This window comes from Bacillus ndiopicus (assembly GCF_000612805.1).
Classification (GTDB): Bacteria; Bacillota; Bacilli; order Bacillales_A; family Planococcaceae; genus Metasolibacillus; species Metasolibacillus ndiopicus.
Map to the genome: position 1 here is coordinate 9,963 of NZ_HG964405.1, position 57,671 is coordinate 67,633.

51 protein-coding genes, 1 pseudogene, 2 riboswitches and 1 other annotated feature (1 of these 55 only partly in view) are annotated in these 57,671 nt (G+C 37.9%); of the genes and pseudogenes, 34 read left to right on the forward strand and 18 right to left on the reverse strand.

Going from position 1 to position 57,671, the window contains the following annotated elements; all coding sequences use genetic code 11:
- Nucleotides 1–161 precede the first annotated feature (161 nt).
- Nucleotides 162–1,088 (reverse strand): nuclease-related domain-containing protein, encoded by a 927-nt coding sequence (locus TY13_RS08445; protein WP_042474347.1) that lies wholly within the window; start codon nucleotides 1,086–1,088, stop codon nucleotides 162–164.
- Between the two features lie 170 nt (nucleotides 1,089–1,258).
- On the reverse strand, nucleotides 1,259–1,750 hold the full coding sequence (locus TY13_RS08450; RefSeq protein WP_042474351.1) for a tetratricopeptide repeat protein: 492 nt from the start codon (nucleotides 1,748–1,750) through the stop codon (nucleotides 1,259–1,261).
- A gap of 135 nt (nucleotides 1,751–1,885) precedes the next feature.
- Here TY13_RS08450 and TY13_RS08455 point away from each other — a divergent pair, with 135 nt between their 5' ends.
- The 5 genes from TY13_RS08455 to glpK all read left to right on the forward strand — a co-directional run bounded on the left by TY13_RS08455 (nucleotide 1,886) and on the right by glpK (nucleotide 7,556).
- A complete protein-coding gene (locus TY13_RS08455) occupies nucleotides 1,886–2,641 on the forward strand; it encodes a MerR family transcriptional regulator (protein ID WP_042474364.1) in 756 nt (251 codons plus the stop codon).
- A gap of 152 nt (nucleotides 2,642–2,793) precedes the next feature.
- Nucleotides 2,794–4,437: a glycerol-3-phosphate dehydrogenase/oxidase gene (locus TY13_RS08460; RefSeq protein ID WP_042474367.1), complete on the forward strand. Its 1,644-nt coding sequence runs from the start codon at nucleotides 2,794–2,796 to the stop codon at nucleotides 4,435–4,437.
- Between the two features lie 66 nt (nucleotides 4,438–4,503).
- Nucleotides 4,504–5,061: a glycerol-3-phosphate responsive antiterminator gene (locus TY13_RS08465; RefSeq protein WP_042474369.1), complete on the forward strand. Its 558-nt coding sequence runs from the start codon at nucleotides 4,504–4,506 to the stop codon at nucleotides 5,059–5,061.
- A gap of 167 nt (nucleotides 5,062–5,228) precedes the next feature.
- Nucleotides 5,229–6,026 carry an MIP/aquaporin family protein gene (locus tag TY13_RS08470; protein WP_042474371.1) on the forward strand — a complete coding sequence of 266 codons (798 nt, stop codon included), beginning with the start codon at nucleotides 5,229–5,231 and terminating at the stop codon, nucleotides 6,024–6,026.
- Between the two features lie 33 nt (nucleotides 6,027–6,059).
- Nucleotides 6,060–7,556, forward strand: coding sequence for a glycerol kinase GlpK (gene glpK / locus TY13_RS08475; RefSeq protein ID WP_042474373.1), 1,497 nt, complete (start codon nucleotides 6,060–6,062; stop codon nucleotides 7,554–7,556).
- Between the two features lie 64 nt (nucleotides 7,557–7,620).
- Here glpK and TY13_RS08480 read toward each other — a convergent pair whose 3' ends face one another.
- Complete coding sequence (locus TY13_RS08480) at nucleotides 7,621–8,538, reverse strand: 1,4-dihydroxy-2-naphthoate polyprenyltransferase (protein WP_042474376.1); 918 nt, start codon at nucleotides 8,536–8,538, stop codon at nucleotides 7,621–7,623.
- A 316-nt stretch (nucleotides 8,539–8,854) separates the two neighbouring features.
- Between TY13_RS08480 and TY13_RS08485 the strand changes: the two genes are divergently transcribed.
- From TY13_RS08485 to TY13_RS08530, 11 genes and pseudogenes are all read left to right on the forward strand, one after another.
- A complete protein-coding gene (locus tag TY13_RS08485) occupies nucleotides 8,855–10,237 on the forward strand; it encodes an isochorismate synthase (protein WP_042474379.1) in 1,383 nt (460 codons plus the stop codon).
- Nucleotides 10,230–11,948 (forward strand): 2-succinyl-5-enolpyruvyl-6-hydroxy-3-cyclohexene-1-carboxylic-acid synthase, encoded by a 1,719-nt coding sequence (gene menD, locus TY13_RS08490; RefSeq protein ID WP_042474382.1) that lies wholly within the window; start codon nucleotides 10,230–10,232, stop codon nucleotides 11,946–11,948. Before TY13_RS08485 ends, menD begins: the two co-directional genes overlap by 8 nt.
- Nucleotides 11,933–12,742 (forward strand): 2-succinyl-6-hydroxy-2,4-cyclohexadiene-1-carboxylate synthase, encoded by an 810-nt coding sequence (gene menH / locus TY13_RS08495; RefSeq protein WP_042474384.1) that lies wholly within the window; start codon nucleotides 11,933–11,935, stop codon nucleotides 12,740–12,742. Before menD ends, menH begins: the two co-directional genes overlap by 16 nt.
- A gap of 12 nt (nucleotides 12,743–12,754) precedes the next feature.
- Nucleotides 12,755–13,573, forward strand: coding sequence for a 1,4-dihydroxy-2-naphthoyl-CoA synthase (menB, locus tag TY13_RS08500; RefSeq protein WP_042474386.1), 819 nt, complete (start codon nucleotides 12,755–12,757; stop codon nucleotides 13,571–13,573).
- A 927-nt stretch (nucleotides 13,574–14,500) separates the two neighbouring features.
- Nucleotides 14,501–14,713 (forward strand): annotated as a pseudogene (locus tag TY13_RS21290) (HAMP domain-containing protein); the annotation flags it as partial.
- Nucleotides 14,714–14,851: 138 nt separating this feature from the next.
- Nucleotides 14,852–15,670 (forward strand): methyl-accepting chemotaxis protein, encoded by an 819-nt coding sequence (locus TY13_RS21295; protein ID WP_407637722.1) that lies wholly within the window; start codon nucleotides 14,852–14,854, stop codon nucleotides 15,668–15,670.
- 113 nt (nucleotides 15,671–15,783) lie between these two features.
- Nucleotides 15,784–16,449, forward strand: a complete 666-nt coding sequence (locus tag TY13_RS08510) for a response regulator transcription factor (RefSeq protein ID WP_042474389.1) — start codon at nucleotides 15,784–15,786, stop codon at nucleotides 16,447–16,449.
- Entirely contained in the window at nucleotides 16,446–17,825 is a 1,380-nt protein-coding gene (locus tag TY13_RS08515; RefSeq protein WP_042474390.1) for a sensor histidine kinase, read from the forward strand. The genes TY13_RS08510 and TY13_RS08515 overlap by 4 nt, the downstream gene beginning before the upstream one ends.
- 73 nt (nucleotides 17,826–17,898) lie before the next feature.
- Complete coding sequence (locus TY13_RS08520; RefSeq protein ID WP_042474391.1) at nucleotides 17,899–18,285, forward strand: hypothetical protein; 387 nt, start codon at nucleotides 17,899–17,901, stop codon at nucleotides 18,283–18,285.
- Between the two features lie 64 nt (nucleotides 18,286–18,349).
- A complete protein-coding gene (locus tag TY13_RS08525; RefSeq protein WP_042474392.1) occupies nucleotides 18,350–19,786 on the forward strand; it encodes an o-succinylbenzoate--CoA ligase in 1,437 nt (478 codons plus the stop codon).
- 297 nt (nucleotides 19,787–20,083) lie between these two features.
- The gene (locus tag TY13_RS08530; RefSeq protein ID WP_042474395.1) at nucleotides 20,084–20,332 is read left to right on the forward strand and encodes a hypothetical protein; all 249 of its coding nucleotides are present in this window, start codon (nucleotides 20,084–20,086) and stop codon (nucleotides 20,330–20,332) included.
- 227 nt (nucleotides 20,333–20,559) lie between these two features.
- Here TY13_RS08530 and TY13_RS08535 read toward each other — a convergent pair whose 3' ends face one another.
- The 3 genes from TY13_RS08535 to TY13_RS20675 form a co-directional block, all read right to left on the reverse strand.
- Nucleotides 20,560–21,528, reverse strand: a complete 969-nt coding sequence (locus TY13_RS08535) for a metal ABC transporter solute-binding protein, Zn/Mn family (RefSeq protein WP_042474397.1) — start codon at nucleotides 21,526–21,528, stop codon at nucleotides 20,560–20,562.
- Nucleotides 21,529–21,618: 90 nt separating this feature from the next.
- Entirely contained in the window at nucleotides 21,619–21,852 is a 234-nt protein-coding gene (gene yidD / locus TY13_RS08540) for a membrane protein insertion efficiency factor YidD (protein WP_042474403.1), read from the reverse strand.
- Nucleotides 21,849–22,001 carry a hypothetical protein gene (locus TY13_RS20675; protein ID WP_154661571.1) on the reverse strand — a complete coding sequence of 51 codons (153 nt, stop codon included), beginning with the start codon at nucleotides 21,999–22,001 and terminating at the stop codon, nucleotides 21,849–21,851. The genes yidD and TY13_RS20675 overlap by 4 nt, the downstream gene beginning before the upstream one ends.
- Before the next feature lie 109 nt (nucleotides 22,002–22,110).
- On the opposite strand from TY13_RS20675, the gene TY13_RS08545 reads away from it, so the two are divergent.
- From TY13_RS08545 to TY13_RS08555, 3 genes are all read left to right on the forward strand, one after another.
- Nucleotides 22,111–22,422, forward strand: a complete 312-nt coding sequence (locus tag TY13_RS08545) for a hypothetical protein (RefSeq protein ID WP_042474405.1) — start codon at nucleotides 22,111–22,113, stop codon at nucleotides 22,420–22,422.
- Nucleotides 22,423–22,486: 64 nt separating this feature from the next.
- Nucleotides 22,487–22,960, forward strand: a complete 474-nt coding sequence (locus TY13_RS08550) for an NUDIX domain-containing protein (protein ID WP_042474407.1) — start codon at nucleotides 22,487–22,489, stop codon at nucleotides 22,958–22,960.
- Nucleotides 22,938–23,723, forward strand: coding sequence for an alpha/beta hydrolase family protein (locus TY13_RS08555; protein WP_042474409.1), 786 nt, complete (start codon nucleotides 22,938–22,940; stop codon nucleotides 23,721–23,723). Before TY13_RS08550 ends, TY13_RS08555 begins: the two co-directional genes overlap by 23 nt.
- On the opposite strand, the gene TY13_RS08560 is transcribed toward TY13_RS08555, so the two are convergent.
- From TY13_RS08560 to pckA, 5 genes are all read right to left on the reverse strand, one after another.
- Nucleotides 23,718–24,806: a GerAB/ArcD/ProY family transporter gene (locus TY13_RS08560; RefSeq protein ID WP_042474412.1), complete on the reverse strand. Its 1,089-nt coding sequence runs from the start codon at nucleotides 24,804–24,806 to the stop codon at nucleotides 23,718–23,720. The genes TY13_RS08555 and TY13_RS08560 overlap by 6 nt on opposite strands.
- A gap of 15 nt (nucleotides 24,807–24,821) precedes the next feature.
- On the reverse strand, nucleotides 24,822–25,052 hold the full coding sequence (locus TY13_RS08565; RefSeq protein WP_042474415.1) for a hypothetical protein: 231 nt from the start codon (nucleotides 25,050–25,052) through the stop codon (nucleotides 24,822–24,824).
- Between the two features lie 6 nt (nucleotides 25,053–25,058).
- Complete coding sequence (locus TY13_RS08570) at nucleotides 25,059–26,255, reverse strand: Ger(x)C family spore germination protein (RefSeq protein WP_042474418.1); 1,197 nt, start codon at nucleotides 26,253–26,255, stop codon at nucleotides 25,059–25,061.
- Between the two features lie 189 nt (nucleotides 26,256–26,444).
- Entirely contained in the window at nucleotides 26,445–28,001 is a 1,557-nt protein-coding gene (locus tag TY13_RS08575; RefSeq protein WP_042474421.1) for a spore germination protein, read from the reverse strand.
- 312 nt (nucleotides 28,002–28,313) lie between these two features.
- A complete protein-coding gene (gene pckA, locus TY13_RS08580) occupies nucleotides 28,314–29,900 on the reverse strand; it encodes a phosphoenolpyruvate carboxykinase (ATP) (protein WP_042474424.1) in 1,587 nt (528 codons plus the stop codon).
- 521 nt (nucleotides 29,901–30,421) lie between these two features.
- A riboswitch (SAM riboswitch) is annotated at nucleotides 30,422–30,539 on the forward strand.
- A gap of 373 nt (nucleotides 30,540–30,912) precedes the next feature.
- On the opposite strand from pckA, the gene metK reads away from it, so the two are divergent.
- Nucleotides 30,913–32,118: a methionine adenosyltransferase gene (metK, locus tag TY13_RS08585; protein WP_042474426.1), complete on the forward strand. Its 1,206-nt coding sequence runs from the start codon at nucleotides 30,913–30,915 to the stop codon at nucleotides 32,116–32,118.
- Nucleotides 32,119–32,328: 210 nt separating this feature from the next.
- Here the strand turns inward: metK and TY13_RS08590 are convergent, their stop codons facing one another.
- Complete coding sequence (locus TY13_RS08590; protein WP_042474429.1) at nucleotides 32,329–32,847, reverse strand: gamma carbonic anhydrase; 519 nt, start codon at nucleotides 32,845–32,847, stop codon at nucleotides 32,329–32,331.
- Between the two features lie 403 nt (nucleotides 32,848–33,250).
- On the opposite strand from TY13_RS08590, the gene TY13_RS08595 reads away from it, so the two are divergent.
- Together TY13_RS08595 and TY13_RS08600 are read left to right on the forward strand one after the other, a co-directional pair.
- The gene (locus TY13_RS08595; protein WP_042474432.1) at nucleotides 33,251–34,045 is read left to right on the forward strand and encodes an alpha/beta hydrolase; all 795 of its coding nucleotides are present in this window, start codon (nucleotides 33,251–33,253) and stop codon (nucleotides 34,043–34,045) included.
- 334 nt (nucleotides 34,046–34,379) lie between these two features.
- A complete protein-coding gene (locus TY13_RS08600) occupies nucleotides 34,380–35,897 on the forward strand; it encodes an alanine/glycine:cation symporter family protein (RefSeq protein WP_042474433.1) in 1,518 nt (505 codons plus the stop codon).
- Nucleotides 35,898–35,968: 71 nt separating this feature from the next.
- On the opposite strand, the gene TY13_RS08605 is transcribed toward TY13_RS08600, so the two are convergent.
- Nucleotides 35,969–36,469: a helix-turn-helix domain-containing protein gene (locus tag TY13_RS08605; protein ID WP_042474435.1), complete on the reverse strand. Its 501-nt coding sequence runs from the start codon at nucleotides 36,467–36,469 to the stop codon at nucleotides 35,969–35,971.
- 323 nt (nucleotides 36,470–36,792) lie between these two features.
- On the opposite strand from TY13_RS08605, the gene TY13_RS08610 reads away from it, so the two are divergent.
- Nucleotides 36,793–38,106: an MFS transporter gene (locus TY13_RS08610; protein ID WP_074432951.1), complete on the forward strand. Its 1,314-nt coding sequence runs from the start codon at nucleotides 36,793–36,795 to the stop codon at nucleotides 38,104–38,106.
- A 27-nt stretch (nucleotides 38,107–38,133) separates the two neighbouring features.
- Nucleotides 38,134–39,117, forward strand: coding sequence for an ornithine cyclodeaminase family protein (locus TY13_RS08615; RefSeq protein WP_042474437.1), 984 nt, complete (start codon nucleotides 38,134–38,136; stop codon nucleotides 39,115–39,117).
- Between the two features lie 128 nt (nucleotides 39,118–39,245).
- On the opposite strand, the gene TY13_RS08620 is transcribed toward TY13_RS08615, so the two are convergent.
- The 3 genes from TY13_RS08620 to cydD form a co-directional block, all read right to left on the reverse strand.
- Nucleotides 39,246–40,415: an MFS transporter gene (locus tag TY13_RS08620; protein ID WP_042474440.1), complete on the reverse strand. Its 1,170-nt coding sequence runs from the start codon at nucleotides 40,413–40,415 to the stop codon at nucleotides 39,246–39,248.
- A 40-nt stretch (nucleotides 40,416–40,455) separates the two neighbouring features.
- A riboswitch (purine riboswitch) is annotated at nucleotides 40,456–40,555 on the reverse strand.
- 77 nt (nucleotides 40,556–40,632) lie between these two features.
- Nucleotides 40,633–42,264 (reverse strand): thiol reductant ABC exporter subunit CydC, encoded by a 1,632-nt coding sequence (gene cydC, locus TY13_RS08625; RefSeq protein ID WP_042474441.1) that lies wholly within the window; start codon nucleotides 42,262–42,264, stop codon nucleotides 40,633–40,635.
- Nucleotides 42,242–43,888, reverse strand: a complete 1,647-nt coding sequence (cydD, locus tag TY13_RS08630) for a thiol reductant ABC exporter subunit CydD (RefSeq protein ID WP_042474445.1) — start codon at nucleotides 43,886–43,888, stop codon at nucleotides 42,242–42,244. The genes cydC and cydD overlap by 23 nt, the downstream gene beginning before the upstream one ends.
- Nucleotides 43,889–44,142: 254 nt before the next feature.
- On the opposite strand from cydD, the gene TY13_RS08635 reads away from it, so the two are divergent.
- From TY13_RS08635 to cydS, 3 genes are read left to right on the forward strand one after another with little or no spacing between them, the layout of a single operon-like run.
- Entirely contained in the window at nucleotides 44,143–45,480 is a 1,338-nt protein-coding gene (locus tag TY13_RS08635) for a cytochrome ubiquinol oxidase subunit I (RefSeq protein WP_042474448.1), read from the forward strand.
- Nucleotides 45,471–46,499 (forward strand): cytochrome d ubiquinol oxidase subunit II, encoded by a 1,029-nt coding sequence (locus TY13_RS08640; protein WP_042474450.1) that lies wholly within the window; start codon nucleotides 45,471–45,473, stop codon nucleotides 46,497–46,499. Before TY13_RS08635 ends, TY13_RS08640 begins: the two co-directional genes overlap by 10 nt.
- Nucleotides 46,500–46,511: 12 nt before the next feature.
- Nucleotides 46,512–46,616 carry a cytochrome bd oxidase small subunit CydS gene (gene cydS, locus TY13_RS21300; RefSeq protein WP_407637720.1) on the forward strand — a complete coding sequence of 35 codons (105 nt, stop codon included), beginning with the start codon at nucleotides 46,512–46,514 and terminating at the stop codon, nucleotides 46,614–46,616.
- Between the two features lie 192 nt (nucleotides 46,617–46,808).
- On the opposite strand, the gene TY13_RS08645 is transcribed toward cydS, so the two are convergent.
- Both TY13_RS08645 and TY13_RS08650 read right to left on the reverse strand, forming a co-directional pair.
- Nucleotides 46,809–47,378, reverse strand: a complete 570-nt coding sequence (locus TY13_RS08645) for a tRNA (mnm(5)s(2)U34)-methyltransferase (RefSeq protein ID WP_042474453.1) — start codon at nucleotides 47,376–47,378, stop codon at nucleotides 46,809–46,811.
- Nucleotides 47,375–48,325: a TIGR01212 family radical SAM protein gene (locus TY13_RS08650; RefSeq protein WP_042474455.1), complete on the reverse strand. Its 951-nt coding sequence runs from the start codon at nucleotides 48,323–48,325 to the stop codon at nucleotides 47,375–47,377. Before TY13_RS08650 ends, TY13_RS08645 begins: the two co-directional genes overlap by 4 nt.
- Before the next feature lie 203 nt (nucleotides 48,326–48,528).
- Here TY13_RS08650 and TY13_RS08655 point away from each other — a divergent pair, with 203 nt between their 5' ends.
- The 7 genes from TY13_RS08655 to speE all read left to right on the forward strand — a co-directional run.
- Nucleotides 48,529–49,698 (forward strand): MDR family MFS transporter, encoded by a 1,170-nt coding sequence (locus TY13_RS08655; RefSeq protein WP_042474458.1) that lies wholly within the window; start codon nucleotides 48,529–48,531, stop codon nucleotides 49,696–49,698.
- A gap of 47 nt (nucleotides 49,699–49,745) precedes the next feature.
- Nucleotides 49,746–49,953 (forward strand) — a binding site (T-box leader).
- A 98-nt stretch (nucleotides 49,954–50,051) separates the two neighbouring features.
- On the forward strand, nucleotides 50,052–52,466 hold the full coding sequence (leuS, locus tag TY13_RS08660) for a leucine--tRNA ligase (protein WP_042474460.1): 2,415 nt from the start codon (nucleotides 50,052–50,054) through the stop codon (nucleotides 52,464–52,466).
- A 132-nt stretch (nucleotides 52,467–52,598) separates the two neighbouring features.
- On the forward strand, nucleotides 52,599–53,783 hold the full coding sequence (locus TY13_RS08665; protein WP_042475720.1) for a class I SAM-dependent rRNA methyltransferase: 1,185 nt from the start codon (nucleotides 52,599–52,601) through the stop codon (nucleotides 53,781–53,783).
- 12 nt (nucleotides 53,784–53,795) lie between these two features.
- Entirely contained in the window at nucleotides 53,796–53,984 is a 189-nt protein-coding gene (locus tag TY13_RS08670; RefSeq protein WP_042474464.1) for a hypothetical protein, read from the forward strand.
- Nucleotides 53,985–54,068: 84 nt separating this feature from the next.
- Nucleotides 54,069–55,136, forward strand: a complete 1,068-nt coding sequence (locus TY13_RS08675) for a PQQ-dependent sugar dehydrogenase (protein WP_042474466.1) — start codon at nucleotides 54,069–54,071, stop codon at nucleotides 55,134–55,136.
- 721 nt (nucleotides 55,137–55,857) lie between these two features.
- Nucleotides 55,858–57,318: an aminotransferase class I/II-fold pyridoxal phosphate-dependent enzyme gene (locus TY13_RS08680; RefSeq protein ID WP_042474469.1), complete on the forward strand. Its 1,461-nt coding sequence runs from the start codon at nucleotides 55,858–55,860 to the stop codon at nucleotides 57,316–57,318.
- A 1-nt stretch (nucleotide 57,319) separates the two neighbouring features.
- A protein-coding gene (speE, locus tag TY13_RS08685; protein ID WP_042474472.1) for a polyamine aminopropyltransferase crosses the window boundary here: on the forward strand, nucleotides 57,320–57,671 show its beginning. Its footprint extends 515 nt past the window's final position; only the first 352 of its 867 coding nucleotides appear in the window; its start codon is at nucleotides 57,320–57,322; its stop codon lies beyond the right edge, outside the window.

The following is a 57,671-nucleotide window of genomic DNA, read 5'->3' on the forward strand; positions in this document are numbered from 1 at the left end:
GTCATCCAAAAAGCAGTGCATGTCATAAGACGTGTCCTGCTTTTTTCTGTTGTCTCCACAAAGATTGAACTAGTAAAATTTACGGGCGAATACAGGTCGTTTACGATCGAATTCCACTCTAAATCGGGCGTTATTTGGTGTTTTACGGGCGAATTGGCCTGTTAATGGGGCGAATCATGACTTTTGTCGGGGTACATAGTAAGAATTTGTTCAGGAATTTCATAATAAGTGGCCCTTCCCTGCTTTACTACAGGCAAAAAAGCTAGCAAACGCTTTGCTACATACCTTGACGCTATATCACATAGCTTGCAAAACTGTTGATTTGTTATTTTTGTATCCACTAATAGACGGTAATCATGCAGTGCCTGGAAATATGCAAATTTATCTTGAAAGTGGCAGTATGAGCAAATAAATCTCCCATGTACAAAAGCCATTTTAGAAGCACATTTTGAACAAAACACACCATTTTTTAATTGAGCTAATGTGAAAAAAAACCTCTTTACTGGCGGAGACCGCAACTCTATATGTTGTTCATAAAAAACATCTAAATCAAGTAGAGGCCTGCTATACTGTTTTAAACTATTTTCAATAAAGCTATAAATATAATCTGCATGGAAAATTGGGATATGGGGACTTCGACTACCAATAATTGCGCGGCGATTTGCGATGACAACCGCACCGACTATAGGAACATGTGGGAAAAGAGAGGAAAGAAAACGCGTATGACGTCCTAGCTGCTCAACAGGGTTTGGAAAACGTTCCACCACACCATCAGACCGCGTGCGTAGAAGCTGTGACGTCTCAACATCAAAATTCAATTGCCCCGTCATATTTTTCACTTCTAAACAAATAATTAAAGACGAAAAAATAACGATAAAATCAATCTCTTGCATGTGCAATGCAGAATCGATTATACAAAAGTTGCGCAATATTCGATGTGGCATAGTAAGCTCCTGCAAAAAATAAAAAACCTCGTCCTCACCTGCGATACCAGCAGTAGTTAATGAATATTGCTCAACAAAATAATGATAATCAGGATACTGTTCATCCACTCTTCTTACAATTGCTTCAAGCTGTCTATATTTCAATTATTTTCACCCCCTATCTATTTAATAATATTTGAGAAAATGATTAGATGGAAATGTTTTTCTGAGAAAAATTGAAATAGCTATTTTGTCGCAAAAATGTAGAACGAAGCAATCCTTCAATCAAACAAGCACAATAATGGAACTTTAAATTTTATAGGTCCGATGGCATTCTACAACCACGTCTCATCCAGCTTATCTGCATAAAATTGAATAGCTCTTTTATATTGTTGCACATTTATATCTGAAGAGCTGTTTACGATACAATTTAACAGTAGCTCCATAGCTTTTTGATGATCGTTTAAATTATATAAAGTCATGGCATAGAATACTTGCAGGGCTTGATTATTAGGGAATAGTATGACCGCTTTGTTTAGAACTTCCTTTGATTTTTCATACTTGCCAAGTGTTCTAAATGTGCTGCCAAGTCCTAGAAGGGCGTTTGCCATGTCCTCGTCATTTAGGTCACCTTGAATAGCTTTTTCGTAGTAAGGAACTGCTTTTGTTTCTTCCCCTAGACTATCGAAGCTCCATGCACATTGGTAGTTTACATAAGCATTGTTTGGATTTTGTTCGGCTAGTTGTAGTAAAATTTTATTGCATTCTATCAATTTATTTTCTTTTCTAAGTTGAAGTGCGTAATTTAATTGCTCTGTTATGTTCATATGTTGTATAACCCCCTGTTATAAACTATTTTAAAGAATTTGTGGTGAAATAAACAGATAAGAAAAATTTTTTATATAAAGTGTTGACCTTGACGTTACGTCAACATTTATAGTAAGCGTAGAGGTGATGGACAGATGAAAATTAATGAACTTGCTAAAATATCGGGTGTGAGTACACGTACGTTGCGCTATTATGACGAAATAGGGTTGCTGTCTCCTGCGATGAAAAATGATGCCGGCTATCGAATTTATTCGCAAAGGGAAATTGATTTATTACAGCAAATTCTATTTTACCGAGCACTTGATTTGAAATTAGAGCAAATTAAGGACATCATTCATGCACCGAATTTTAATGTGATGAACGCATTGAAGAGCCATCGTCAGCACTTGTTAGAAAAAAGTGCAATGATTCAGCAGCTGCTTCAAACGGTCGATCACACGATTCACACATTACAGGAGGGAACAATTATGTCAAACGAAGAAAAATTTAAAGGCTTTAAAGAGCAATTGATTCAAGAAAATGAAGAAAAGTATGGTGAGGAAATTCGTACACGCTATGGTGATGAAACGGTTGACGCATCAAATGCCAAGCTAAGAGGTATGACAGAACAGCAATTTGAAGAGATGGGGCAGCTAGAGCAAAATTTATTTGCGCGTTTACGTGAGGCGATGGCTGATGGTAGTCCAGCCTCAGAAATAGGCAATGAAGTAGCTGAGCTGCATAAACGTTGGCTGATGTTTTCTTGGAAGGATTACTCGAAGGAAGCACATGCTGGATTAGCGGCAATGTATGTCGCTGATGAGCGTTTTACAGCTTATTATGATGAGCGTGTTGCAACAGGGGCTGCACAATTTTTACATGATTGTATTGTGGCTTATGCAACGAAATAATATTTTAACTTGCCTTTTCTAAATATACGTATTAGAATAATGGTAAGTTAATAATTGGTATGAGCGATTGAGAGACCATTAAGGACATATATGCGATAAGTGTATATGCTTTTAATAGTCTCTTTTTTCGTTGCATAGGGGAGGAAAACACTATGAGTTCAGCTTCATCATTACAACGTCAGCAAACAATTGAGGAGTTACAAAGTAAGGAATACGATTTATTAGTGATTGGTGGCGGCATTACAGGCTGTGGTATCGCATTAGATGCAAGCGCTCGTGGATTATCTGTTGCCTTAGTAGAAATGCAGGATTTTGCAGCAGGAACTTCAAGTCGTTCAACAAAATTGGTGCATGGTGGACTACGTTATTTAAAGCAGTTTGAAATAAAGGAAGTAGCGGAGTTAGGAAAAGAGCGAGCGATTGTTTATGAAAATGGTCCACATGTAACAACGCCAATTTGGATGCTATTACCGTTTCATAAAGGCGGTACATTCGGTAAATTTTCAACGAATGTAGGTCTACGTGTCTATGATTTCTTAGCTGGTGTAAAGCGTTCTGAACGTCGTTCTATGTTAAATGCAATACAAACACGAGGTAAAGAGCCTTTAGTAAAAACATCGGGTTTACTTGGTGGTGGTGTCTATGTAGAATATCGCACGGATGATGCGCGATTAACAATCGAGGTAGCAAAGGCTGCAATCACGAAAGGGGCAACTTTGCTGAATTATGCAAAAGCAGAGCAATTTGTGTACGATGAAAATAAAAAAATTAATGGCATTATTGCCTATGATTTAGTTGGTGACACTAACTTTACAATCCAAGCAAAATCAGTTATTAATGCGGCTGGCCCGTGGGTTGATGAGGTACGTAAAATCGAAGGAGAGCAGCAAGGAAAGCATTTAATTTTATCAAAGGGTGTTCATATCGTCTTTGATGAATCCAAATTTCCACTTCGTCAGGCTGTTTATTTCGATACGCCAGATGGACGTATGGTCTTTGCAATCCCACGTGATGGTAAAACTTATATAGGCACTACGGATACATTTTATAAAGGTGATGCGCGTGATATGGATATTGAGCAGGCAGACCGTGATTATTTGATGGATGCCATTCACTATATGTTCCCGAAAGTGCAAGTAACAGATGCGGATATTGAATCGAGCTGGGCTGGTGTGCGTCCATTAATTCATGAGGATGGCAAAAATCCGTCAGAGATTTCTCGTAAGGATGAGGTATGGACTTCCGCTTCAGGGCTTGTTACTATTGCAGGTGGGAAATTAACAGGCTATCGTAAAATGGCGGAAACGGTGCTTGATATGGTAATGAAGGATTTGGCACCAAAATTAAATAAGCATATTGCGCCATGTAGTACAAAAAATATTGTGATTTCCGGTGGCGATATCGGTGGTTCACGTAATTTAAAGGCATTTATTTATAAACAAACGAAAAAAGGTATCGAGTTTGGATTAACGGAGCAGCAGGCTGCATATATTGCACAGCAGTATGGTAGTAATGCAGACACGGTGTTAGCTTATATGAAAAATAATAATACAGCTCTTCCGGCGTGGCTTTATGCGCAGCTTTGTTATAGTATCGAGCATGAAATGGTAACACACCCAAATGACTTTATGATTCGTCGTACAGGGTATATGTTCTTTAATATTGCACTTGTTAAACAGTATAAAGTAGAAATCTTAAACGAAATGGCAAAGCAGCTCGGCTGGACAGCAGAGCTGCGCGCACAATATGAAGAACAGCTACAGAAAGAAATTACAAGAGCAACGACAGCTAAATAATCGATAGGAAAGCCGCCTTTAATAAGGAAAATCAAGTGCGGCTTCCTTTCTAGATGGGGGAATGGCATGCATTTTAACAGGCAAAAAATTATTCCTGCGGCACGAACTGTGAAGCAGTTTGATGAAATTTTGAATAGCTCTTTTGAGTATATTGTGCTATTAGAGGTACATATTAGCTTGTTGCTTTCCTTGAAGCGAGAGGCTGATCGCTATGGTAAAAAATTAATTATACATGCAGATTTGATTCACGGTTTGAAAACAGATAATTTTGCTGCTGATTTTTTATGTAATGATATTCGACCAGCAGGCATTATTTCAACGCGCTCCAATGTGTTAATTAAGGCAAAATCACGCGGTATTATTGCAATTCAACGTGTCTTTTTAATTGATACGATTGCCCTAGAAAAAAGCTATACGATGATTGAAACAGCGCAGCCTGATTATATCGAGTTACTACCAGGTATTATTCCATCAATGATTGCTGAAATTTATGAGCGTACGCAAACACCTGTTATTACAGGGGGATTAATTCGTTCTACAGAGCATATAGAACAAGCGATTTCAGCTGGTGCGATTGCCATTACAACATCCGATAAAAAATTATGGGAAAATTTCAAAAAATAGGTTGACTATTGTTCATTTTTTATCTAGAATGAATACAAGTTCATAAAAGCGTGGTTAGGAAAAGGAACCCACATTTATTCAACTGCAAAAAAGTTTTGCAGGCTGTTTAAATGTGGGTCTTTTTTGTGTCTTCGCTTAATACACATTATTTAAAAGGGGGATGTAAGATGTCTACATTTACAGCCGAGCTTATCGGTACAATGATTCTTATTTTGTTTGGTGGTGGTGTTGTTGCAGGCGTATCATTGTACAAATCAAAAGGTCACGGTGGCGGATGGGTTGTTATTACATTCGCATGGGGCTTAGCAGTAGCAATGGCTGCTTATTCAGTAGGAGGAATTAGTGGTGCGCATTTAAATCCAGCATTGACGATTGCGCTAGCAACAATTGGCAACTTCCCGTGGGGGGATGTACCCATCTATATCGTTGCCCAAATTATTGGTGCATTTGTAGGTGCAATATTAGTATATTTCATGTATTTACCACATTGGAAAGGGACGGAGGATCCAAATGCTAAGCTTGCTGTATTCTCGACGATGCCAGCAATTAAGCATCCTTTATCAAATTTGATTTCTGAAATGATTGGTACTTTTATTCTCGTCTTAGGAATTTTAGCATTAGGAACGAATACAATTACGGATGGCTTAAATCCATTTTTGGTAGGGATGTTAATCGTTGTGATTGGTATGGCACTTGGGGGACCGACTGGTTATGCAATTAATCCAGCACGTGATTTAGGTCCGCGTATTGCCCACTTTTTCTTACCGATTCCAGGCAAGCGTGATTCGGGCTGGTCATATGCATGGGTTCCAGTAATCGGGCCAATTATTGGAGGCTCTTTCGGCGCATTATTTTTCCAGCAAATTTTTGAAGGCAAAAATAGTGCCGCATTTTGGATTTTAGCAGTTGTTGTGGCAGCCATCTTTGTTGGAGCGCAAGTCACAGTAAAAAATGCTCATGATTAATGTATAATTAATTTTAAATCGGAGGTAATTTTAATGACAGAGAAAAAATATATTTTAGCTTTAGACCAAGGGACAACAAGCTCACGTGCGATTTTATTTGATGAAAATGGCAGCATCGTGCATACAGCACAACAAGAGTTTCAGCAATATTTCCCACAGGCAGGTTGGGTAGAGCATCATGCAGAGGAAATTTGGTCTTCCATCTTATCTTGTATTGCAGCAGTATTATCTGAAAAAAGTATTGATTCACAGCAAATCGCAGGAATTGGTATCACAAACCAGCGTGAAACGACGGTTGTTTGGAACAAAAATACAGGAAAACCAGTTTATAATGCGATTGTATGGCAATCACGCCAAACGAATGCTATTTGTGAGGAACTAAGAGAAAACGGTTACAATGATTTATTCCGCGATAAAACAGGTTTATTAATTGATGCGTACTTCTCAGGTACAAAAGTGAAATGGATTTTAGACAATGTAGAAGGCGCACGTAAGCAGGCAGAGGCAGGCGATTTACTATTCGGTACAATCGATACGTGGTTAATTTGGAAATTATCTGGTGGTAAAGTGCATGTGACAGACTATTCAAATGCTTCACGTACATTAATGTACAATATTTACGATTTAAAATGGGATGAGGAATTACTAGAAATTTTAAATGTGCCAGCAGTGATGCTACCAGAAGTTCGACCTTCTTCAGAAGTATACGGTTATACAGAGGAATCATTATTCTTTGGAGCTTCCGTACCAATAGCAGGTGCTGCTGGGGATCAGCAAGCGGCATTGTTTGGGCAGGCATGCTTTGAGGAAGGTATGGTAAAAAATACGTATGGCACAGGCTGCTTCATGTTAATGAATACTGGTGAAAAAGCAGTAAAATCGAATAATGGATTATTAACGACACTCGCTTGGGGCTTAGACGGTAAAGTAACATATGCTTTAGAAGGTAGTATTTTCGTAGCAGGTTCTGCAATTCAATGGCTGCGTGATGGTTTACGTATGTTCCGTTCGGCAACTGAGTCAGAGCAATACGCTGAGCGTGTAGAATCAACAGAGGGTGTTTATGTTGTACCTGCATTCGTAGGTCTAGGAACGCCTTATTGGGACTCAGATGTGCGCGGAGCAGTATTTGGCTTAACACGTGGTACATCGAAGGAGCATTTTGTGCGTGCAACACTTGAATCATTAGCATATCAAACAAAAGATGTACTAAGCGCAATGGAGGTGGATGCCAATATTCCATTAGCGAAACTTCGTGTTGACGGTGGTGCAGTAGCGAACAATTTCTTAATGCAGTTCCAAGCGGATTTATTAAATGTACCAGTAGATCGTCCTGTTATTAATGAAACAACGGCTTTAGGAGCAGCTTATTTAGCGGGGCTTGCGGTAGGCTACTGGCAATCAACTGAGGATATAAGTAAGTATTGGAATTTAGACCGTCAATTCACGCCTGATATGGATGAGGGGCATCGTGAAAATATTTATAGCGGCTGGAAAAAAGCTGTAGCAGCAGCGCAAGCATTTAAATAAGAAAAGTGTTGGGAAAACCAGGTATAAGCCTGTTTTCCCAACACTTTTTTAAAATGTCAATCTATCATAGAAAAAGCGCAATTAATAAACCGAGGCCTAATAAAAAGCCAAAAATAGTGTTTGTTTGTGCTGTATATTTCATTGCAGGCATAACATCTTTCGGGGCTTTGAAGGCTCTAAAAGTCGCAATGGCCTTTAATGGCTTAGGTAAACTTAAGACAACAAGCAATGCCCATGCCGAAATATCATCAATCACAACAAGTCCAATAATCCATAAATAAGAAACCATGAAAAATAGCGATAAAATTGTAATAGCACGTTCACGTCCGACTAAAATTGCTAACGTTTTACGTCCGCCCTCCGTATCGCCAACGATGTCACGAATATTGTTAGCAAGCATAATTCCACCTACTAAAATCATGCTTGGAACGGATAATAGCACCGCTTCAAATGTCACAGTTCCAGTTTGAATAAAGAAAGCAATTAATACGATGCCCATACCCATTACTGCGCCTGAGACAAGCTCACCAAAAGGCGAATATGCGATAGGGAAAGGTCCACCTGTATATAAAAAGCCGATTAGCATACAAATAAGCCCTATAGCAGCAAGCCACCAAGACGATACTGCACAAATATAAATGCCTAGTAATAACGCAATGCCATAAAAACCTAGCGCAATCAGCATAATTGTTTTTGGCGCAACACCGTGACGAACAATTGTGCCACCGATGCCGACGGAGTGTTCGTTATCAAGCCCTCTTTTATAATCATAATATTCATTAAACATATTTGTTGCCGCCTGAATTAACATGCTGGCAATAAGCATGGCGAAAAATAATAAAAAATTAATGTCATGCTTTGAAATAGCGGCAGCAATTGCAGTCCCTAAAAACACAGGAACGAACGAAGCTGTTAATGTATGTGGACGCGTTAAATGCCACCATACTTGAAAGCCCCGATCCGCCTCAATTACCTTTGTCAATTTACTTCTCTCCCTCAAAATCAATTTCGCTTTGGCCATCTCTCTCTTAATTTTTGCCAAAAGCTTATCTTCATTCAATATGAATAAAGAAAAAAGTATCGAATCTATTTTAAACGAATATTAGAAAAATGGGTAGTGTATAAGCTTATCCTATAATTTAATAGATGTAATTGACTTGCTGAAAGTTGGTTGAAGTTTATTCATATTACAACGGACAAAAAAGTGATATGATAGTATAGATAGTCAGATTACGCACGAATAGGCGGCTGACAAATAATAAAGCTACGTTTACATTGCAACAACGGAGGGAATTTTCATGCAACAAAAGTGGTACAATGCCACTGAGGTAGAAGTGGGCACTTTGAACGCTGGGACAATCTTCTATATGGAAACAATTGAGGTAAGCCGTTTATCGGCGCTTGCCTTTTTTGCTGCGGGAGAAGAGTCTTATAAAGGGCAGCGCTATTTTTGGCAGAATCGAGAAAAAACATTAACACTAGTTGGTTTAGGACATGCGCATGTTATTGCAAATAATTTATCGAATATGCGCTTTGATAAGGTTGAAGAACAGTGGAAGCAATTAACGAAAAATATTGTAACGGAAGAGGAATTACAGCCAATTTTATTTGGAGGCTTTACATTTGACCCAGAAAACAAAATAGCGGGTGAATGGATTGACTTTCCAGAGAGTTATTTTACAGTTGCAACATTCCAACTAATGATTCGTAATGATAAAGCGTATGTTAGCGTTCATTTAATAACGGATGGAGAAAATGCGGCACTGCAATTTGAGGAGCTGCGTAAGCAACGCGATCATTTAATTCATGCGGCGCAAGTGAAAGAAGTCAAAACATACGGGAAGCCACAAATTACTTCGTATAGCGAGCCTTATAAAGATGCTTATTTACAATCAATAGACATAGTGACAGCAAAAATCAAAGCACAAGAGGCTGATAAAGTAGTTATTGCGCGCTCGTTAGCGTTGCAATTTGAGGAGGCTGTGTCATCGCCGCAAATTTTGTCACATGTTGTCAATGAACAGCCTGAAAGTTATTTATTCGGTGTAGAACATGCAAACATGCTATTTTTCGGTGCATCACCAGAGCGTTTAGTAAAGGTTGAAAATGGACGAGCCTATTCATCCTGTGTCGCAGGTTCGATCAAGCGCGGTGCAACAGCCGAGGAAGATCAAGCATTAGGAAATAGCTTGTTACAAGATAATAAAAATCGTGGTGAGCATCATTATGTCGTTGAAATGATTACAGAAACCTTTGAGAAAAACTGTACAGCTGTAAAAGTACCAAAGCAACCGAAGCTCTTAAAAATTCGTGATATTCAACATTTATATACGCCTGTTGAAGGGCAGCTTGTAGAAGGCGCAACAATTTTACAGTTAGTGAAGGACTTACACCCAACACCGGCTCTTGGTGGCGTACCACGCAATGATTCAATGAAAATTATTCGTGAGTCGGAGCCGATGAATAGAGGGCTTTACGCCGCTCCCATTGGCTGGCTAGATGCGGATGGCAACGGTGAGTTTGCTGTGGCAATTCGTTCAGCCGCATTGCTTGGAAATGCAGCTTATTTATATGCAGGTGGCGGTATTGTAGCAGATTCTGAAGCGCAGTCAGAGTATGAGGAAACATTAGTAAAATTCAGACCGATGTTGCGCGCACTAGGAGGAGCAGTTCATGAGTGAACGTGAAATATTAACAAATTATGTGTATCGCATTGTCGCTTCTTTATTGCAGCATGGGGTAGAGGAAGTAGTTGTTAGCCCAGGCTCACGCTCAACGCCTCTTGCCTATGCTTTTGCATCAACAAAAAGCATAAAGATGCACCGTCAAATTGATGAGCGCGCCGCAGCTTTTTATGCATTAGGTATCGCTAAAGCGGAAGGAAAGCCAGTTGTTTTATTATGTACATCTGGTACTGCCGCAGCTAATTACTTTCCAGCAATAATTGAAGCTAAATATGCCCGTGTACCATTAATTGTGTTGACAGCGGATCGGCCACACGAATTGCGAGAGGTTGGGGCTCCCCAAACAATTGACCAAATTCGTTTATATGGCGAGCATGTGAAGTATTCGATGGAGTTTCCAATCCCAGATGCCGCACCTCAAACTTTGCCTTTTATTGAACATCATGTGGGGCGTGCAGTAGCAATAGCTTCATCAGCACCGTTTGGACCTGTGCATATTAACATACCATTCCGAGAGCCTTTATTGATTGATTTTAAGAGCTTACCTGAGTTAACTTTTAAAGCGAGCTTTATGCAGGAAGGTACGCCATCATTAGAAGCGTGTAATTTTTTAGCGCAAACGATTAACACGACAAAAAAAGGCGTTATCATCATTGGTGAATTGCCATTAGGAGTAGATTTAATTCCACTTTGGTCTTTTGTTAGGAAATGCAAATGGCCTGTATTAATTGAAGGTTTAGCAAATATGCGCGGTGGAGTACCAGAAGATTGTCTGCCATATGTTATTTCAACATATGATGCAATATTGAAAAACGAGCATTTTAAAGGGGCGGTAGCAGCTCAAACTGTTATACGAATTGGTGCACAGCCTGTTTCGAAGTTTTTAATGCTGTTTTTAACGCAAACGATGCCTACAAATTATATCGTTATTGATGAGGATGCACTGTTCCGTGATTCTACAAATATATCGACGCATTTCATTCAAGGCAAGCCAGGTGAGTGGTTGGAGCACCTGACATTACAATCAGAGGCTGATGATTATTTAGCACAGTGGCAACAGGCTGAGCTTATTGCAAGAAAGCATATTGCAGCATATATAGAGCATACACAGGATGAGGGAGCATTTGTCCAAAAGATGCTTGAGCTTATCCCTGATGGTAGTGATGTTTTCGTTAGTAGCAGCATGCCAATACGTGATATTGACACATTTTTCTTAGCGACAACGAAGGATATTCGTATTTTTGCGAATCGTGGAACGAACGGTATTGATGGTGTTACGTCAACAGCGCTTGGCTTTAGTACAGTGCACAAACGTCCAACGTATTTAATTATTGGAGATTTAGCCTTTTTACATGATGCCAATGCCTTTGTTGCTTCACGCTATCAAGCAAATGATTTAACTATTGTGGTCATGAATAATGATGGCGGAGGCATTTTCTCATATTTACCGCAGGCGAATATTGAGGAGCACTATGAAGATTTATTTGGTACACCAACAGCTTTAACATTTGGGCAGCTTGCAGCAATGTATGATGTTCAGTATGATTGTTTGGAAAATCTAGCGGCATTTGAAGCGGCTTTACAAGCAAATAAGGCGCAGCCAATTCGTTTGTTAGAAGTAATGACAGATCGCGCTGTAAATGTTGAGTCACACCGGGCATTATGGCAGCGTATTGGTGAGGAGCTGAACGCATGGCTACAGAAATAGACGGTATAAAGGTGCATGTGCGTAGCTGGAATGATGCTGCATCACCAACGATTGTTTGCTTACATGGTTTTACAGGTAGTTCAAATACTTGGCTACAGCTTGCAAATAATATTGCAGCACGTGTAATTGCTATTGATTTAATTGGACATGGCAAAACTTCGGCACCAGAGGATGTGGGGCAGTATACGATGGATGCACAGGTGGAGCTTTTAGAAAACCTATTTGAACACCTTAGCTTACATTCAATCATTTTGCTTGGCTATTCGCTTGGGGGGCGTGTTGCCCTTTCGTATGCTGTACGCTACCCAAATAGAATTCAACAGCTCATTTTAGAAAGTGCATCGCCAGGGTTAGAAAATGTAGAAGATCGACTAGCTCGACAGGAGGCAGACAATTCACTTGCTACTGAAATCGAGCAAAATGGCCTTATTGCTTTTATTGATAAATGGCAGGACATACCGCTATTCGCATCACAAAGGCAATTACCGCAAGAAGTGCAGAAGGCAGTACGTGAAGAGCGTTTACAGCAGCGGGAGATAGGTCTTGCTAATAGTTTGCGTGGCATGGGTACAGGTGTGATGCCACAGCTATGGGACAGATTAAATGAGCTAAAAATGCCCGTTACATTAATAACAGGGCAGCTTGATACAAAGTTTGTTGCAATCGCCGAGCAAATGGAGAAGCATATTACAAAAGTAAAGCATCAAACAATTCTAGGTGCTGGGCATGCAATACATGTGGAAAATCTCGTAGAGTTTGCTACAATAGTAAAGGAAACATTCCAAGAAATTTAGGGGGTAACTTTCATGACACGTCAATGGACTTCATTACATACGTATGAAGATATTAAGTACGAGTTTTATAACGGGATTGCGAAAATTACAATCAACCGTCCAGAAGTACGAAATGCATTCCGACCAAAAACGGTAATGGAATTAATCGATGCATTTACGCGTGCGCGCGATGATAAACATATCGGCGTTATTATTTTAACTGGTGAAGGTGAGCATGCATTCTGCTCAGGTGGGGACCAAAAAGTACGTGGACATGGCGGCTATGTAGGCGATGATGAAATTCCACGTTTAAACGTTCTTGATTTACAACGTTTAATTCGTGTAATTCCAAAGCCAGTTGTAGCGATGGTAGCGGGCTATGCAATTGGTGGAGGCCACGTTTTACATGTTGTTTGTGACTTAACAATTGCAGCAGATAACGCTCGCTTCGGTCAAACAGGACCAAAAGTAGGGTCATTTGACGCTGGCTATGGTTCAGGCTACTTAGCACGTATTATCGGTCATAAAAAAGCGCGTGAAATTTGGTATTTATGCCGTCAATATGACGCACAGCAAGCATTAGATATGGGCTTAGTTAATACAGTTGTACCATATGCAGAGCTTGAAGATGAAACAGTACAATGGTGTGAGGAAATGCTTGAAATGTCGCCGACAGCATTGCGTTTCTTAAAAGCGGCAATGAACGCTGATACAGATGGTTTAGCAGGTCTTCAACAAATGGCTGGTGACGCTACATTACTGTATTATACAACGGATGAAGCGAAAGAAGGACGCGATGCATTTAAAGAAAAACGCAAACCTGATTTCGGTCAATTCCCAAGATTCCCTTGATATGAATCTAAAATTAAAATGAAACATGTGCAGTCCAATTTCAATATTGGATTGCTTTTTTTATGCAAAAAAATATCGAAATAAGCATTTAATGAAACTTTAGACCTAGTTTATTTTTAAATTTATACTTTTAATGACAGAGAATACTACTAAGCGCCATTGAAAAGTTATATTATAAATTATATAATATGTTTACTAAATTTAGTCATTAGATTATATAAATAGCAATTTATGTATATTATTACCTTATATGTATTTTGTTTAGATTTTGTATATATACATTTAATAATATGTATCATGCAATTTAATCGCGAGATATCTAAAATTTAAGGAAGGTGATTTTTTCAAAAAAATTTAAAATATTAATGCACAAAAAGAGTCTTAATGCAGAATAGAAGGGGGAAAATAACTATGAAATTTAAAACATTACGCGCAAAAATCTTGTTCGGATTTATTGTGGTTTTAGTCATTATTTTAGCGCAAAGCGTATACACAACTTACTCGAATATAAAAATAGATAAGAAAATCGAGTATATTGTAAAAACAGAGTTAGAATTATCAATCTATGACCAACATTTAGCTAACTCCATGTCCTCCCGTATTGCTGCTGCCCGTGGCTATATATTATCAGGCGATAAGATGTATAAGGATCGTTTTGATACATATACAAACACATCTTTGGAAACTGAAGCAAAAGTACGTGAAATTACGCAGTCGGATAGATTAGAAGAGCTATCTGCTCGAGCAAAGAACTGGCGAGAAGATATAGAAGAAAATGTTTTTGCTGTTTATGAAAGAGGTAATAAGGAATTAGCAATTAGTAACTTAATGGGCCAATCTGCTTCAGAGGCGCGCGACATTCAAGTAGGATTTGAAGAATTGGCATCAGGTCGTGAGGATTCTATTCGCAATGAAGGGGACATCCTTATGAATAATATTCGTGCATTAACGATAACGAATATTGTGATTGTTGTCGTTGTTATTATTTTGTCACTAATAGTTGGAACTTATATTGCTGTATCTGTTTCTAGACCAGTAAAACAGATTTCAGAGCGCATAAGCAGCATTGCTGATGGAGATTTAACAGCAGAAGCACTAGAGGTAACGTCAAAGGATGAAATAGGTACATTGACGCTAGCAGCTAATACTTTAACTGAAAAATTAAGCGGTATGATGCAACAAATCCAAAACGTTTCAAATGAAGTAGTATCGCATAGTGAGGAGCTACTGCAATCAGCCGTTGAAGTAAAAGAAGGTACGGAGCAAGTTGCGCTGACGATGAATGAAATTGCAGAAGGAACAGAGGCACAAGCAAGTAATGCAAGTGACTTAGCTAGCCATATGGATGATTTTGTTGCGAACGCAAGAGAAGCCAATAAAAGTGGTGAGGATGCCCAGCAGCATTCAAGCAATGTTTTAAATTTAACATCTACTGGGCGAACTTTAATGGAAGCCTCTACAAAGCAAATGACGAAAATTGATGATATCGTGCATGAAGCAGTTGTAAATGTAGAAGGTTTAAATAATAAAACACAAGCAATTTCACAATTAGTGCTTGTTATTAATGATATTGCTAACCAAACGAATCTTTTAGCACTAAACGCAGCAATTGAAGCAGCGCGCGCTGGGGAACAAGGAAAAGGATTTGCAGTAGTAGCAGATGAAGTACGAAAATTAGCAGAACAAGTATCTATTTCCGTTATAGATATTTCAAAAATCGTAGAGGAAATTGTGCAGGAAACAGATACGGTGACCAATTCATTAAAATCTAGCTATGGTGAAGTGCAAAACGGCACAGAGCAAATTGCAGAAACTAGTCGAACATTTAATGAAATCGAGGAGGCGATTTCCTCTATGGCTGGAAATATTTCAACGGTGTCGCAAAACTTAGCACAAATTGTTGAAAATTCAGCTAATATTAATAAGTCAGTAGACGAAATTGCAGCAGTGGCGGAGGAATCCGCGGCTGGTGTAGAACAAACATCTGCAACGATGCAACAAACAACTGCAACAATGGAAGAAGTGGCAAAGAGTTCAAATGAGCTGTCAAAAATGGCAGAAGAACTGAATAAGCATATCCAGCAATTTAAACTTTAATGTTAAAGAGGCTATCAAGCAAAGCGCTTGATAGCCTCTTTATATATTTATGCAAATCATCGCTCGCAATTTTATATAGTGCATGGCATAATGCACAATAGGGTGATAAAACAATGCGAAAAATTTTAGTTGTAGATGATGATCAGCATATTTTGCAATTAGTAAAGCTCCATTTACAATCTTGGCATTACGATATTATATGCGCTTCAAATGGCATCGAAGCATTGCAGCAAATGACAGAAGATGTTGATTTAGCAGTTGTCGATGTGATGATGCCGAGGATGGATGGCTTACAATTAACTGAAAAATTAAAAGAGGAATGGGAAATACCCGTCTTGTTATTGACTGCTAAAGGGCAATTGGAGGATAAGAGAGAGGGCTTTGCTATTGGGGCAGATGATTATGTAGTAAAGCCTTTTGAGCCAGATGAATTACTATTTCGTATCCAAGCAATTTTAAGACGTTATGATAAACCAACAGAAGCAGCGATTGAAGTGGGTGATTTACTTATTGATCGTCGCACATTGCAAGTTATCAAAGGTCAAACGAAGCTCTTATTACCACTGAAGGAATTTGAGTTGTTAGCAATTCTTGCGAGTAGAGCACAAATTTTTCAGCGAGAATATTTAATGGAGCAAGTATGGGGACTTGATTATGTAAGTGATGATACGCTAAACACGCATATTAAACGTTTAAGAGAAAAGCTTGTGCGCCTCAATAGCACTGTACAAATTACAACAATTCGTGGTGTTGGCTACCAGCTTGAGGTAGTACAATGAAGTTTTATTCTACTTTATATTTTAAGTATATTGTGGTTACATTGGCGATTATGTTTTTCAGCGGTATATTAGCGTTGCTTGCAACAAATGCCTATTATCATCGCGTCATTAAAGAGCAAAACGATGCGAAAAACATAGCAATAGTTCAAGATATGACACAATATATTATGGAAAATGAACCGCTAAATTTAGAAGCTTATTTGCAAACATTGGCGAATGTTGGTTATCAATTATATGTTGTAAATGCACAAGGACAAGATGCATTTTATGGCAGTGATTTTCGTTTAAAAGAGCTTGATGATAGCGTGAAGAAAGCTGTTATTGAAGGGCAAATCTATCATGGAATGCGCGATTATCCACGCCAGCTTTTTATTACTGGCTTTTTCGCCAATGATTTAACGAATTCAGTAGGCGTACCTTTTACGTATAAAGGGGAAAAATATGCGTTATTTGCACGACCAGATATACGTTTATTATTTAATGAAATGCATGTTGTACTTGGCAATATGATGCTCATCTCATTAATTATTAGTTTAATTGCCATTTTGCTTGCTGCTTGGTATTTAGTGAAGCCAATTCGTGCTTTAACAGTAGCGACGAAGCAAGTAGCGAGGGAAAATTATGATGTAGAAATAGAAATTGCACGCACAGATGAGCTTGGATTATTAGCAAAAAGCTTTAATAAAATGACACAGGATTTAAAGCAACAGGATGAAACACGCAAAAGCTTTATTCGCAATGTGTCTCATGATTTTCAAACACCATTACAAAATATTAATGGCTATGCCAATTTATTAAAAGGTAAAGAGCTGACCAATGAAAATCGATTACATTATGCAGGTATTATTGAAGCTGAAACAAGCCGTCTGTCAAACTTAACAAAGCAGCTACTATTATTAAATTCATTGGATCAGCTTGCCTATAAAAAGAGTGAAAAAGCCATCAATATTACGGAACAAATCGAACGAGCTATTACGAAAAGCCAATGGATGATTGAGCAAAAGGAGCTTGCGGTATGGCTTCAATTAGATGAAGTAATATTTGAGGGTGATGAAACATTGCTCGAAAATGTTTGGGAAAACCTCATTTCAAACGCTATAAAATATAATCGTAAGGGCGGAGAAATCACAATTAAGGCACTAAATGAACAGTCAGCAATTACAATAGAAATTTCTGATACAGGTATTGGTATTGGACAAGAGCACTTACCGCATATTTTCCAACGTTTTTATCGAGTGGATGAGGCACGGCAAACGAAAGGAACAGGCTTAGGGTTAGCGATTGTTCAAGAGGTTGTTCATTTTTACAATGGTCAAATTGAAATAAATAGTAAAGAAAATAAAGGAACAACCATACTAATTAAATTACCAAAATAGCATAACAGTTCAGCTTGAGTTCAGAAAGCATCGATATAATACTTCCATATGAAACGATATGGAGGTATTTTTTATGGAAAAAACATGGAGTAAACGATTAATTCGTCTAGCAGCAATTTTTGGTTTAATAGGTGCAGTATTAGGTTCTGATATGGCCGGGTCAGGCAACTATCAGTTTAGAGCAATTCATGCGCATATGCTTGTCGTTGGCTGGTTATCAGTTTTTGCTTGGGGATTATTTTATAAAGTTTATCGTGTTCGTGTAAAAAAGCTAGTATCCTTACATGGCTGGATGACGATAATTGGCTCAGTGGGATTAACAATTGGTATGTTATTTTACAATATCAATCCATTTCATTTTAATGAAGTGTTTACGTTAATTACATTTATTGCTGGTGGAACAGCATTGTTAATAAGCTTTGCCTTATTTATTGCGATAACGTTTTTGTTAGAGGACTAAGTAACGTGTGTACCGGGTACCTACACAATATGCTACAATAATTCAATGAAGGAGGCGTATCAAAATGCAGCCAAATTGGATAAAACAGCGTGCCTATTTAACACCAAATCGTATTGGACTTCGCTTCGGAGAGCAGAGTTGGACTTTTCAGCAATTGCATGAGGAAGCATTATATAAAGCTAGCCAGTTGTCAGCGTTTGTTAAGCGAGGGGAGCGAGTGGCGATTTTAGCTCCTTCTACGCCAGAGCTTATTAAAGTGATTTATGGGTGTATGCATTTGCAGTTAGAAATGGTGCTTTTAAACGGACGCTTATCAGCGGAGGAGCTTACCTATCAAATTGAGGATGCGCAAGTCGCTGTTGTATTAGTAGCGGTAAGTGAAGTGCATAAATTACCGCAAAATATAGAGGCAATTACATTTGAGCAACTAATTGAGGCTGAAGCGATTGAAGTAGATATTGCGTCAGAGTGGCATGATGAGCAAACAATTTCGATTATGTATACATCTGGCACGACAGGCTTTCCGAAAGGAGTACGCCAAACCGTGCAAAATCACAGCATGAGTGCGATTAGCTCGGCATTAAATTTAGGCATTACAGAGCAGGATGTTTGGCTTTGTACAGTACCTATTTTTCATATTAGTGGCTTTTCTATTTTAATGCGCTCGTTACTTTATGGGGCAACGGTTTGCTTGTATGAAAAGTTTGATGAACAGGCTTGTGTGCAGGAGATTGCAGCGGGAAATGTAACGAATATATCGCTTGTATCGGTCATGCTTGAACGTGTTTTAAGCGAGATGGAACGCTTGCAATTGCAGGCACACCCTCATTTTAAAACGGTGCTTGCAGGTGGTGGCTCAATTCCGGTTGATTATTTACAGCGAGCAGCTAAAGTGCAGCTACCTGTTGTGCAAACATATGGAATGACTGAAACATCGTCACAAACGGCAACACTGACAAGTGCAGATGCACTGCATAAGCTTGGCTCAGCAGGTAAGCCGCTATTTTTTAATGAAATTCGCATTGCTGGCACAGATGAACCATTTGTTGAAGGGGAAATTTGCATTCGCGGTCCACATGTTACTCCAGGCTATATCGGTCGCTTTACAGAGCGGTCAAGCACAGAAAATGGCTGGCTATTAACAGGAGATATCGGCTATTTAGATGATGAAGGCTATTTATATGTTGTCGATCGTCGTGCGGATTTAATTATTTCTGGTGGTGAAAATGTTTACCCAGCAGAAATTGAGAACGCTCTGCTAGCACATCCGAATGTATTAGAAGCAGGTGTTTGTGGTATCGCAGATGAAAAATGGGGACAAGTACCAATTGCCTTTGTCGTATTAAAGCAAGCTGTCACGGAGAAGGAGCTAATTGCCTTTTGCCAGCAAAAGCTCGCAAGCTATAAGCTACCAAAGCGATTTTATTTCGTTAATAGCTTACCACGTAATGGCTCTAATAAGCTGTTGAGAAGGAAACTTATCGAATTAATATCAGAATAATGATAGAAAGCTGCTCGAAAATCTCACTTTCCGAGCAGTTATTCATATTTACCATTCTTAACTTTTGCGAAAAGCTTTAAAATGGATAAGCAATTTAAATTACCTAATGTATAATTAGTATTACAAGCTTTTTATATTTATATTGCATTTAGCTATCACTTAGGTTAGCGATATGTAAAGAAAGTATAAAAGAAGCAATTAGTATATGATGCATAGAGTAGAGGTCTGTGGGAATTGTCTACCATTATAATATGCTTTTAATGTGAGTTCACAGCAATTAAAAGGAGCTACAACAAAATGTCAGAGAAAAGATACACTGCATTTTTTAAAGGTGATAGTAGATATGAAAATGCACCAATATTTAAATACAAGAAGCAAAGTCAAGCATTCGAGTATGAAGATATATCTTATCCAGCATTACAAGTCTTAAATGATTCGCACCGGTTATTATTCAAGATTAAAGGTGACGATTATAATACTATGGACAAAGCAAAGTTTGTAAGTTTAATGGGAATCGATATGGAAGGCTTCGAAATAGACGAGTAAGCAATACAAATATTAATGGCTACTAGAAGAGCAGCGCATTTGCTGTTTTTTCTAATAGCCATTTTCATGTGTGAACGCTTCTCTTTATCCCGTATTAACAGGCTGTAATACCCGCTACTTCAAAATATATAGTGAAATGAAGATGTTTAAGAGGGGATCAACAGCCTGTCAAAACCCGATTGGTGAAGTGGGGGATGAGAAAAACCCCCACTGATTGAAGATTCACTTTATTGCAATGCCTTCGCAAGCTGCTCGAGATTGCGTTGCATTAATGTGAAATAGTTTTCGTTATTTTTAATGTCTTCCTTTGTTAAAACGCTTAAATTATGCAATGTTAATGCCTCTGCGCCAACTTCTTTCTGAATAACTGACGTTAAATTTGAGGAAACATTTTGTTCAAAGAATAGGTATTGGATGTTTTCCTGCTTAGCTAAATCTACAATTGCTGCTAATTGCTTTTGTGAAGGCTCGCTTTGAGAATTTAGGCCTGCAATAGGAATTTGCTTAAAGCCATAATGCCCTGCGATATAACCGAATGCCGCATGCGATAAGAAAAATGTTTTCTTTGTTGTTTTTGCTGCCATTGCTTCAAAATCAGCATGAAGTGCATCAAGCTCTGCGGCTAGCTGTTCGTAATTTTTTGTGAAAAGTTCCTGCTGCTCTGGCAACATAGCAACGAGTTCATTTTTAATTGATAACGCCAACTCCTTTGACAGGATAGGTGATAACCAAACATGCGTATCATGGTCTTGATGTCCATGCTCCTCATGATCTTCATGTTCTTCATGCTCCTCATCATGTTCACCCTCAGCATGCACGTGACCTGTAGAAATATGGAACTGATCCTCTGTTATTTTATCTGCTGTAGCGACCAACTTCACATGCTCATTCGCTAAAGTTTTTTTACTATTCTCAACAAAACCCTCTAAGCCTTGTCCAACATAAAAGAATAAGTCAGCGTCTGCCAGTGCCATCATATCTTTTTGTGTAGGCTCAAACGAATGTTCATTTGCCCCAGCTGGATAAATAGATTCTACTTTTACATAATCACCACCGATGCGTTCAGTGAAATATTGAAGTGGATAAACGGTTGTATAAACAGATAAAGTATCATCGGATGCTTGCTGATTTTCGCTGCTGCATGCTGTTAGTAATGCGATGATTGCAAATAAAAAGAAATAAGTGTATTTTTTCATATTAACTCTCCTAAATAGTAATTGTTACGATTTACGTTTTTTATCATAACTTAATTAAGAGAAAAAAACAATAAAAAAAGCCTTCGAAATTTAATTTTTTTTCGAAGGCCATTTTTCGGGTACTGGATCAAAGCCACCAGGATGGAGAGGGTGGCATTTTAATATGCGCATTGTTGTTAAAATAATACCTTTAATTGCCCCGTGCTTTTGAAACGCTTCAAGACCGTAACTTGAACAGGTTGGATGAAAGCGACAAGTAGGCGGCGTCATAGGTGAAATATACTGACGGTAAAATTTAATTAACCAAATAAAGGGATATTTCATTTTTTAGGCGGCTCATTTTCATGTTTTGTTGGCATTGGGTCAATGGTTTGCTTTGCCGAAAAATTATTTTGGCGCGCAACCCAAACAATCGCAATTGCAAACATTGTCATAATGGAAATTACTACTATAAAAACTAGTGCAAGATTCATATTATTCACCTCGTATTCATTATAAGCAAATTCCATTCACTTAGCTATACCTGTGAATATGAATTACTGCTTCGGGTAATGATAAGAAAAAATTGAAGGGAGAATTTGTGTGAATAAAAGTAAAATGTATGTGTCGGTAACAGATTTAACATGCAGCCATATACCAAATTTATCGTCTAATGAATTTAAAGTGGAACTAGAGCCTGCTGTTGCACGTATTTTTACAAAGCTTTTTCAACAATTAAATGGGCTTGAAGGGCACAATTTATTTCGGGCGCATTTACCTTATATACCTTATCATTATGATGAGTTGAATCACGATATTGATGCACGATTGAAAAAGATTTATGCACTATTGCATGAATTTGGTGACAATCATACGAAGGAGTTTATTGAGCAACTGCCTTATTTTAAATCATAGAAGCTTTCATATTGAAGGTTGCCAACTCCTTCGTTACACTAATAAAGATAAGGAGTTGGCATATATGTTTACGTTTATAGATGAAAATGGTTATAAAGTTGTTTTACGATTTGATGAAGGTCCTTTTGAGGTGGAGCCCCGTCATGTTTTGGCACTCGTTTCGCATAAAGGAAAATGGCTTTGCGCGGTGCATAAGGAGCGAGGAGTAGAGTTTCCAGGAGGGAAGCAAGAAGAGGGAGAAACATTGCTACAAGCCGCTACTCGCGAAGTATACGAGGAAACGCAGGTACATGTAAAAGATGTCGAGTGGTTTGCCTATTATGTAGTACATACAGAAACACCATTTTGCAAGGCCGTATTTACGGCAAAGGTAGAGGAAATTGAAACGTTTGTAGGTGAATATGAAACGACAGGACGACTATGGTTAACGACGGATGAATTACTTCAGCATCCGAATTTAAGCTTTTATATGCGCGATGCTGGCATGAAAAAGATGTTACAGGAAGTGAAGCAGGATGAAGAAAAATGGAACGATTGAGGAAATAAGACGCTACCCTTCACCGAATGAAGGAGTGCGTTTAGATGAAATTATTTATTGGTCAAATGGTTTGCGCGTAAAAGGCTTGTTGGCAAGACCAAAGCAAGAGGGCAAATATGAGGCGTTACTCTATTTACGTGGAGGCCTGCAATTTATCGGGATGGTACGCCCAGCACGTGTAGCACAATTTGCTGCACAAGGCTTTGTTGTTTTTGCTCCCTATTACCGTGGAAATCGAGGGGGCGAGGGAAGGGATGAATTTGCAGGTGATGATCGCTATGATGCAGTATACGCTATCGATGTGCTGAAACTTTTTAACGATACAGAAAAGGTGCATATATTCGGCTTCTCGCGCGGTGGCTTAATGGCATTGTGGACAGCCATATTGCGCGATGATATTGCATCGCTTGTAACATGGGCAGGGGTGTCCGATGCGACGGATACTTATTGGCAAAGGGTCGATATGCGTCGAGGCTTAAAGCGCATTATTGGGGGTACGCCTAATAAAGTGCCAGAACGTTATAATAAGCGCACACCTTTATATGAAATTACAAAATTACAAGCACCTGTTTTAATTATTCACGGTACAGAAGATAAGCATGTGCTGCCGACGCATGCATATAAGCTAGAACAACATTTACGAGATAACAACCAAACGGTAGAAACTTGGTATTCAGAAGGGCTAAAGCATCATTATCCACCACAGCTCAATCGCCAAACAGTACAACAGCTTTGTGAGTGGATGAGGCAGCAGTTGTTATAAGCGTCTTATTTTAGCGATGAGCAACAAAAAAATAGGTAATATCACTGAGAACGTAGCTGAATAAGGTATCCATACGCCTGTATTGTAAATACTTGAATGTGTTATATTTGGATGAATAATTTGAGAAACCCCAATTAATAGGAAGCTAAGCGGAAGTATAAGGGGTTTTTCATTTTTAATATGAAAAATTTGCTGTAATCCAACGAGTGCTGTATAAAAATAAACAAATGTACGAATATAGATTGTAATAATCCACATAAATGTTATGATGACTTCAATTCTTTGAAAAAAATTACCTATAGAAATTCGCTGTGCTAATACGTAAGTTGGATAATTTTGTGACGCAGTATTAATTACCCCAAGTGCTAGTATGCATAAGGCAATTAGTAAAATTAATACAAAGCCTCCTAGCAATATGCCAAGATAAAAGCCCTTTTGTGCAGATTTGTTTTTATTAATTGTATGAGGAAAAATCATCAATAGCATAATGGATGGGAATGAGAAAATACTCATAAAATAGAGCACACTAGCGATGAATTTTCTTGGTGCGGTATCTAGTATAGGTAATATATTTTCAAATTTGATGTCTGGTGTAATAAAAATAATAAAAAATATAAACAAAAACATAAACATAGGAAAAAATAATTCCGCTGAACGAGCAAAAGTTTCTAACCCTAAATAACTGCCCATAATAATAATAAGTGCAAATAACAGCACAAAGGCGGTATTGGGAGTTTCGGGCATAATTTCTATTTGCATAAAACTACCGATAAAATACAGCAATTCACTTGAATTCATAAAAGCAAAAATTATAAATAAAATTGCAATGAACTTGCCAAGCCACTTACCGAATACTTTTTCAATTATTTCAATAAAGGTACGTTTGGGAAAAGTATTGGCAAGCGTGATATATAGCATCAAAAGTAAAATACTTAATAGTACACCAACCGTTGCAGCAATCCAAGAATCCTGTTTTGAGAGCTCTGCTAAATAGGATGGGATAATTAAAATTGATGTCCCTATTGAATATAAAAATGTAACAATTGTAAATTGGCGTGTGCTAATGATTTGTTTATTGCTCATTATGCATAATGCTCCTTACGTCTGAAGCAATGCTTTGAGTGCATCGCTAATTGGTTGAAAAATAAATGTCACTAAATCTAATGGGCTAGGTATTTGAATATCAAAGCTAAGAGCAGCGGCAATGACTGTACCTAATATTAGTATAATAAAAAATAGCCATTTAGTTGCTGGCTCCTTATTATCACGTAATGCAGTCCATTGGGAGCCAATAATAACAATAACAATAACAGCAACGAACATAACCATTTTTAATCACTCCTTAGAAAGGAAAAACGTTGAATTTTTAATAGTACCAGAATTTTTTGTCTGAACTCTAACATCCACTATCACTTCAACATCTGGGAAAAGGGTAGCCCATTGATGTTCTATTTTTCTCCATTTTTTAGGCTCTTGCTGATGTAGTATATTACTGAAATGAACAGCATCTGCTTCATAATTTTTTTGTAACGCATGTAATGTTTTCTCGATTTTTTGTTTGATGACGTTAGATGTTTCTTCATTAATTTTCTTAATTGCTTGCTCAGTAACTAAATCAATAACACAATTTACCTCACCTACATTTTGCTCAACATTAACTTCTATATAGATTTTAGGTGTATCATCGACAATTTTCCCCTTCAAAGAAGTCTTTGTATTAGTAATTTCTGTTGCTAAATCGCCACCGTTAGGGCATGTTATTTTCTCAATCGTACTTTTAATATTATCAGTTAAAAAATTATAGCCCATACTTTCTTCCTCTGTAAGTATACCGACTAATTTTCCCTGCTTGATTATAGCTAGTCCCCTATATTTTAAAACAGCTGATACAACAATTTGATTGACATTCTCTTGACTTTTTCCTATTTTTTTATTTCCAATAAGCTCAATGGTAGATAGTGCAAGGCTGCTATCTTTACCATATTGTAAGGTAATTACATCATCCATCGTTACTGATACTGTAGAGCCCCATGCCTTTTCAGAGATTTCAAGGGAATTTGTTATTTTATGTGCAGGTATTTTTTCAATAGGTGTTAGTACACTGATAATATCTTTGGCAGTTGTTTCATATGCCACAACAATGTTAAAGTCATTGCGAAACTCATGGTCGCGTGAAAGAAAATCGAATGCAGGATTAATATCAGTCGCTGCAAATTCACTTCCAAGTACTACAACTTGTAAGTGGGAGAAATACGATTTTCGAGGTGATAACAATGTTACTTTCCGAATTGCCTCATACAATGTGGCACCTGTTGCCGAATAAGTGGCTACAGGAGAGCGTCCGCTTGTAGGCTGCTTAGAAGAAATCTCCCCTGGATTGACTATTTGGACAGTCACTTCATACTCATCATCTAGTTGGTCAATTCCTAAGGCTACTACAATCGCAATTTCATTCAGTTCTCTTTTACTCCAACAGCCACTTAATAGCAAACATAGTACAGTAAGTAGTAATAGAGTAGCTTCCTTGCGCATTTGGGACACCTCTTTTACAAATAAGATAAAGCGGAGCGGGGGAGTTGCTCTCCTAATGATTAAAGGACAATACCATTGTTAGCGACAAATGAGATTTTTATAGTTGGTTCATTATTTACTTAATATTGAATTTACCTATATTTACAAGTAGATGTACTTGCGCTTTTGATATAAATAAATTGCAGCTTCTCATTTTCGTTTATAATGTTTTTTATATTTTGATGCTCTCGTTATATTCGTTTGATTAACTAAACGAGGTCGTTTAGTTAAATATTTGCGTGGGAATAATAAAATTGCATCCTTTTGATTTTCTAATATCAGTGGCGCAAATGGGCTCATATATGGAACGCCAAAGGAACGTAAGCTACATAAATGTAAAATAAGTGCTAATATTGCAATCATTACACCAAAAAGACCAAAACCTCCTGCAAGCAAAATAAAAGGAAAACGCAAAACACGAATAGAATTAGAAAGTCCATAAGAAGGAAAAATAAAGCTACATATAGCAGTTAAGGCAACGATAATAACTGTTACTGCTGAAACAACACCTGCCGAAACAGCGGCTTCTCCGATAACTAATGTACCAACAATTGATACAGCAGGACCGATTGTTCTAGGCATACGTAGCCCTGCCTCTCGCAAGATTTCGAAGGCAAGTTCCATTAATATTGCTTCAACAACAGCTGGAAAAGGAACGCCTTCACGCTGTGAGGCAATACTAATGAGTAAAGGGGTAGGGAGCATTTCTTGATGAAATGTCGTAACCGCTACATAAAAGGATGGAGCAATTAATGAAAGAACGATAGCAACAAGCCTTAACAAGCGAATAAGAGAGCTAACTATGGGATTAGAATAATAATCTTCAGATGATTGTATAAATGATGTGATAAGAGATGGGACAATTAGTACGAATGGTGAGCCATCAACCATAATAGCTACTTTTCCTTCAAGTAGCTCTCCAGCAATCACATCTGGACGCTCTGAAGTATACATTGTTGGAAACAGTGTGAATTGTACATCTTGTATTATTGATTCAATATAGCCACTTTCTAAAATACCATCAATATCAATTTGATTAAGCCTTTCTATTACCTCTTTTACAATTTTGTCATTGGCAATGCCATTCACATAAATGATAGCGACATCCGTTTGCGTTACTGAGCCTATTACTTTTGTTTGAATCCAAAGGTTCGGGTTTTTAATTTTGCGTCGAAGAAGTGCTGTATTCGTGCGCAATGTTTCTGTAAAAGATTCACGAGGTCCACGAATAACTGCCTCTGTTGAAGGCTCCATAATAGCACGGTCTTTCGCATCTTTTATATTTGTTGAGAGGGCTGTTGCTATACCATCTATAATAATAATTGCACTACCATTGTAAAGAGAGCGATAAAGTGTGGCAAAATCGCTAATTTCTTGTACATTACCAATCGTTAAGCAATATTGCTTTAAATAGTCTGTTGTGTTTTCGATATTTTTTTCAATCTGATTTGTAAATAACCCCATAATGGGCTCTAATAATGTATTCGTAATTTCTATTTTATTAACTAAACCGTCTACATAAACAATAGCTAATGATTGCTTGGCAGCTTCTCCGATGTATAACTGTCGTACCATAACGTCATCGCTATTACCAGCTACGCGTTTAATTGTATCAATTGTTTGTTGTAGTGAAGTAAATAACGGTTGCTGATGCGCATCAGGTGAAAGTTGAGAGGGGGTATGTTGCTGTGTGTCTGAGCGTTTCATATTACATCTCCTCCGATACTTATAAGTAGAGGATAGGCAATTTTATAAGAAATTAAACAAGTACATGTAGCAAAAAAATAAGGTTGCTTAGAAAGTTTAAATCACTTCTAAACAACCTTAAATATAGGTTCACTTATTCATTTAAATTTTAGAGAAAAGACTTTAAAGTTAGTGTTTTCATCATTTTAAAGAACGTGTGAGTATTTTAATAATAGAGAGTAGCTGTCGGGAAAGTGAAGCGTTAGCCGCATTTTTTGCACTGAAAGCAATAGCGTCAAGTACATACTTTCCAGACAGCGTAGAGTCATTATATTAAACTAATGGACCGCCTTGCTTCGCAATAGCATCCGAAACGTTAGCGAATTTTTTGAAGTTTTCGTTGAAAAGGTTCGCTAAATCTTTTGCTTTTGCATCATAAGAATCTTTATCAGCCCAAGCATCGCGAGGATTTAGTACTTCTGATGGTACACCTTCGATTGCCGTTGGAATGTGTAGGCCAAATACAGCATCTTGTGTTGTTTCAACATTGTTTAGCTTACCATCAATTGCAGCACGCACCATTGCACGCGTGTAAGAAAGCTTCATACGGCTACCTACACCATATTCGCCACCAGTCCAACCAGTGTTTACTAAAAATACTTGTGAGCCATGCTCATCAATTTTCTTCCCTAACATTTCTGCATAAACTGTTGCAGGAAGAGGTAGGAATGGAGAACCGAAGCATGTTGAGAATACTGGTTCTGGCTCTGTTACACCACGCTCTGTACCAGCTAATTTCGATGTGAAACCACTTAAGAAATGATACATCGCTTGTTCTTTTGTTAATTTTGAGATAGGAGGTAATACTCCAAATGCGTCTGCAGTTAAGAACACGATTGTTTGTGGGTGTCCAGCTACAGATGGTTTAACAATATTTTCGATATAATCAATAGGATACGCCACACGCGTATTTTCTGTTAAAGAGCCGTCATCATAGTTACAAATACGAGTATTCTCATCCACTACAACGTTTTCTAATACAGAACCGAAACGAATAGCATTGTAAATTTCAGGTTCTTTTTCTTTTGACAGATTGATTGTTTTTGCATAGCAGCCACCTTCAATATTGAAAACGCCATTGTCTGACCAGCCATGCTCGTCATCGCCAATTAATTTGCGATCGCTATCTGCTGATAAAGTAGTTTTACCTGTACCAGATAAACCGAAGAATAGTGCAACATCGCCTGCTTCGCCAACGTTTGCTGAACAGTGCATTGATAAAATACCTTGCTCTGGTAATAAGTAGTTCATAATACCGAAAATTGATTTTTTCATTTCACCAGCGTACTCTGTACCACCGATTAAAATGATTTTCTTTTCTAGTGACACAATAATGAAAGTTTCTGAATTTGTACCATCAATAGCTGGATCAGCTTTGAAGTTTGGTGCAGAAACAATTGTGAAAGCTGTTTTATGTGTAGCTAGCTCTTCAGCAGTTGGGCGGATAAATAGTTGGTGACAGAATAAATTGTGCCATGCATATTCATTAATTACTTTAATGCCAATTTGTGAATCTTTATCTGCACCAGCAAAGCCGTTAAATACAAAAAGCTCGTCGCGTTCTTTTAAATAATTAACTACTTTTGCATATAGTTTTTCAAACACTTCAGAAGAAATTGGGCGATTTACTTTTCCCCAATCAATTTTATCTTTCGTACTTTCTTCTTCTACTGTATATTTATCTTTAGGAGAACGACCAGTATATTTGCCTGTTTCAGCACGTAATGCACCGTCAACAGTTAGAATTGCTTCTCCACGAGATGTTGCTTTTTCTACTAACTGCGGAACAGAAAGTTGAACATGAACATTTGTACCATTTAATAAATCTTTCAGTTCGTTTGCAATTTCTACTGAATTCATCGTTTAAAACCATCCTTTTATTTATAATATTCCCCAAGTTTGGTGGGACTTTATTTTTTTTTACTACAAAAAGTATAACACATTAAATGAAATAGTCTATACTAATTCGTTAAAATTTGTGAAATTTATTCCTTCTGAAGTTTTAATGAAGAAAAATAAGGCCCTTTATCAAAATGTGTGCTTGACTATACATTCCGTTACAGGTGGGGCGTGGCTTCAACTAATTTCTTTTGGCATATGCCGAAAGAAATGGATCTTTAGCTCAAGGCAAACACGATGTTGGTCATGGAGGCGTTGTCACAGGATGTGACGTACTTAGCCTCCCTTCCTTTGTTTAGGGAGTCGCCACCTTTCACTCCATATATAGTCGATTAAATTCCAAGCGCATATTTTGGTGTTGACACAAAAATAAAGAAGTTTTTTTGTTATACGCATTAAAATGAAAGATTCACATATCAATATACATATATAGTATTTGACAGCGTATAAAGATTTATGTATTATATGAAATTGAACGGATACTCTTATCCCGAGCTGGTGGAGGGTCAGGCCCTATGAAACCCGGCAACCTGCATGACTTTTCACATCATGCGCTGGTGCCAATCTGATGCAAGGAGAATTTTCCTTGAACGATAAGAGTGAAAGGGAACGAAAACACAATCCTTTCTCTCATAATTTATGAGTGAAAGGTTTTTTTATTGCGAAAAAAAGGAAGGGAATTTCCTTTAACATCATTATACCTTTCAAAATCCTCGTGTTAAGAAGCGGTAATGGCTTGAGTTGATCCCGCATTAACAGGCAGTCATTGATTTGTATTAAAAGCAATGGTTATCCACTTTAAAATATAGATGAGGTCGAAATGTTTTAGTGGTTAACAAACTGTTTGTAAAAAGCCTGATTGGTGAAGACTACTAATTAAAGAAAAGATTCTATAATGGAAGTATCACTTTAAAAGCTTGACATGGGTAATGAGTACCGTATCATATTCGCAGGAAATATAGGAGGAAACAAAATGACAAATCGTAGACTATTTACATCTGAAAGTGTTACTGAAGGACATCCTGATAAAATTTGTGACCAAATTTCAGACGCGATTTTAGATGCAATTTTAGCTGAAGATCCAAATGCACGTGTTGCATGTGAAACAACAGTAACGACAGGTTTAGTATTAGTTGCAGGAGAAATTACAACTTCTACTTATGTAGATATTAAAGGAATTGTACGTGATACTGTAGCAGAGATTGGCTATACGCGTGGTAAATATGGCTTCGATGCAGAAAACTTAGCTGTGCTTGTTGCAATTGGCGAACAATCTCCTGATATTGCACAAGGGGTAGACCAAGCTCTTGAGGCACGTGAAGGCTCAATGTCAGATGAAGCGATTGAAGCAATTGGTGCAGGTGACCAAGGCTTAATGTTCGGGTATGCATGTAACGAAACACCTGAGCTTATGCCACTACCGATTAGCTTAGCACATAAGCTAGCGCGTCGTTTAACAGAAGTACGTAAATCGGGTGAATTAGCATATTTACGCCCAGATGGAAAAACACAAGTGACTGTAGAGTACGATGAAAATAATGTACCAGTGCGCGTAGATACAATTGTTATTTCAACTCAGCATGATGAGGAAGTAACATTAGAGCAAATTCAAGCGGATTTAAAACGCCTTGTAATCGCACCGGTTGTACCAGCGGAATTATTAGATGATGCAACAAAATACTTCATTAACCCAACAGGTCGCTTTGTAATTGGTGGGCCAAAAGGTGACGCCGGTTTAACAGGTCGTAAAATTATTGTTGATACGTATGGTGGCTATGCACGTCACGGCGGTGGAGCATTCTCTGGTAAGGATGCGACGAAAGTTGACCGTTCGGCGGCATATGCAGCACGTTATGTAGCAAAAAATATCGTAGCAGCAGGTTTAGCAGATCGTGCTGAAGTCCAACTTGCTTACGCAATCGGTGTAGCACAGCCTGTATCTATTGCAGTAGATACATTTGGTACAGGAACAGTACCATCATCTCAAATTGTAGAATGGGTTCGCGAGCTATTTGATTTACGTCCAGCAGGTATCATTAAAATGTTAGACTTACGCCGCCCAATTTACAAACAAACGGCAGCGTACGGACATTTTGGCCGCACAGATTTAAATGTTCCTTGGGAGCAAATAGATAAAGCGGAAGTCTTAAAAGAAAAGGCTGCTTTATTAGTGAAATAATGTAATGAGGTTGTCCGAAAAGTAGGCTGACGTGCCACTTTTCGGACAATTTTTTGCTATTTTATTTTGATTCAGTGGGTGTTTGCCATACTCGCTGAATTATAGAAAACAAAATAGATATTCTTCTCACTATCCATGGGGGAAGAATTTTCTACTGAATTAAGATTAATAGTCACCATTCTCGTCGTAAGTAGATATCTAAAAGAATTTTTAGATATCTACTTGCAATGATTTATAATACTGGCCTTTTTCTACATATTCGCGAATAATGCGGTCCATATCTTCACGATCCTCTGCATTTACTTCGCGTACTACTTTTGCGGGACGGCCCATAGCGAGCATATTTGGGGGGATTTTTTTGCCTGGTGGTACAAGGCTACCTGCGCCGATAAATGCGCCTTCTCCAATTTCAGCTCCATCAAGAATGATTGAGCCCATACCAACTAATGCACGCTTGCGAATTATGCAGCCGTGTAATGTTACTTGATGACCAATTGTTACTTCGTCTTCAATGATAACAGGATTATTAGGGCTTTGATGTATACAGCTTAAGTCTTGTATGCTGACACGTTTGCCTATAATCGTTGGTGCTACGTCACCACGAATAACTGTATTAAACCATATTGTTGATTCTTCACCAATTGTGACATCACCCGTTACTGTAGCGAAATCTGCAATGAATGCTGTTGAATCAATTTTTGGGAGTATTCCTTTATATGGGTAAATCATGTTAAAAACGCTTCCTTTCTTTATGCACACTATGCAACCATCGTATCAAATGTAGAGAAAAATAGAAAATAAAATTTAAACAATAGAAGAAATACCGATTATAATAAAGTGAACCTTCAAACAGTGGAGGATGATACCCCCACTGTTTGGTAGCTTCACCAATCGGGTTTTTACAGGCTGTTTGATTCCCCACTTAAATATCTCGATTTTATCTGATGATTTGAAGTGGGGGTATGGTGCTCCTGCGATTACTCGTCGCAAAAGTACAGCCTGTTAATAGGGGATAAGGAAATCAGTTGTAGCAATATTATTTAGTATAATGAAAACGTTAGTACAAGATAAACGTATAATAGAAGCAACAAGATGAGAATTAATTGAAGTGTTGAATATAGGAGGGATTGCAATGTGGAAATGGGAGGCTGAAGGACAGCCAAAAGCAGTTGTTGCAATTGTCCATAGTGCGTATGAGCATCATCGTTGGTATGCTTGGCTAATTGAAAAGCTGCGAAGCGCGGGATTTCACGTTGTAATGGGGGATTTACCAGGACACGGAGAGCAAACATTAAGCTATCATGATGAAGATTTTTTTAAATATGAGAATTATGTGAAACAGATAATCGAAATTGGTTTATCTGAAAATTTACCTGTGTTTGTTATAGGAAATGGTCTAGGTGCAACAGTATTGATGAATGTTTTGCAAAAAAAGAAATTGGAATGTGCAGGTGCTATATTTGTTTCCCCATGGATGCAGTTAAAGCTTCAGCCTGGGAAATTGTCAAATGCGTTAACGAGTATTAGTGCACTAACTTCTAGTGTAAAGCTACATCATGATATTACTGTTCAGCTAATGTCTCGGAATTATGAGGTATATGAGGAGCTAAAGGGTGATATCCTTCATAATACAACTGTTACAGTGAAATGGTATAAAGATTTACAACAGCTATTAAAGCGTTTAAAAAACCCAGAGATTAAATTTCCTAATTTACCCGTATTAATGATGACGGGTGAAAGGGATCAAATTACGGATATACAAGTATCAAAAAATTGGTTAATACAGCAACCGTTATCGCATTTTCAATATAAAGAATGGTCAGATTGTCAACACAGTTTATACTTTGAAATGGAAAGAGAAGAGGTATATTTATACACAAAAGATTTTATGAATAATGTGCTTCGTTCTTTAGGCTATATTATTTAAAATTGTAAAACTGTTAAAATAATATATTTTTTTGATAATGATTTTAAAAGACGATGTCATGTGAAAGCACTTTACACAAAGTGCTTTTTTTCTTTGTAAAATAAATAATATAAGTAATGAAAACGCTTTAATTAACCGGTAAGTAAACAAAATACAGCGTATGCTAGAAGTGTTTCTAGCATACTTTTTGGAGGGGTAAAGCTGATAAAATCTATCTTTTTAAAATTTCACAATACGAAATATTTAGAATCTTTTAAAAAATGTATTGCATAAAAAATGCATATGTAATATAGTAAATTTCAAAATAATACATTGTTTTTAAAGGGGGATTTTAATGGAGTCAGTTGTAGGTTTTTTAAATGATATTTTATGGGGACCATGGTTTATTTATGCTATTTTGCTAGTTGGACTATTTTTCTCAATCATTACTCGATTTTTACAAGTACGCCATATCAAAGACATGTTTGTATTGATGTTCAAAGGGGAGAAATCTGAGAAAGGTATTTCGTCATTCCAAGCGATGTCGATAGCTTTATCAGGACGTGTAGGAACAGGTAATATCGCAGGGACAGCAACTGCGATTGCTATGGGGGGACCTGGTGCTATATTTTGGATGTGGGCAATTGCCTTCATTGGAGCTGCAACGGCATATGTTGAATCAACATTAGCTCAAATTTATAAAGAAGAAAAAGAAACAGAATATCGCGGTGGTCCAGCCTACTATATTGAAAAAGGTACGGGTCAAAAATGGTTTGGGGTGTTGTTTGCAGTTATCGCGGTAATTGCTATGTTAATTTTAATGCCAGGTGTACAATCAAATGCGATAGCAGGTGCGGTAGACAATGCATTTGGCTTAACACCTGCTATTACAGGCGGAATTATTGTGGTATTATTAGGGGCAATCATTATTGGTGGAGTAAAATCCATTGCAAATGCAGCACAAATTATTGTGCCTTTTATGGCTGCTGCTTATATGATTATGGCATTAATTATTATTGCAATGAACGTTTCAGAAATTCCGACAGTTATTAGCTTAATTTTCTCAAGTGCATTTGGTGCCCAAGAAGTATTTGGTGGAATTGTGGGTTCAGCTATTGCTTGGGGCGTTAAACGTGGTATTTACTCAAATGAGGCTGGTCAAGGTACAGGTGCTCACCCAGCAGCTGCTGCGGAAGTATCTCACCCTGCTAAACAAGGAATTGTACAAGCGGCGTCTGTTTATATTGATACATTATTAGTTTGTTCAGCTACAGCATTTATGATTTTATTTACTGGTATGTATAATGTACATGATGAAAAAGCAGATAAAATTGTTGTTCAAGATCAAGAGATTTACCCAACTATTTTTACGGGTGAATTTGGTAGTAAAGATTATTCAGGTGATGCTCAAATCACATTCGCACAATCAATCAAAGAGGGGGCAGCATATACACAGTATGCTGTAGAAAGTGCTATTCCAGGATTTGGTGCACCGTTCGTAGCAATTGCGTTGTTCTTCTTCGCATTTACGACAATTATGGCGTATTACTACATCGCTGAAACAAACATTGCCTATTTATTCTCAGGATCTGCTGAGAAAATCGGTATCTGGATCGCAAAATTTGCTATTTTAATTGCAGCATTTTTAGGTACAATCCGTACTTCAGATTTAGCTTGGGCAATGGGTGATGTTGGATTGGGCTTAATGGTATGGGTAAACGTGATTGCCATTTTAATCATTATGAAACCAGCAATTGTCGCATTAAAAGATTACGATAGACAGAAAAAAGAAGGAAAGGATCCGCAATTTGATCCTACTGCATTAGGCATTAAAAATGCAGATTTCTGGGTTGAACGTAATAAAAAGAAATAATTAAATAATATGAAACAGAAAGCTACCAAAGATGAAAGAATCATTTTTGGTAGCTTTGTAATGTTTAAGAATTATAAAGAGGTAATTAGTAAAAACTTTGTTGGCATAAGGCTATCATTCCACCAAATATGGCTTTGTGAAGAGGAAAACATAATCGATTCTCCCACTTTTAAAATGCTCTTTTGTTCTTCTAATGAAAAAGATAATTCTCCTTCTAACACATAGATAAATTCATAGCCTAAATGAGTAAATTCCTTACTATCTTTTTGATTTGGTTGCAGTGTAACGAGCATCGGTTGAAATGTTGCTGCACTATTATTAGAAGCTAGATTTTCGTAGTAAAAGGGTAATGCTTCTTTTACATCGTCTGTTGTTGCTTGTTCAAAAAAAACGCTTGGTGAAACTTGTAAAGCATCGCAAATTTTGCGTAATGATTCAAGTGTTGCATTACATTTACCAAGCTCTACTTGCGATAGGAAGCTTATTGAAACACCTGTTTGCTCTGCCAATTGCTTTAAAGTAATCTTTTTTTCCTTACGTATTTTGCGTACCATCTCACCAATAACATTCATTAAATCCCCTCAATTCAAAAAAATTTTAATATATAAATATATGGAACTATAACATATGAAACTTTGCAAATAAAATGAAATTTCTAGCGATAGTTAGTTTCTCCTAAGTTAATATACAAGCAATTGAATTATCAGTAAATTCGAAAAAGAGATTGACAACATAAATCAATAATGAAATAATCAACCTATAATAATTGAAGTGTCACTTCAATTTTAATTTGAAGCAAAATGGTATACAAGTTATTTGGAAAGCGTTTACATATGCTGATTTTGTGTGCATTTAAGATTGAAGGCAAGCTTTTTTAATTAAAGGGGGAATTTGGATGACGAATCCGCAATTAAGCAAGTCACAAATGAGGAAAGTTTGGATAGCAAGTTTAGTTGGTAGCTCAATTGAATGGTTTGATTACTTTCTTTATGGAACAGTAGCCGCACTTGTGTTTAATCAAGTATTCTTTGTTGTCGATGATCCAACTGTCGGTTTAATGTTAGCGTATGCCTCGTTAGCATTAGCATTCTTTATACGACCATTTGGCGGTATTATTTTTAGTCATATTGGGGATAGAGTAGGGCGTAAAAAGACATTAGTAATGACATTATCACTTATGGGTATTGCTACTTTTTTAATGGGAGTACTGCCAACCTACCAAGCGATAGGTGTAGCAGCACCTATACTCTTAATATTATTGCGCTTAGTGCAAGGTCTAGGTATTGGAGGAGAATGGGGCGGTGCATTGCTATTATCGGTTGAATATGCACCAAAAGATAAACGTGGATTGTTTGGAGCAATTCCTCAAATGGGTGTAACGATCGGTATGTTTTTAGGAACAGGCGCATTAACATTTATTACTTCTACAGTTTCAAAGGAGGCTTTCGTTGCATGGGGATGGCGTATACCTTTCTTATTAAGTGCATTGTTAGTTGTTTTTGGACTTTGGATTCGTAAAGGTATCGATGAAACACCATCATTTAAAAAAGTACAGGAATCTGGAGAAATTCCAAAGCTGCCGATTATTGATACACTAAAGTATCACTGGAAGGAAGTATTAATCGCAATTGGTGGCAAAGTTGTTGAAACAGCACCATTCTATATTTTCGGTACATTCATTGTATCGTATGGAACAAATCAATTAGGATTTTCAAGTACAGAAGTTTTAGTGTCTGTTATGATAGCGACAATCGTTACAACGATTTTAATTCCATTTATGGGGAATTTGTCGGACCGAGTTGGACGTAAGAAAATGTATATATTCGGCACAATCGGCATTATTATTTACGCGTTTCCATACTTCTGGTTACTACATCAAAAATCATTTATTACATTAGTTATTGCAACAATCATTGGGTTAGGTATTATTTGGGCGCCAATTACAGCGGTACTAGGTACGATGTTCTCAGAAATTTTTGATGCAAAAGTACGCTATACAGGCGTTTCACTTGGCTATCAAATTGGCGCAGCCATTGCGGGTGGTACTGCACCACTTGTCGCTACAGCATTATTAGCAAACTACAATAATTCTTATGTCCCTGTGGCGATTTATATGATTTTTACAGCAGTTATTTCATTATTAGCAGTTTGGGCAGTACGTGAGCGTAGTAATGAAGAATTAGATTTCGCTCCGACAAATAAAAAATAATTATTAACATGTATTGGAGTGAGTGTTTTGAAAATTTTGAACGAACAAGATATTGCATCGTTCTATCAAATAGATGATGCAATACAAGATGTAAAAGCGATCTTGCAAGCAAAGGCTCAAGGGAATATACTAGCTCCACATCGTACAGTATTAAATTATCCAGCACAATCTGCGTCGGCACTATATATGCCAAGTGCAGATTTAGTAAACCATATGTCAGCAATTAAAGTTGTAACAATTTTCCCGAATAATCCTACTATCGGAAAGAAAACAACACAAGGGATAATTGTTTTGACAAGTACGGAAGATGGCTCGCATTTAGCGACTCTAAATGCTTCTTTCTTAACTCGTTTACGTACTGGGGCAATGTCTGGAATTGCGACAGATTATCTTGCGAAGAAGGAGGCAACGACTCTAGCTGTTATTGGTACAGGTGCAATGGCTTTTGAACAATGCTTAGGTGTATTAGCTGTTCGAGAAATTCAAGCGATTATTTTATATAATCGTACGGCAGAAAAAGCTAAAGATTTCGCAATGGAACTAAAAAAAGCTGGTTACAAAGGTGAATTCATTTTTGAGCAAGATGCTAACGAAGCAGTGGCGCAGGCGGATATTATTTGCTGCGCAACAAAGACGACAACACCATTATTTAAGGGAGAATATTTAAAAAAGGGAGCACATATTAACGGTGTGGGCTCATATCTTCCACATATGCATGAATTAGATAATTACACTATTACAAATGCAAGTAAAATTGTTGTTGATGATTTACCTGGTGCAAAAGATGAAGCTGGTGAGCTAATGAATGCTGCGGAACAAGGTGTTTGGAGTTTCTCAGATGTGCATGCTGAGTTAGAGCAACTTGTTGCGGGTACAAAAGTTGGACGAGAGCAGGAAGAGGAAATAACTTTCTTTAAATCAGTAGGGGCATCTTACTATGATTTAGCAGTAGCACAGGGCGTCTATAAAAAAGCATTGGCACTAAAAATCGGAAAATCAGTAGAAGTATAAAAAACAAAGAAATTAAGCGAATGATATCAAATTGAAAAACTTGATAACATTCGCTTTTTTATCATAGCTGTCTTAGCTTGTGTACTAATCACTACTTTAGATCTACTAAAAAACAGAAAATGCAATCTTTAAGTATGCTGCTCTGTAGATTGAGACGCAGACGAGTTTCTTAAAGAAATAGCTGCACAGCCCAAAGCTGCTAAGACGAAAATTACACCAAATGTAGATAAGTAAATCGCTGACGAAGTGAAAGCAAATACAATGCCACCAACTGCTGAACCAATTGAAATACCGATTTGTAATGCGGCGGTATTAAGGCTTTGCTGAATATCTGATGTTTTTGGTGCAATTTGAATTAAGTAGCTTTGTAATGGCGGTGTTAGTGCCCAGCTCAGTGCGCCCCAAAATACTGTAATGATTAAAAACAATGGTAGCGCAATTATTGTAAATGGAATAATAAGGAGCACAATAGCAAATGATGCAACGACAAATAAAATTGTTTTTTTCGTGCCGAGCTTATCGTTCAACCAACTACCGAGTGCATTACCACTTACAGAAGAAACCCCAAATAATAAGTAACAAGCGCTAATCCATGATGCACTTAAATCGAAAGCTTCTACTAAAAAAGCTGTTAAATAGGCATATAGCATATAATGTCCTGCTAGCATAAATAATGTTGTAAATTGTGCACTTAAAATTTTTACATCTGCTAATGATTTTAGCTGCGTTTTTAATGGAATAATTTCAGTGACAGGCATTCTTTCTAGGAAAATGATATTTAGTACTAGTGATAAAACGGATAATACAGCAATACCTAAAAATACAGAGCGCCAACCAAACGATTCTGTTACGAAAATCCCTAACGGAACACCAATAACCAGTGCCGAGCTAACACCAATAAAAACATAGCTTAATGCTTTTGCACGGTAACGTGGCTCTACAAGTTTGGCTGCAATCGTTAGCGACAATACAATAACTAAAGATGTGCTCATCGCAGAAATAATGCGCGCAATCATTACAATAGGAAATGTTGGGCTTACATACATCATTAAGTTACTCAAAGTAAAAATAATTAATGAAATAATAAATAGCCTCTTTCTTTCAATTTTTGCTGTTAATGATAAGAGTAGTGGTGCAGATAATGCATAGATAAAAGCGAATACAGTAATAAGTTGACCTGCTGTAGAAATTGAAACGTTTAAGTCTTTTGCAATATTAGGTAAAATCCCCCCTACAATTAATTCGACTAAACCAACTGCAAACGCAGTAATTGCAAGAATATATACTTTCCAGTTCATAAAATCATCCTTCCTTTTAAAACAAAAAAACTTCTGACTACAAAAATTAAGAAATTTTTGTAGTCAGAAGTTTACGGTTTCTGGTAGAGACCCTCAATCCATATTACTGAGGCTATACGTTTGCCATCTTATCATAGATTGGGGTAGATGACAAATTTTTTTTATATTTAAAGGAAGGGGTGATGCTTTGTCATCCCATGAAGAAGGCGTATTATATTTATAAAAACTTCTGCATGCCATAGAAAATTCCTCGTTTTTCCATTAAATCATCGTAAGAGCCGACTTCTGCTAAATGATGCTCATGGATAACAAAGATACGATCAAAGTGCTCAAGCTCATCTAGCTTATGTGTAATACAAATAACAGTTTGCGGTAACGTTAATAATAAATTTGTACAAAGGGTTGTCAGCTTTGTGTCTAAATGAGCAAATGGTTCATCTAAGAAATAGATTGGTGCTTCACGCAGCAATACGCGAGCAAGGGTTAAACGTTGCTGTTCTCCACCGGATAAATTGCGGGCCTGCTCCAAAACCTCTTGATCTAATGAAAAGGGGAGCTGTAATTGTTTTAATATCTCCTCCATTAGCATATCGTTTTGCTCGCTTAATAAATTTTCCTTTACAGTGCCGCTAAAGAAATGATTATGCTGTAGCATAATGCCCATTTGATTCCATAGTTGCTCATGTTGGATTTGTGACATTGTTTGACCGTTCCATAAAATCTCCCCAGCATTAGGCTGTAGATTTTGAATAAGCAATTGGAAAAGTGTTGATTTTCCAGCACCACTTGGGCCTACTATAGCGATTTTTTCGCCCGCTTGTATTGTAAATGACACGTTATGCAATGCTTGAAAATCACTTTTTGGGTAGCTGTAGCTAATGCTAGAGGCCTCCAATGTTTGAAAGTTGCCTTGCTGCAAAGCTTGTTTCGGCAATGGAGCTATATCAAATGCTGTCAAACGTTCAAAAGCTTGTGTTGATTTCGCTTTATGCATAGGCACTGTGCCTAATGGAACAGCTACTTCAAAAACAGTTAAAGCAATTAGCAATAACATGGCTAAATATAGTCCATTGAGAGAGCCATTTGCAACAAAATAAGCACCAAGCACAACAACGGTAAAGGCTGTCAATAAGGCGATTGCTTGGTTAACGAGCTGTGCCTTTAGTGCTTGCTTGTCCTCATTTTGTAAATCTCGTTCAAAAGTAATGCTAAGCTCCTGTAATGCCTTTTCCGTAGCGGAGCGTTTTCCAGCGACAGTTAAATCCGTTAAGCCGAAAAAATATTCTGTTAAGCCTTCTGTGTATTGCTGCTGGCTCATTGATTCTTTCGGTTTTTGCCAAAGCATTGGCAAAATAACTGTACAAAGAATCACGCTAACAAGTAGTAGCAATGTAAGCCAAACAGAAAACCAAATTGTAAATAGCATTGTGCCAAAAAAAACTAATAATGCAACGAGTGGAGGGTAAGCGACACGTAAAAAATATTGTTGCAATGTATCAACATCCTTTGTCATACGTGTCAGTAAATCGCCACCACGGTAACTAGAAAGCAGAGAATGAGCATGTGGCTGCAAGCTTTGAAAAAAACGCAGACGCACTTTTTCAAGCAGGGCAAACGTAACGCGATGTGAAATATAGCGTTCTGCATATTTACTAACGGACTTGGCCACACCAAACAGCTTTAAAAAGGCTGTTAAAATTAAAATAATATAAAACGGCGGTAGAAGCGCTGCTTTCGAAATTAAAAAGCCACTTTGAGCGAACAGTGCTACAGCTGTTAAACCACTAACTGTACCAGCCAAAAGTGCTAACAAGAAATCTCTTTTTTCACTTAAAACCATTTGCCACATGTTTTTCACCTCTTTTCAGTTGTCCATTTATCACTTCGTAAATTGCATCGGCATGCGCAATACTTTCGTAGCGATGTGCAACGATAACGACAGTACTGCGATGGTGAAATTGCTGAATAAGCTGATGCACGGCATGGGCTGTTTGTACATCAAGCGCAGCAGTAGGCTCATCTAATAACAAAATAGATGGCTTTTTTAGCCAAACTCTTGCTAAAGCCACACGCTGCTGCTCCCCGCCCGATAAACCAAGTCCGCCTTCGCCAATTTTCGTCTCAAGCCCGTTCGCAAGCTGCTTAAACCAGGCCGTAAGCTGTACCTGCTGCAATGCCTCGAGCAATTGCTGATCTGAATAGTTTGCTCCCATTTGTAAATTTTCTCGTAATGTTGCTGCAAATAAATATGGCTTTTGTGACACGAGCATCATTTCTTGACGCCATTCTTTCTCTTCTATAGTAGATTGTTCCTTTTCGTCAATGAACAGTTGGCCTTCATCAGGCTTTATTAAACCTGCTAGCATATGCAAAATCGTTGTTTTTCCATGTCCAGATGGGCCAACAAGAGCAATTGTTTGTTTTGCAGGAATACTTAATGTAATTGGTCCAATTTTTTGTTGTTCATATTGAATAGAAGCATCTTTTAATAGAAGGAAAGGGGCTTGTGCAAAATGCTCCTTGCCCCAAATAGGCTCGCGCTTTGGAGTTTTAAGTGTGTCCTGTAAAATTTCTGCCGCCGCTAAGCTGCCTCTCCCTGTATGGAAGGCTGCCCCAAGCTCCTTTAATGATTGATAATATTCAGGAGCTAATGTCAAAACGAAAAAGGCTTGTGCAAAAGCTAGCGTTTGGAAAACAATCATACGAAAGCCTATTTCTAATGCAACTAAACCGATGCCAAGCGTCGTAATAAGCTCGATGAAAAGGGTAGAGGCAAAGGCAATCTTCAAAACAGCAAGTGTCGCCGCTGTAAATTGTCTGTTATGCTCATTTAGCTTCTGCTCCTGCTCATGAGCTTTGCCGAATAATTTTAAAGTTTGTAAACCGTATAGCATTTCTAAAAACGTGCTTGAAAAGCGATTCATTTTCGTTAGCTGTTGTTCAGATTTTGCCTTTGTTTGAATACCTACTAAAATATATGTTAAAGGGATAAAGGGTGCAGTAATTAACATAATAATGGCACTTGTTGGATGCACAAAAAACAGTGTGATAACAATGCTTGCTGGTATAGTCATTGTTTTAATAAATTGCGGGATATAATGTGCATAATAACCGTGCAATTCTTGAACAGTATGCTGCAAAATGGCAATTTTTTCACCCGCAGGCTTAGTAGACGGTGTAGACCAATGAGCGATTAATTGCTGCCGCACCTTTGTTTTCACAATGCCTGCATAACGATTTGCAGAAAGCTGCAAAAAAGCTTGTGTAGCAAGTCTTATACAGATGGCAAGTGCTAAAAGTGCCGCATATGGAGTGATTGCATTAAATGATGATTGTTGGATAAAGACGCTATCAACGATTTTGACAATGCTATATGCCTGTCCAATAATCGCCCCAGCAAGCAATAAGCTATATAGAGCAAACAGTAACAAATATTTTTTTTCTGCAAAGGCAAGCTGCTTTAACCAAGCCATCAATCCACACCTCGTTTCTTTTGACGTCTGTATTGTAAAGGTATAATAAGTTTGTCATTTTTGAAAAGGAATACACTTGCGAGATTAGTCGTTTTATGCACTTTGTGACAAAATTCTGTATGTCTATTATGTGAATACATGTTGGAGTGAAGAGACTAAAATAGATTACAGCAATATTTAGTGCTACTATGAAAGCAAGTTTTGTCTGTATAAATACTTTAAAGGATATATTCAAAAATAAAGGAGTGAGGAAAGTGGACTCATCTGTTTTTTGGAGTAGGGCTTTAACGGAGCTTACCCTATCGTTCCATATTATTTTTGCGACGATTGGTGTAGGTGTGCCATTGATGATTTTAATCGCACAATATGTAGGTTATAAGAAAAATGATATTCATTATACGATGATGGCAAGACGTTGGGCACGTGGCTTTACAATTACTGTTGCAGTTGGTGTTGTTACAGGTACGATTATTGGTTTACAGCTTTCTTTATTATGGCCTCAGTTTATGGAATTAGCTGGGCAAGTCATTGCGTTACCATTGTTTATGGAAACATTTGCTTTCTTCTTTGAGGCAATTTTCCTCGGTATTTACTTATATACTTGGGATCGCTTTAAAAATCCGAAATATCATATGTTGTTACTTATTCCTGTAGGGATTGGTGCTTCAATGTCAGCAATCTTTATTACGATTGTCAATGCTTTCATGAATGCTCCTCAAGGCTTCACGGTAAAAGGTGATGCATTAATCGATATTCAACCTTTTATGGCAATGTTTACGCCAGCGATGCCAACAAAAATTGGTCACGTATTGACGACAAGCTATATGACGGTCGCTTTTATCCTTGCAGCAATTGCAGCTTATAAATTATTACGTGGAGAAAACCATATTTACCATAAAAAAGCGCTTGTTTTTACGATGAAGCTAGGTTTAATTTTTGCGCTTGCTTCAGCAGTAGTTGGGGATTTCTCAGCAAAATATTTAGCGGAATATCAACCAGAAAAGCTTGCCGCAGCAGAATGGCATTTTGAAACGGAAGAGGGAGCCGATTTAATATTATTCGGTGTGCTTGATAATGGCGAAGTGAAGTATGAAATTCGCCTACCGAAAATACTAAGCTTTTTATCACATACTGATTTTAACGCAGAAGTAATTGGACTTGACCAATTCCCGAAAGACGAGCACCCACCACTTATCATTCATTATTTCTTTGATATTATGGTCTCAATTGGCGTCTTTATGATTGTATTAGCCGCTGCCTTTGTCCTTGGAAAATGGAGAAGCTGGTCATGGGTTGAAGCAAGGTGGTTTAGATGGCTCATTGTCCTAGGTGGACCGCTATCGATTATCGCAATTGAGGCAGGTTGGTGGCTTGCCGAAATGGGACGTCAGCCGTGGATTTTATACGGTATTATGCGCACATCAGAAGGGGCAACGACAGCTACGGGTGTAGAATATTTATTTATTGCTTTTGCAGTTGTCTACTTTATTTTAGGTGTTGGTAGTATCGTTATTTTACATCGTATGTTTAAAAATAATCCGATTGAAAAGGAATTAAATTCAAGACAGGATGGTGAAAGCTCATGGCATTAGAAATATTAGGTATATCTGTGTTATGGCTCTTCTTGTTTGGCTATGTTATTGTTGCTTCCATTGATTTTGGTGCAGGCTTTTTCAATGCTTATAGCTTAGTAAGAGGAAATCATCAAACTTTGACAAAAATCATTAAACGTTATTTATCACCTGTTTGGGAAATTACAAATGTCTTTTTAGTATTTTTCTTTGTCGGCGTTGTCGGATTTTTCCCGCAAACAGCCTATTATTTCGGAACAGTATTAATTGTGCCTGCATCTATCGCCTTAATTTTATTAGCGATTCGCGGAAGCTATTATGCCTTTGAAGCATACAGTGGTGTGAGTGGGCATAAAGGCTATGCGCTAGCTTACGGTATTTCAGGGCTCTTTATCCCTGCCGCATTTTCTGTTGTTTTAACAATTTCTGAAGGTGGCTTTGTTACAATGGATAGCGGTCATCCAAAGCTCGATTATGGCGCATTATTTACTAGCCCGTTATCTTGGTCAATCGTAGTTCTTTCTATTGTAGCTGTGTTGTATATTTCCGCAGTCTTTTTAACTTGGTATGCCAATAAGGCAGGAGAAAAAGATGCAACAGAAATTATGCGAAAGTACGCTCTTATTTGGGCAGGACCACTTATTATTAGCGCGTTTGGAATTATTATTGAAATGCGCCAATTAAATGGCTGGCATTATGAAAATATGTTCAATGTCTGGTGGCTCTTTGCCTTATCTGGCTTGCTCTTTATTGGAACCGTTTATTTCATTTATAAACGTAGGCATTATAACTGGGCGCTCACTTTATTAATCGTCCAATTTGCACTAGCGTTTTTTGCCTATGGTGTTTCGCACTATCCTTATTTGCTCTACCCGTATTTAACAATTTACGATAGCTTTACGAATCAGGCGATGGCCATCGCATTAGTCATAGCATTTATCGCAGGGCTTGCGTTGTTAATACCATCACTTTACTTAGTGTTCCGCTTATTTGTATTTAATAAAGAGTATGTATCAGGAAAGTCTGATCATCATGTATAGGAGGGTAAAACAGTGAGTGAATTTTTAATATTTGTCGCACCTTTTATCGTCGTTGTTTTATCAGTCGCAGCAGCTTTCTTTGTTGCAACGCGTGCTAGTTGGGTGGAGGAAGAATAATTACTTATAAAAAACGCATGAAATCAAGGTTTTTCACATTTGATTTCATGCGTTTTTAGTTATATCTTATCTTTTTTATAAGTCTAAAGACCTGATTCGCCCATTAAATATACAAATTTGCCCAATAAAAAGCTATTTTCGCCCGCAAACAGGGGAGATTCGCTCATTAAAGTGTCATTTCCGCCCGCAAAATTACATTTCCTTCATTTTCTCCAATGCAATAACAAACGGAGGGGTGTTCTGCTGGTTTAAAAATTCATAACGCAGGACGTGCACATATTTTTGGGGCAAGCTGCTAACATAACGAAGCACCTCATCACGTTCCTCAGCTCCACCTTCATGCCCATGGTAAATAACAAGAACAATAATACCGCCTACTTTTAATAGTTGTAAAAGTGATTCTAATGCTGTGATTGTTGTGTTCGGCTTTGTAATAATGGAATGGTCGCTACCGGGTAAATAGCCTAGATTAAAAATCGCTCCTGCTACAGGCTTTGAGACATATTTTGCAATGTTTTCATGCCCATCTTTCAGAACGAGGGCGCGGTGCTCCAACGCATTGTCCAATAGACGATGCAGTGTTGCATCAACAGCCTCTTTTTGCACATCAAATGCGTAGACGTAACCGTCGTCTCCAACTAGTTCAGCTAAAAATAATGTGTCATGCCCATTGCCAGCAGTTGCATCGACGGCGATATCACCTTCTTGAATAGCGTCTGCTAAAAGACTTTGTGCATATTGTAAAACGCGTTGTAGTTTCATAAAATTTTATCCACCTTATAAAGTTTGCCTTGCCATGTATCGCGACGCTCTAATTCTGCATCAATGCCGTTTAAGACACTCCATTTATTGACGCTCCACATTGGACCAATCATTAAATCAATAGGGCCGTCCCCAGTAATGCGTTGTACAACCATGTCGGGTGGAAGTACCTCAAGTTGATCCACAACGAGCTTTATATAATCATCTTGTTCCATAAATTGCAGTAACCCTTTTTCGTATTGCTTTACTAAAGGTGTGCCTTTTAATAAATGGAGCAAATGAATTTTAATTCCTTGCACATCAAGTTTCGCAACTTCACGCGCTGTTTCCAGCATCATATCGTAAGTTTCTAGGGGTAGGCCATTAATTATGTGCGTGACAATGCGGATATTATGGCGGCGTAGCTTTTCCACGCCTTCTACATAGGTCGCATAGTCGTGTGCACGATTAATTAAATTAGCCGTTTTTTCATGCACGGTTTGTAAGCCAAGCTCCACCCATAAATAAGTGCGCTTATTTAATTCCGCTAAATATTCCACTACGTCATCTGGAAGACAATCTGGGCGAGTCGCAATACTTATGCCCATTACGCCTTCACAGGCAAGAGCAGCTTCGAACTTTTCCTTTAGCACTTCCAGTGGTGCATGTGTATTTGTATACGCTTGGAAATAGGCCATCGTTAAGCCGTCTTTCCATTTATGCTGCATTTTTGCTTTGATTTTTTCAAATTGAACAGGGATGGGGTCAATTTTATTACCCGCAAAATCGCCACTGCCAGCTACTGAACAAAATGTACAACCACCAAAAGCAACCGTACCATCACGGTTTGGGCAATCAAAGCCCGCATCTAAGGCTACTTTGTAAACTTTTTGTCCGAATTCGTTACGCAAATAACGATTCCATGTATAGTAACGTTTCCCATCAGAAGGGAAGGGGAAATTTATCATCGTTGTCACTCCTCTAAACAATGATTGTAACACGCATTGACAGGCTGAAAAACTTTTTCTTGTAAGTTTTGCAAAATAGGCATAGACTAATATTTCGGATATGGAATTATATAATTAGAGAACGATTTGTATCTAATTATTATTTTGAGATTGAAATTTCTCCATCACATAAAAGGATGGATAGTAAATAAGGAGGAGAAAATGTGCCGAAACAAGTATGGTATTTAGTAATAGGGATGTTTCTCAACACGGTCGGAAGCTCCTTTCTATGGCCACTAAATAGTATATATATTCATAATCACCTTGGCAAAACGTTAACGATTGCAGGACTTGTTTTAATGTTTAACTCATTAGCTGCGGTTGTCGGTAATTTATTAGGTGGTTATTTATTTGATAGAATCGGTGGCTTTAAAACAATTGTCATCGGAGTAACTTTAAATACCATTACGTTAGGGCTGCTCATGTTTTGGCATGATTGGTGGCCGTATGTTATTTTTTTAACGATTATTGGATTTAGTGGTGGAGTTGTTTTTCCGGCGATGTATGCATTAATCGGTGCTGCATGGCCAGAGGGCGGACGCAAAGCCTTTAATACATTGTTTTTATCAAATAATGTAGGGGTGGCGATTGGTCCAGCGTTAGCAGGCTTTATAGCAGATTACAAATTTGAATTTGTGTTTGGTGGAAACTTCTTTACATATTTAATCTTTTTCCTTCTTGTTGTGACGACATATAAGCGCTTTGATACAAAGGGTATGGCGCCGAAAAATGTTATCGCAGAAAGGGGAGGTAGAGAGTCAAAAGCAGGGCTGTATGCTCTATTAACTTTATGTATTGCTTTAGTATTATGCTGGATGTCTTATTCTCAGTGGAGTGCGACAATTTCCTCGTATACGCAAGGTTTAGGTATGACATTATCGCAATATAGTTTAATTTGGACGATTAATGGCTTATTGGTTGTCGGTTTCCAACCAATTATTCGACCGCTCGTACGCCGTTGGGAAAAGAAGCTAAAACACCAGCTTGTATTAGGGCTTGTGTTAATGTCGTTTTCTTTCTGCATCGTTGCCGTTGCAGAAGAATTTAAAATATTTGCTACTGCAATGGTCATTTTAACGCTAGGGGAAGTATTTTTCACGCCTGTTATTCCGACGATTGCCAATCACCTTGCCCCAAAAGGTCGACAAGGCTTTTATCAAGGGATTGTTAATAGTGCAACGACAATAGGGCGTATGATTGGCCCGTTATTTGGTGGTTTGATGGTCGATTTATTTGATATGCAAACATTAATGTGGAGTTTAGTTGTATTATTGCTTGTTGCGATTATTCCTGCATGCGCATGGCGTGCAAAGAATGTTGAAAATACTAAATAAAAGACTTGTGCTTTCTAGCTAATTCCATTAGAATGAAGGCATTATATACAACGACTATGACAAGGAGTAGTAAATTTCGACACTTTTTAGAGAGCTAGCGGCTGGTGTGAGCTAGCAAGTGAACAAATTGAACTCGCCTTTGAGTTTGCTTTTAGATACCTAAAAGCCGTGTTTTCGCGTTAAGAAGCTGGAGCTGAGTGCAGTGTCACTAATTTGGGTGGTACCGCGGGAGTCAAATTTACTCTCGTCCCTTTCTACGGAAGGGGGCGAGTTTTTTATTTTTCTAAAAATTCTGTCACTTCTGTTTGGACGCTAGAAAACAAGTCGATACTATTATTTTGAGGAGGAATAATATGAGTTTCAATCATCAGGAAATTGATAAGAAATGGCAAAAATATTGGGCAGATAACAAGACATTTAAAACGGTGAATGATAATAATAAGCCGAAATTCTTTGCGCTAGATATGTTCCCGTATCCATCAGGTGCAGGTTTACACGTAGGGCATCCACTTGGTTATATTGCAACAGATATTTTAAGCTCATTTAAGCGTATGCAAGGCTATAATGTGCTACATCCAATGGGCTGGGATGCTTTCGGTTTACCAGCAGAGCAATATGCACTTGATACAGGAAATGACCCTGCAGAGTTTACAGCAAAAAATATTGCGACATTTAAGCGCCAAATGAATGATTTAGGCTTTTCTTACGATTGGGATCGCGAAGTAAATACAACAGATCCTAAATATTATAAATGGACACAATGGATTTTTATCCAATTATTTAATCGTGGCTTAGCGTATGTAGATGAGGTGCCTGTAAACTGGTGTCCTGCATTAGGTACGGTACTAGCAAATGAGGAAGTAATCGACGGTAAATCAGAGCGTGGTGGACACCCTGTAGAGCGTCGTCCAATGCGTCAATGGATTTTACGTATTACTGAATATGCGGACCGTCTGTTAGAGGATTTAGATGAGCTTGATTGGCCTGAAAGTTTAAAAGAAATGCAACGCAACTGGATTGGTCGCTCAGAAGGTGCTGAAGTAACGTTTAAAATCGATGGCACAGAGCATACATTTGATGTTTTCACAACGCGTCCTGATACGCTATTTGGTGCAACATATGCAGTTTTAGCACCAGAGCATAAATTAGTTGCTGAAATTACAACAGCTGAGCAACAAGAGCAAGTAGATGCTTATATTGAGAAAGTAAAAACAAAATCTGACCTTGAGCGTACAGATTTAGCGAAGGAAAAAACAGGTGTATTCACAGGTGCATATGCAGTTAACCCAATTAACGGCGAAAAAATGCCTGTATGGATTGCTGACTATGTATTAGCTTCATATGGTACAGGTGCAATTATGGCAGTACCAGCTCATGATGAGCGCGATTATGAATTCGCTAAAGAATTTGGTTTAGAAATCAAAGAAGTGCTTGCAGGCGGAGATATTTCGAAGGAAGCATTTACAGGTGACGGCGAGCATATTAATTCTGATTTCTTAAATGGCTTAAATAAAGAAGATGGCATTGCAAAAGCAATTGCTTGGTTAGAGGAAAATGGTGTTGGTGAGAAGAAAATTTCTTACCGCCTACGTGACTGGTTATTCTCACGCCAACGTTATTGGGGAGAGCCAATCCCTGTTATTCATTGGGAAGATGGCACAATGACAACTGTTCCTGAGGCAGAGTTACCATTAATGTTACCAAAAACAAATGATATTCGTCCAAGTGGTACAGGTGAATCGCCATTAGCGAATATTGAAGAATGGGTAAATGTAGTAGATGCTGCAACAGGCAAAAAAGGTCGTCGTGAAACAAATACGATGCCACAATGGGCAGGTAGCTGCTGGTACTACTTACGTTATATTGACCCAGATAATGATGAAATGATTATTGACCCAGAGCTAGCAAAACGCTGGTTACCAGTTGATATTTATGTAGGCGGAGCAGAACATGCGGTACTTCACTTACTATACGCTCGCTTCTGGCATAAAGTGCTATATGATATTGGTGTTGTGCATACGAAAGAGCCGTTCCAAAAGCTATTCAACCAAGGCATGATTTTAGGCGAAAATAATGAAAAAATGTCTAAATCAAAAGGCAATGTAATTAATCCAGATGATATTGTTACATCACATGGTGCAGATACACTACGCCTTTATGAAATGTTTATGGGACCACTTGATGCATCAAAAGCATGGTCAACAAATGGCTTAGACGGTGCACGTCGATTCTTAGATCGCATTTGGCGTTTATTCATCGATGATAACGGTGCAGTTAGCAGCAAAATCGTTGATACGAACGATGGCAAACTAGAGCTTGTCTACCACCAAACAGTGAAAAAGGTGACAGAGGACTTTGAAGCAATGCATTACAATACAGCTATTTCACAAATGATGGTATTTATTAATGAATGCTACAAAGTAGATGCTGTGCCAAAACAGTATGTTGAAGGCTTCGTACAATTACTTTCGCCAATTGCTCGTCATATCGCAGAGGAGCTATGGGAAAAATTTGGTCACACAGAAACAATTACGTACTCTACATGGCCAACGTTTGACCCAGCAAAACTTGTGGAAGATGAAGTAGAAGTTGTTGTACAGGTGCTAGGAAAAGTCCGTGCGAAAGTAAAAGTCGCAAAGGATATTTCAAAAGAAGACCTAGAAGCTGCGGCACTAGCAGATGAAAAAGTACAAGAATTTATCGCAGGCAAAGATGTTGTAAAAGTAATCGTAATCCCAGGTAAATTAGTTAATATCGTTGTGAAGTAATGAAAAAATCAGCCGCCTCCCTTGTGGAGGTTGGCTGATTTTTTATGGAGAAGCGCTCAAATAGCAATGAGAATCGCACAAAATCATAAAGCATGTCATAATAAAGAAATGACAAAGATAAAGGATGACGACATGACAACATTATTAATTAAAGAAAACTATGTGAAAGAATTAAAAAATGGCTACCCATTGATTTTAAAGGATGCAGTGGAAAATGCCGAAACTTCAATTGAAGAAGGAACGCTTGTGCAGTTAATGGACAAGCAAGGGCAATACATTGCAACAGGCTATTACGGTATACAAAATAAAGGGATTGGCTGGGTATTATCGCGTAAAGAAAATGAACAAATTGATACAGCTTTTTTTGTTAAGAAAATTCGTGAGGCAGTGACGCGTCGGGTAAGCTTTTTTGAGGCAGATGATACAACTGCTTTTCGGGTTTTTAATGGGGAAGGAGATGGTATCGGTGGCTTAACAATTGATTTCTTTAATGGCTTTTATATGATCAGTTGGTATAGTGAGGGTATCTATGCTTTCAACCAGAATGTCTATGCAGCACTCGCTGAGGTTGTTAATGCGCGAGGCGTTTACGAGAAAAAGCGCTTTAATGTGAACGGGCAGTATGTGGAGCAGGATGATTATGTGTCGGGCGAAAAGGGTGAGTTTCCGCTTATTATTAAGGAGAACGGGATGAGCTATGCGGTAGATTTGAATGATGGGGCAATGACTGGTATTTTCCTTGACCAACGTAATGTACGTAAGGCGCTACGTGATACATATGCTGCAGGGAAAACGGTGCTCAATACTTTTTCTTACACAGGGGCGTTTTCTGTTGCTGCGGCACTTGGTGGTGCAATAAAAACAACGAGTGTTGATTTAGCAAAACGTAGCTTGCCGAAAACAATTGAACAATTTAGTGTCAACGCGATTGATTATGAGGCACAGGATATTAAGGTGATGAATGTTTTTGATTACTTTAACTATGCAGCACGACATCAATTAACATTCGATGTTGTGGTACTCGACCCACCAAGCTTTGCTCGCACGAAAAAAATGACGTTTAGCACAGCGAAGGATTATCCAAAATTGCTGAAAGATGCACTTGCGATTACAGCGGAAAATGGTGTTATCATTGCCTCAACGAATAATGCGAGCTTTAATATGAAAAAATTCAAAACCTTTATTGATAAAGCATTTAAAGATGCCAATAAGCGTTATAAAATTTTAGAACAGCATCAATTGCCAGAGGATTTTCAAGTGCCACACAATTATCCGGAATTTAATTATTTGAAAGTCGTTTTTATTCAAGTACTATAGGAGGAAATTTCGATGAAATATAATAAAAATACAATGCTAAAATTAATTAATGAGCATCGTGAACTGCATGATGAGCTAAAGGCCATCAAAAAAGAGATGGGCTTAGATAAAACCGCTGCTGTTAAGGCACTTTACCATTCTGTTGTAGCAGATGGAGGACGCTTTATGCAGGATTATCAGGATTTGGAAAAGCTGAAATAAAGAACAGTTATTATGTCTCAGTACAATTGCATTTATTAAAAATTGGCGGAATTGATAAAAAGTAAAAATTAGCGAGGTGTGTGGATGAGAAACTTCAAAAGCTTCTATTTGCTAGGTGTTTTATTACTTGCAGGCTGTGCCTTAGAAGAACAACCAAAGCAACAGCCGAATGTTTTACATGAGCAGAAAAAAGAAGAACAGCAAGTAATTGCAGAAAACTTGGAAGCACCTTGGGCAATCGCAAAATTAGGAGATACTTTTTATATTACAGAACGAACTGGAAGCATTGCTAAAATTGAAAGTGGAAAAATGGAACGCCAGCGAGTGGTGCTTGAAAAAGAGTTGGCAACGGCATCGGAGGCTGGACTATTAGGCTTTGTGCTTGCTCCAGACTTCCAAGATTCTCATTTAGCCTATGCTTATTATACTTATGTAGATGAGATAGGGCAGTTTAACCGTATTATTACGCTTTATTTAGATGATGATGTTTGGTATGAAATAGATGTACTTGTCGATCAAATTCCGAGTGGGACATACCATCATGGTGGGCGTATAAAAATTGGGCCTGATCAAAAGCTTTATGCGACCGCAGGTGATGCATCAGAAGCGAGCTTAGCCCAAAATCTCGATTCATTCGGTGGAAAAATTTTAAGGATGAATTTGGATGGTTCCATCCCTGAGGATAATCCATTTGATAGTTCTTATATTTACAGCTACGGTCATCGCAATTCACAAGGGCTTAGCTGGTTGCCTGATGGGACGTTGTACGCTAGTGAGCATGGTAATGCAAAAAACGATGAAATCAATCAAATACAAGCAGGACAAAATTATGGTTGGCCTATCATTGAAGGAAATGCAACACAACAAGGAATGATTTCTCCACTATTTACTTCAGGTAATGAAACAACTTGGGCTCCTTCTGGAATGGATTACTATGATGGGAAATTATATGTTGCAGCATTAAGAGGCAAAGCAATTTTAGCATTCAATCTTGAAACTGGAAATTATGAAGAAGTAGTGACAGGGATTGGTAGAATTCGTGATGTATATGTAGAAGGTGATACGCTTTACTTTATTAGCAATAATACGGATGGACGCGGTGATCCACAGAAGCAGGATGATAAATTATATAAAATTTTGCTCTCCCATTGAGAAAAAAGAAGTGCCTATTTTCGTGACCGATTTAAATTTTCACAGTAAAAGGATATTTCCTAAGGTATAAAAAATGTATAAATGCCCTTCCTGCAATCAAATTGTAACAATTGTTGGAAAGCTTGATATAATAATAATTATAGATTGTCGTTTTGTATTTTTAATGCTCTCTTCAAAAAAATCTACCTAATATAATTGACAAACAAAACATGCATTGTTAAACTGAACGAGTTGTTAAATTGGAAAGCCAATATTCAAGAAAGAGTCTTTCCAGCAAATACTTTTTGACCACTTTCGGTAAGCTTCATTTGCTGAGGAAAGTTAAGGCCATACGGACAGCCGGGTCAACTGCCGACTGGCAACGTTAAGTTGCTTTATTGATTGAGTTAGAAGCTCAAATTTTATAAGTTGGTTACTTTACAACCAGTGTAGAAATGCACATCAACTTGTGAAACGGTCAATAAGAGTAGTAAAAGTAATTATTTGCTATATAGACTCTAAAAAAACCTATTCGGTTATGTATGAATATTGAAAAGACTTTCCTCTTAGCAGTGCTACGAGTCTGTTTGCGCCTGCTAAAAATAATGAGGTTTATTACAAAGATTCTTTTCGAATATATGAATACATACAAAAGCAAGTGATGGTGTAATTACCGTTCACTTGCTTTTTTTGCATGGAACGGTGTTGCACGCATGATGAAAATGGGAGAGGTGAAAAATGGATGAGTACGCGATTGTCACAGCATGATGCGCCGATTTACGATGCGCTACAACAATTTAAGAGCAAGCGCATTGTACCATTCGATGTACCAGGGCATAAACGTGGGCGCGGCAACCCTGAATTAACGGCATTTTTAGGTGAGCAATGTGTCAGTGTCGATGTCAATTCGATGAAGCCGCTAGATAATTTATGCCATCCTGTATCAGTAATTAAAGATGCAGAAGAGTTAGCAGCAGAAGCATTTGGTGCAGCTCATGCCTTTTTCATGGTGAATGGTACAACCTCAGCTGTACAATCAATGATTTTAACGGCATGTAAGCGGGGAGATAAAATTATTTTGCCACGCAATGTACATCGTAGTGTTATTAATGCTTTGGTTGTATGTGGAGCAGAACCAGTGTATGTTAATCCAGATATGGACTACAAGCTTGGTATCGCACTAGGAATGAAAATTTCGCAAGTAGAAAAAGCGATTAAAGAAAATCCAGACGCAAAAGCAATTTTAGTAAACAACCCAACATATTATGGCATTTGTTCAGATTTACAAGGGATTGTTAAGCTAGCACATGAAAATGGGATGCTTGTACTTGTTGATGAAGCACATGGTACACATTTTTACTTTGGTGAAAATATGCCGATTACTGCAATGGCAGCTGGTGCTGATATGGCAGCAGTAAGCATGCATAAATCCGGTGGGAGCTTAACACAAAGTTCATTTTTATTGATGGGACCAGCTATCAATGTTGGCTATGCGCGTCAAATTGTCAATTTAACGCAAACGACAAGCGGCTCTTATTTATTATTATCAAGTTTAGATTTATCACGTCGTAATTTAGCTTTAAATGGCAAGGAGATTTTTGCGCATGTAACGAGCTTATCGCAATATGCACGCGATGAAATTAACAAAATCGGTGACTATTATGCATATTCGAGCGAGCTGATTAATGGTGATAGCATATACGATTTTGATGCTACAAAGCTGTCAGTTCATACTTTGGATATCGGTTTAGCAGGTATTGAGGTTTACGATATTTTACGAGACGAATACGATATTCAAATCGAATTTGGCGATATTGGAAATATTTTGGCGTATGTTTCTGTAGGGGATCGCGAGCGAGACATTGAGCGACTTGTTAGTGCGCTTGCTGAAATTCGCCGTCGCTACAAAACAGACAAGGCTGGGCTTATTACACAGGAATATATTGATCCACAAGTAATTACAACACCACAATATGCTTTTTATGCGGAAAAAGAGTTGCTACCTTTACGTGAAACAATTGGGCGAGTTTGTAGTGAATTTGTTATGTGCTACCCACCAGGCATTCCGATTTTAGCACCAGGTGAAAAAATTACCCAGGAAATTGTCGAATATATTGAATATGCGAAAGAGAAGGACTGCACAATTATCGGTCCAGAGGATTTAGAAATTGCACGACTCAACGTGTTAACGGAGGTGCGATAGGATGGATTTATGGTTTAGCGAAAGCCATACACCGAATGTACGATTGTCGATTAAAGTAGATAAACAACTTTATAGCGCTCAAAGTGAGTTTCAACGTATTGATGTGTTTGAGTCAGAGGAATTTGGACGCTTTCTCACATTGGATGGTTTTATGATGCTAACGGAGAAGGATGAATTTATTTATCACGAGATGATTACACATGTTCCAATGTCAGTTCACCCAAATCCCAAAAAGGTATTAATTATTGGAGCGGGCGATGGTGGTGTTGTACGTGAGCTTGTGCAATATCAATCAATCGAGCATATTGATTTAGTCGAAATTGATGAGATGGTTATTGAAGCGGCCAAGAAAT

What these genes read in the sequence shown, in the direction of transcription:
- TY13_RS08450 (WP_042474351.1), bottom strand. Translation starts at nt 1,750, where the DNA reads ATGAACATAACAGAGCAATTAAATTACGCACTTCAACTTAGAAAAGAA.
- TY13_RS08455 (WP_042474364.1), top strand. Translation starts at nt 1,886, where the DNA reads ATGAAAATTAATGAACTTGCTAAAATATCGGGTGTGAGTACACGTACG.
- TY13_RS08460 (WP_042474367.1), top strand. Translation starts at nt 2,794, where the DNA reads ATGAGTTCAGCTTCATCATTACAACGTCAGCAAACAATTGAGGAGTTA.
- TY13_RS08465 (WP_042474369.1), top strand. Translation starts at nt 4,504, where the DNA reads ATGCATTTTAACAGGCAAAAAATTATTCCTGCGGCACGAACTGTGAAG.
- TY13_RS08470 (WP_042474371.1), top strand. Translation starts at nt 5,229, where the DNA reads ATGTCTACATTTACAGCCGAGCTTATCGGTACAATGATTCTTATTTTG.
- glpK (WP_042474373.1), top strand. Translation starts at nt 6,060, where the DNA reads ATGACAGAGAAAAAATATATTTTAGCTTTAGACCAAGGGACAACAAGC.
- TY13_RS08485 (WP_042474379.1), top strand. Translation starts at nt 8,855, where the DNA reads ATGCAACAAAAGTGGTACAATGCCACTGAGGTAGAAGTGGGCACTTTG.
- menD (WP_042474382.1), top strand. Translation starts at nt 10,230, where the DNA reads ATGAGTGAACGTGAAATATTAACAAATTATGTGTATCGCATTGTCGCT.
- menH (WP_042474384.1), top strand. Translation starts at nt 11,933, where the DNA reads ATGGCTACAGAAATAGACGGTATAAAGGTGCATGTGCGTAGCTGGAAT.
- menB (WP_042474386.1), top strand. Translation starts at nt 12,755, where the DNA reads ATGACACGTCAATGGACTTCATTACATACGTATGAAGATATTAAGTAC.
- TY13_RS21295 (WP_407637722.1), top strand. Translation starts at nt 14,852, where the DNA reads ATGAATGAAATTGCAGAAGGAACAGAGGCACAAGCAAGTAATGCAAGT.
- TY13_RS08510 (WP_042474389.1), top strand. Translation starts at nt 15,784, where the DNA reads ATGCGAAAAATTTTAGTTGTAGATGATGATCAGCATATTTTGCAATTA.
- TY13_RS08515 (WP_042474390.1), top strand. Translation starts at nt 16,446, where the DNA reads ATGAAGTTTTATTCTACTTTATATTTTAAGTATATTGTGGTTACATTG.
- TY13_RS08520 (WP_042474391.1), top strand. Translation starts at nt 17,899, where the DNA reads ATGGAAAAAACATGGAGTAAACGATTAATTCGTCTAGCAGCAATTTTT.
- TY13_RS08525 (WP_042474392.1), top strand. Translation starts at nt 18,350, where the DNA reads ATGCAGCCAAATTGGATAAAACAGCGTGCCTATTTAACACCAAATCGT.
- TY13_RS08530 (WP_042474395.1), top strand. Translation starts at nt 20,084, where the DNA reads ATGTCAGAGAAAAGATACACTGCATTTTTTAAAGGTGATAGTAGATAT.
- TY13_RS08535 (WP_042474397.1), bottom strand. Translation starts at nt 21,528, where the DNA reads ATGAAAAAATACACTTATTTCTTTTTATTTGCAATCATCGCATTACTA.
- yidD (WP_042474403.1), bottom strand. Translation starts at nt 21,852, where the DNA reads ATGAAATATCCCTTTATTTGGTTAATTAAATTTTACCGTCAGTATATT.
- TY13_RS20675 (WP_154661571.1), bottom strand. Translation starts at nt 22,001, where the DNA reads ATGAATCTTGCACTAGTTTTTATAGTAGTAATTTCCATTATGACAATG.
- TY13_RS08550 (WP_042474407.1), top strand. Translation starts at nt 22,487, where the DNA reads ATGTTTACGTTTATAGATGAAAATGGTTATAAAGTTGTTTTACGATTT.
- TY13_RS08555 (WP_042474409.1), top strand. Translation starts at nt 22,938, where the DNA reads ATGAAGAAAAATGGAACGATTGAGGAAATAAGACGCTACCCTTCACCG.
- TY13_RS08560 (WP_042474412.1), bottom strand. Translation starts at nt 24,806, where the DNA reads ATGAGCAATAAACAAATCATTAGCACACGCCAATTTACAATTGTTACA.
- TY13_RS08565 (WP_042474415.1), bottom strand. Translation starts at nt 25,052, where the DNA reads ATGGTTATGTTCGTTGCTGTTATTGTTATTGTTATTATTGGCTCCCAA.
- TY13_RS08570 (WP_042474418.1), bottom strand. Translation starts at nt 26,255, where the DNA reads ATGCGCAAGGAAGCTACTCTATTACTACTTACTGTACTATGTTTGCTA.
- TY13_RS08575 (WP_042474421.1), bottom strand. Translation starts at nt 28,001, where the DNA reads ATGAAACGCTCAGACACACAGCAACATACCCCCTCTCAACTTTCACCT.
- pckA (WP_042474424.1), bottom strand. Translation starts at nt 29,900, where the DNA reads ATGAATTCAGTAGAAATTGCAAACGAACTGAAAGATTTATTAAATGGT.
- metK (WP_042474426.1), top strand. Translation starts at nt 30,913, where the DNA reads ATGACAAATCGTAGACTATTTACATCTGAAAGTGTTACTGAAGGACAT.
- TY13_RS08590 (WP_042474429.1), bottom strand. Translation starts at nt 32,847, where the DNA reads ATGATTTACCCATATAAAGGAATACTCCCAAAAATTGATTCAACAGCA.
- TY13_RS08595 (WP_042474432.1), top strand. Translation starts at nt 33,251, where the DNA reads ATGTGGAAATGGGAGGCTGAAGGACAGCCAAAAGCAGTTGTTGCAATT.
- TY13_RS08600 (WP_042474433.1), top strand. Translation starts at nt 34,380, where the DNA reads ATGGAGTCAGTTGTAGGTTTTTTAAATGATATTTTATGGGGACCATGG.
- TY13_RS08605 (WP_042474435.1), bottom strand. Translation starts at nt 36,469, where the DNA reads ATGAATGTTATTGGTGAGATGGTACGCAAAATACGTAAGGAAAAAAAG.
- TY13_RS08610 (WP_074432951.1), top strand. Translation starts at nt 36,793, where the DNA reads ATGACGAATCCGCAATTAAGCAAGTCACAAATGAGGAAAGTTTGGATA.
- TY13_RS08620 (WP_042474440.1), bottom strand. Translation starts at nt 40,415, where the DNA reads ATGAACTGGAAAGTATATATTCTTGCAATTACTGCGTTTGCAGTTGGT.
- cydC (WP_042474441.1), bottom strand. Translation starts at nt 42,264, where the DNA reads ATGTGGCAAATGGTTTTAAGTGAAAAAAGAGATTTCTTGTTAGCACTT.
- cydD (WP_042474445.1), bottom strand. Translation starts at nt 43,888, where the DNA reads ATGGCTTGGTTAAAGCAGCTTGCCTTTGCAGAAAAAAAATATTTGTTA.
- TY13_RS08640 (WP_042474450.1), top strand. Translation starts at nt 45,471, where the DNA reads ATGGCATTAGAAATATTAGGTATATCTGTGTTATGGCTCTTCTTGTTT.
- TY13_RS08645 (WP_042474453.1), bottom strand. Translation starts at nt 47,378, where the DNA reads ATGAAACTACAACGCGTTTTACAATATGCACAAAGTCTTTTAGCAGAC.
- TY13_RS08650 (WP_042474455.1), bottom strand. Translation starts at nt 48,325, where the DNA reads ATGATAAATTTCCCCTTCCCTTCTGATGGGAAACGTTACTATACATGG.
- leuS (WP_042474460.1), top strand. Translation starts at nt 50,052, where the DNA reads ATGAGTTTCAATCATCAGGAAATTGATAAGAAATGGCAAAAATATTGG.
- TY13_RS08665 (WP_042475720.1), top strand. Translation starts at nt 52,599, where the DNA reads ATGACAACATTATTAATTAAAGAAAACTATGTGAAAGAATTAAAAAAT.
- TY13_RS08670 (WP_042474464.1), top strand. Translation starts at nt 53,796, where the DNA reads ATGAAATATAATAAAAATACAATGCTAAAATTAATTAATGAGCATCGT.
- TY13_RS08675 (WP_042474466.1), top strand. Translation starts at nt 54,069, where the DNA reads ATGAGAAACTTCAAAAGCTTCTATTTGCTAGGTGTTTTATTACTTGCA.
- TY13_RS08680 (WP_042474469.1), top strand. Translation starts at nt 55,858, where the DNA reads ATGAGTACGCGATTGTCACAGCATGATGCGCCGATTTACGATGCGCTA.